The organism is Nocardia pneumoniae NBRC 100136 (assembly GCF_000308755.1).
Lineage (GTDB): Bacteria > Actinomycetota > Actinomycetes > Mycobacteriales > Mycobacteriaceae > Nocardia > Nocardia pneumoniae.
Genome location: NZ_BAGF01000042.1, coordinates 57,041 through 112,306, shown reverse-complemented (window position 1 = coordinate 112,306; position 55,266 = coordinate 57,041). Strand labels below are relative to the sequence as shown.

The window sequence follows — 55,266 nt, the reverse complement described above, 5'->3', positions numbered from 1 at the left end:
GCCGGGGCAGCTACCCGGTGCGGGCGATCCGGGCGCTGCCCGCTCGGGCGATCCGGGCGCGGCCGCGACCGCCGGGCAACCGGCGGGTGATCCGCAGGCCGCGGGGTGTATCCCGGCCGGTGTCGGTACCGGCAGCCCTGCCCCCGGCGTACCCGGACCCGGCAGCACGCCGGGCGTTCCCGGACCCAGCACGGCGCCGGGCGTTCCCGGGCCCAGCAGCGCGCCGGGTGCGCCCGCACCTGCCGCGCCGGGCACCCCCGGCTCCGAGGCTGCGCCCGGCGGCGATCCCGAGACCGCCGCCAGCCCGCAACCCGAACCGGCCACCGAGCCCCAGCCCGAACCGGCCACCGAACCCGCACCCACCCCCGCCCCTCCGCCAGGCATCACCCTGCCCTTCGGCATCGTCATCCCCCTCCCCGGACCACCACCCCCGCCTGCACCGGCGGGTTGATCGGGCCGAGGTGGACGCCTGTCGGCAGTCCGGCAGGCCTGAATGCCGGTTACGGTGCTGTCGTGTGCCACTCCGCGGCACGGATGCGAGCGGATAGGGGAGCGCTTTCGCCGCATCGCCTCCGCCTGCACCGGCGGGCACAGGGGACACCTGTCGACAGTCCGGCAGGCCCGAATGCTGGACGGGGTGTCGTCGTGTGCCACTCCGTGGCGCGGATGCGGGCGATAGAGGAGTACTCCTGCCGCATCTCCGCCTGCACCGGCGGGTTGATCGGGCCGAGGTGGACGCCTGTCGGCAGTCCGGCAGGCCTGAATGCCGGATACGGTGCTGTCGTGTGCCACTCCGCGGCACGGATGCGAGCGGATAGGGGAGCGCTTTCGCCGCATCGCCTCCGCCTGCACCGGCGGGCCGAGGTGGACACCCTGTCGACTGTCCGGCAGCTCTGAATGCCGGATGGGATGAAGTCGCGTGCCACACCACCGCATGGTTGCGGGTGGAGAGATATCAGCGGGCTCTGTGACCGCCCCATTGGTAACCGTTGGGTGGAGTGGGCCAATCGTTGGCTAACCCCGTAACGAACCTCTATTAAGAGCATTCGATTCGAGGTGAATTCATGGCCACAGTCGGAATATCAGCGGAGCAGACCGTGGTGCGCGGCGTCGTGCTCTCGGTGCGGCAAGGTGGGCCGCCGGCCGTGCTGCGGGAGGTGGAACAGCCGGTCGAGCAATCGTCCGCCGCGTCGGTCGCCGCCGTCCTCGATGCGTTGACGCGGGCGGACGCCGACATCGCGATCGACGACGTCGCCGTCGCGTACCGAACGGTGCCCGAGCGTCGGGCGATCGTGTCGGGCCTGTCGTCGGCATCGTGGCGTTCCTCGTCGCTCGTATCGCTCAAAACGGCTCTGCTCGCATTGCTCGACGACATACCGGACGTGGCCGAGTACGGCACCCTGCTGGTGCTGGAGGTCGTCGGCTACCACACGTCCTACATCGTGGTCGGGCCGCAGCGCGACGAGATCCTGGCCTCGGACTCTTGGTCGTCCGGCGTCGTCGACGCCGACACGGCGGGGCAGGCGATCGGCCGGATCCGGGAGGGTCTGGAAGCGGCCGGATCGCGGCCCGACGCCGTCTTGCTCTGCGGCACCTCGGCGGGTAGCCCGGATGTGGTGTCCGCAGTGCGGCTCGAACTCGGCGCAGCCGTGATCATCGCGCCCCACTTCGCCAACGCGGCCGCTTTCGGCGCCGCCCTGGTGGCCGCCGCACCCTTCCGCAGCGTTCCGGTGGAAGCGGTTCCGGGGGGTCGGCGTCATCCGGGGCGAGCGATGTTGGTCGCGGCGGCCATCGCCGCCTTGGCGGGCGGAGCCGCGGTCGCGGTCGTACAGGCGCCGGAGGATCGACCGGCGAACACCGAGCTTCGCGGGCCCGCGGCGGCTCCGGCTCCCATGCCGGAGGCCCAGCGGGTCAACCCGATCCCGGCGGGATCGCCTCCTGCGGTCGATCCGGCGACGACGCTTCCGTATCCCGAACCGTCTTTGCCGCCCGCGCCGCCTCCTGCGTCAGCCGAGGCCCGACTACCGGGTGACCCCGAGCCGCCCATGCCTCCCGACCTGCTGCCGGGTCAGCCCGAGCCGTCCCAGCCCCCGACGCACCGGCCGCGTCCCACGACGACGGCACCGGAACCTGCTCCGGCTCCCGCCGGTGCACCCGAGGCCCAACTGCCCGGTCAGCCCGACGCCCGCCCCCGCCCATGCCTCCCGACCTGCTGCCGGGTCAGCCCGAGCCGTCCCAGCCCCCGACGCACCGGCCGCGTCCGACGACGACGGCACCGGAACCTGCTCCGGCTCCGGCCGATGCACCCAACGAGCCCTTCCTTTTCCCCGGTGAGTCCCCGCCCCCGCCATGGAACGCCGACCCAGCGGTCGTGCAGGCATGGTGGGACAACCACTGGAAACTGAAGGAGCGCTCGCTCAACGGCGGCTGAGCCGAGCCGGAGGCCCAGGCCGGGCGAGCGACCACCCGATGGCGCAGCGCCCCGCTGACCGCTACGACAGTCGCGGATCACTGGCCGCCGCCGCGGCTGGGGCACTGACCCCGCCGCGCCGGGAACTCGTCGGCATACCCGACCCGCACGTCTGGCTCCTAGTGCTGCTGGTAGCAGCGGCCGCAGTGCTGCTGCTGGTCACCGCGCTCGTCGTTGCCCTGAGCGTGGGAGGCAGCACTGTGGCGGGCAAGGGAATACCCAGTAGCACAACGCAATCCGCTTCGCGAGAGCCCACCGCGCCGAGCACCGCCGCGGCCTCACCCGCCTTGGGCCGCAATGCCGACCTTGTCGCGCTGTTTGCGGATTCCTCTCGGTGACTCCGCAAGGGATGGGCTATCAAGGCGCGCGCTGCACCGCCATCGATGTCGTCAACAACGGTGGCGCGCCCGCGCTGGAATGCCGACAGGACAATGGAATCCATTGGTACGTATGGTCATTGCGGCGCGGCGACCCCGGCGCGACTCGACCTTCGAGACCGGCATCGACAACGACACCACACGCCAGGACACCTGGCGCAAGACATCCGGATCCCGACGAGTGCGCTCGAGTTACTACCCGGGCGGCAACATCGGACTGCTCACGGTCGGCTTCGACGACCCAGCCCGGGCCTGGGTGGTCCTCGACGTCTCCTGGGATCACCACACCGGCCAGGACCTGTTCGACCAATGGTGGCAATCGGCGCCGCTGTGAGCCAACGCGCACCGACAGCACCGGCGCGCGGCCGATAAGCTGGCCGGGTGAGCGCACTAACGGCCAAATCGGTGGCGATCACCGAGGACCTGGATGCCGTGACGACCCGCGGCCCGGAGGACGATCCCGCGGACGCCGGGCTCAGCCGCGCCGACGTCGAGTCGGTGTGGGAGTCGGTGCTCGCGTGGTATCGCCTGGGCACGACCCCGGCCATCCAGGTGTGCCTGCGCCGCGACGGCAGGATCGCGTTGAACCGGACCATCGGTCATGGCTGGGGCAACGCGCCCGGCGACGGACCGGACGCGGTCGAAGTGCTCGCCACGCCGGAGACGCCGTTCTGCGGTTTCTCGACGGCGAAGGGCGTCGCCGGTGCGCTGATGTTCATGCTCATCGAACAGGGCGCGTTCGGCCTGGACGATCCGGTGTCCGACTACATCCCCGAGTTCGCGGCGAATGACAAGGCCGCCATCACGATCGGTGACGTGCTGTCGCACTCCGCTGGGATCCCCTTCGTCACGCCGCCCTATCAGGGCGTCGATCTGGTGCTCGACGAGGATTTGGCCGTGCGCGCGCTGGCCGATCTGGTGCCGAGCTGGAAGCCGGGACGCTTTCGTGTGTACCACGCGTTGACCAGCGGACTGATCCTGCGTCTGCTGGTGCGGCGGGCGACGGGAAAGCGCCTGCGCGAGCATCTGTCCGAACAGGTGCTCGAGCCGTTCGGCTTCCGCTGGACCAATTTCGGCGTGCGTCCCGAGGACGTGGACAAGGTGGTGCCGAGCGTCAAGATCGGTCCCGCCCCGTCGCGGGTGGCGACCTATCTGGCCGGCAAGGCGATCGGCGGGCGCATGGACCGCGCGTCCCGCGCGGCGACCGACGCCTTCCTGACTGCCGAGCTGCCCTCGGGCAATCTGATCACCACCGCATCCGAACTCTCGCGGTTCTACGAGATCCTCACCCGCGGCGCGCCCGACGGCCGCCGGATCATCCGGCCGGAGACGCTGCAGGACGCGGTGCGGCCGGCCCGGTGGATTCCGGGCGTGGCCGGACGAGTCAGCCGAGCGGGTTTCGAACTCGGCGGACGCAGGTCGAAGTTCGGGCGCGACACCGGATCGCACTTCGGGCGCAGCGGCTTGACCACCCAGTACGGCTGGGCCGACCCGGCGCGCGGACTGTCCGGAGCGATCCTCACCAGCGGCAAGGCGACCACCGATACCAAGCGGCCGTGGCAGCTGGTCGCGCAGATCTCCGCCACGGTGCCCGCCGACCGGTAGCACGCGCTACCCGCACGGGCGTCTCGATCGCCTCCACCAGTGAGAAGGCCCCCGCCATCCGACAGATCTAGAGTCTGTTAACTCGCTTGTTGCCGACCTGTGGGTTTGCGCTAGTGCGAGCGGAACAGACTGACCCGTCGGCTCTGTGGCGGTGAAAGCGTTGGTGTTGATGAGGATTGATCACGACGTGGCGGCGAACGGGTTCCGGCACGAGGTACTTCCCGACGAACGCGGGCGATTCGGCGTTTTCGGCGGCAGATTCGTGCCCGAAGGACTGATGGCCGCGCTGCTGGATCTCGAAGCGGCCTACCGTCTCGCGCAAGCCGATTCGAGCTTCGTCGCGGAGTACCGGGAACTGCTGCGCGACCGTGTCGGCCGGCCCACGCTGCTGCATCAGGTGCGGCGGTTCGCCGAGTTGCTGGGCGTGCCTGGCGTGCGGGTCTATCTCAAGCGCGAGGACATGGCCCACACTGGCGCTCACAAGATCAACAATGCGCTGGGGCAGGCGCTGCTGGCGCGGCGGATGGGCAAGCGACGCATCGTCGCCGAGACCGGCGCGGGCCAGCACGGCGTGGCCGTGGCGACGGTGTGCGCGATGCTCGGCCTGACCTGTGTGGTCTACATGGGGACCGACGACATGCGGCGCCAGGCATCGAACGTGGTGCGGATGAACCTGCTCGGCGCCGAGGTGCGACCGGTCGACAGCGGATCGCGCCGGCTCAAGGACGCCATCAGCGAGTCGGTCCGCGACTGGGTGGCGAATCTGGACACCACCCACTACTTGTTCGGCACCGCGGCCGGACCCGCGCCGTACCCGCGGATCGTGCGGGATTTCCAGACGGTGATCGGCGCGGAGACCAGACACCAGATCGCGCGCGTCGAAGGCAGACTGCCCGACTACGTCCTCGCCTGCGTGGGCGGCGGCAGCAACGCCATCGGCGTCTTCCACCCGTTCACCGACGACCCGCAGGTGCGGTTGATCGGTGTCGAGGCGGCCGGGCTGGGAATCGACACCGGCGCGCACGCGGCGACGCTGAGCATGGGCAGCCCGGGTGAGATCGACGGCTCCTACAGTTACCTGCTGCAGGACGAGGACGGCCAGATCGCGCGAACCCACAGCATCGCGGCCGGACTCGACTATCCGGGCGTCGGCCCCGAACTCAGCCATCTGAAAGACAGTGGCCGGGTGAGCTATCGCGCGGCCACCGACGCCGTCGCGTTGCGCGGGATGCAGGCGCTCAGCCATACCGAAGGCATTCTCGCCGCATTGGAATCGGCCCACGCCGTCGGGCATCTGCTGGAGATGGCCGACCGCGGCGAGGTCGGTGCGGACTCGGTGGTCGTGCTGTGCCTGTCCGGCCGCGGTGACAAGGATCTCGCCGTCGCCGCCGAGCGCCTCGGCGTGGCATAACCGCTGCTATCGTCGGAAATGCCCATGGCGCCGGGGGAGGGACCGCGCGCTACACCCGCGCACGAGGACGAGCCCTCTTGAAGTATGTATCCCGCCTGGTCCTGTTCCTGGCAATTCCCGCCGTGCTGTTCCTGCTGCCGTGGTGGACGTTGGTGGCGGCGCCCACCCAGGGAACCGGCCCGCTGTTCTGGCTCGGTACGGCGCTGTTCGCGGTGGCGTTCTGCTGCCTGCCCACGTCGATGTATCTCGGCCACGGATCCGCGCAGTCGGATGCCGCCTCGATCGTCGGCGACACGCTGCTGGGCGTGATGTGGGTGGTGTTCAGCTGGTCGGTGCTCGGCAATCTCGCGCGCCTCGGGCTCGCCGTCGCCGGGGTCGGTGATCCGGCACGCTCCCGGATCGTCGCGGCGGGCGTGCTCGCCGCCGCGGCCGTGCTCGTGGTGTGGGGCGTGGTCGAAGCGCGGCGGGTGCCGCGGGTCCGCACCGTGGAGGTATCCATCCCCGGACTCGGACCGGCGCTGGACGGTCTGCGCTTGGTGGTCGTCACCGACACCCATTTCGCCGCGCTCGACCGGTTGCGCTGGTCGGAGCGCGTGGTCGACGTGGTCAACGCGCAACGTCCCGATATCGCCTGCCACGCCGGGGATCTCGCCGACGGCTCGGTGGCGAAGCGGCACCCGCAGGTCGATCCGCTGGGCAAGGTCGAGGCCGAACTCGGCCGGTTCTACATCACCGGCAACCACGAGTACTTCGGCGACGCGCAAGGCTGGATCGACCACATGAGGTCGCTGGGCTGGCAACCGCTGCACAACCAGCACGTGACGGTGCGCCGCGGCGACGACCAACTGGTGATCGCGGGCATCGACGACCCGACGGGCATCGGCCTGGCCGGTCATGGCCCTGACCTTCCCGCCGCGCTCGCGGGTGCGGACCCGGGCGCGCCGGTCGTGCTGCTCGCCCACCAACCCAAGCAGATCACCGACGCCGCGGCCGCCGGTGTCGCCCTACAGATCTCCGGCCACACCCACGGCGGCCAGATCTGGCCCTTCCACTACCTGGTCCGGCTCGACCAGCCCGTCGTCGCGGGGCTGAGCCGCCATGGCGATACCCAGCTCTACACCAGCCGGGGAACCGGCTTCTGGGGGCCGCAGCTGCGGGTCTTCGCGCCGAGCGAAATCACCGTGCTGGTCCTGCGTCCGCAGTAGTCGCGCATCGGCCTCGCCGGAACGTTCGGCAGGGCACCCGCCTGGTCAGCGGCCGCCGCGGGTGGCTTCGGCCTGGCTGGTGGCCTGGGGCTCGGGTGGGAGCGCGACCGGGCTGTCGGGACTCCATGCTTCGGAGACGCCGGGAACCCCATCCTGGACGACGTAACTGGCGCGGGTGTGGATCGGCGCACCGGGGCGGCGGACATAGGGCACGACGCGGAAGTCGTTGCGCCAGACTCGATGATCGAGCTCGACGCGGACATATCCGCGCTGCGCGTTGAAGAACTTGAGGTCGGGGTTCGCCGCGAGCAGCAGGCGGCCTTTGGCGGTGAGGTCGGCGCCGTCGCCGTTGCTGGTGATCGAGGTTCCGGTGAACTCCGCCGCGACCACCGGTGATTCCGGATCGGCGTAGTCGCGCCGCAGATCGGCGGCATGGTTCTCGTGCCGGTCGCCGGTGATCACCACCAGATTGCCCGCACCGCGGTCCGCGGCGGCGCCGAGCACGGCGTTGCGATCGGCGACGTAGCCGTCCCAGGAGTCGGTGGACACCCTGACCTCAGGGCCCGGGTCGGTGTCGTTCTGGCTCATGCCCACCTGGTTGCCGATGATCTGCCAGCGGGCCGGCGAGCGGGTGAAGCCCTCGATCAACCAATCCCGTTGCCGCGCGCCCAGAATGGTGCGGCCGGGGGAGAACCGGTCGGCGCAGCCGGCGACCACGGCGCCGTCGCACGCTTGCGCGGTCCGGTACTGACGGGTGTCGAGCATCGTGATCTCCGCGAGATCGCCGAACCGGAAGCGGCGGTGCAGGCGCATGCCCTGCCCGGACGGCAGGGCGGTGCTGCGCAGTGGCTGGTGCTCGTACATGGCCTGGAAGGCGGCGGCCCGGCGGCGCCGGAACAGGGCGGGCACGCGCCAGATGTCGAGCCCGATGCCGGGCGTGGCGGCGGCCCAGTTGTTGTCGACCTCGTGATCGTCCATGGTGACCAGCCACGGGAACGCGGCGTGCGCGGCCTGCAACGGTCGCTCGGCCTTGTACAGCGCGTACCGCAGCCGGTAGCCCGCCAGATCGACGGCTTCGCCGCGGAACTCCGGACCGATCGCGAGACCCGCGCGTCCGTTCACCCAGGCGCGCTCATAGATGTAGTCGCCCAGATGCACGACCAGGTCCAGGTCTTCCCGGCTCAGGTGGTCATAGGCGGTGTAGTAGCCCGAACTCCACGACTGGCACGAGGCGAACGCGAAGCGCAGCCGGGCGAACGGCTGTCCCAGCGGCGGCGCCGTACGGGTGCGCCCGACCGGGGATATGGCCGAACCGGCCCGAAACCGATAGAAATACCAGCGATCCGGCGCCAAACCATGGACCTCCGGATGCACGCTGTGGGCGAGGGCGCGGGTGGCCAGCGCTGTTCCGCGGGCCACCACCTGCCGGAAGTGCTCGTCGTGGGCGACTTCATACTCGACGGTCACCGGGTCCAGCGGCATGCCGCCGAGCCCGTCCGGAGCCAGCGGATCCGGCGCCAGTCGCGTCCACAGCACCACACCGTCAGCAGTGGGATCCCCGGACGCCACGCCCAACGCGAACGGATCGCCCGGCCAGCGCGGCGCGGGGAACCGGGCACTGCCGGCCGCCGCCGTTCCCACCAGCACCGCGACCGATCCCGCGGCGCCTGCTCGTAACACTTCCCGACGAGAGAGGGCCATACATCAGCGTACGGCCGCTCCCGGCACCGAGAAGGCGCCGAACCCGGTGCGGGTCAGAGCAGTCCGCCGCGACGGGCGTGCTCGAGCGCGTCGACCCGGGAATTCGACCCCAATTTGCCGTAGATACCGCGCAAGTGGGTCTTCACCGTGTTGACCGAGACGCCGAGGTCGGTGGCGATCTGCTGGGCGGTGCGGCCGGACGGCAACTGTTTGAGCACGGTCATCTCGGTGCGCGTCAGCGCGGGGTAGGCCAACCTGCGGCGTACCGCGGGGTGGCGCCGGATCCCGGCGGCGAAGCTCTCCGACCGGCCGAAACGGCCCGCGTAGCTGTCCAGCAGGGGCAGCGCGGCAGGTATGTCGAGGAACGGACGGACGAGGCGCTGCGGCGCCGCCGCGCTCAACGCGTTCTCCAGGGCGGCCAAGGCCTTGGCCGGCGCACCCGCCTCGTGCTGGGCCGAGGAGTACAGCAACCATCCGGTGATCGCGCTGACCGGACGCAGCTCGATCGTGTTGTCGAGCAGGGGTTCGAGAATGGCGCAGGTCGTCTTGGGACGATCGGCCGCGGCGCTCAGGGCCGCGTCGGCCATGCGGACCTCGGCCAGGTCGCCGAGGATGCCGCGGGCTCGCTCGACCAGCAGCTGCGCGGTCCTGGGATCGTGCACGCGCAGCAGCGCCCAGACCACCGGCAGGATCAGGCTGCCGGTCGCCGAGGGCAGGGCCCGGTGCTCCACCAGCATGAGCAGGCTCCGGCGCAGCGCCTCCACCGCGGCCGACGGCTCCTCGGTCCGCTCGAGGTCGAGCAGCCGCCCGATCACGTGGCCGTGCCACCCGGCGACCGGGCCGCACGACCCGTCGTGCTCGACGTGCTCGGCGAGGACGGCGCTCACCTGCGCCGGATCGGGGGTCTCGCCTTGCAGGTAGGCACCGTAGGCGGCGACGGCGGTCGCCTGGACGGCGTCGGTCGCCTCCAGCAATCCGTGCGCGTCGGCGATCCTGAGGGCGTGGGCCGCGCGGTCACGCATCACGGTGGCGGCGTCGACGGCGTTCGCGGCGAGCGCGAGCCGGGTGAGCGCCCGCAGCACCAACCGCGGTCGTCCGGCGTGCTCGGCCAAGGCCAGACTCGCGCGCAGCAACTGTTCCCCGCGCGCGACCGCGCCGCTGCCGACCAACCCGCTGGCAACCTGAATCGCGGTGTACGCGTCGAGATCGGGATCCCCGGTCGGCGCGGTCTCGTCCCGGAATTCGCCGAGCGCGGCCCCGGTGGTCGCCGCGACGTCGATCGTCGCGGCCAGCGCGAGGGCGTCCACCCGTTCGGCGGGGGCGAAGGAAGCCTTGCCCGCACGGCGCGCCAACGCCGTGTCCAGGCACGCGACCGCGGCGGCGGTGCTGCCGTGCACGAGCGCGTCGACCACCCGCACCAGCCACAGGAACGGGTCGTCGAGCAAAGTGGGCGCCGACCGGGCGAGCCCGTCGAACAACATGTCGCCTGCTCCGTCGAGGACGATCCGCAGCGCGCAGTCGGACAGGAACTCGCACAGGCTCTCCCGGTCGGAGTCGGCGAGGAAATGGGGTAGCGCGGTCGCGGGCAGGCCCGCGGAACGCAGCCACCGAGCCGACTGGCCGTGCAACTCCCCGCACAGCCGCGGCCCGAGCCGATGGACCTCGGCACGAAAATAGGCCCGCACCATGGGGTGACAGGCGTGCCACACCTGGCCATCGCGCGAGTCCGCGCTGATCGGGAAATGGATTCGGTCGAGTTCGTGCAGATAGTGCCCCGCGCCGCCGCCGACGAGTTCGTCGGCGAGTTGCTCGGTGAACGACTCGGGAATGCTGGTGCAGGTGAGGAATCGGCGCAGCGCGGGCGGCAGGTCCTCGACGAGCTCGCCGACCAGGAACTCCGCGACAGCGCGCGGTGGTCGCGCGAGGATGGCCAGCGCCGCGGCCCGATCGTCGGACCGGGCGGCCAGATGGGCCGCGGCGATGCGCACCAGCGCCGCCCAGCCCTGGGTCAGCGTGCCGAGGGTGTCCAGCTCGGTGTCGGTGAGCTCGCAGCCGTGGTCGCGGCACAACGCGTCGATCTGGTCCCGTGTGAATGCGAGATCGCTCATGCTCCAGCGGGTCAGGCGCGACTGGAGATCGAGCACATGCCAGCGGATCGGCGGAGCGAAGCGGCCGCACAGCACCGTCGTGACGGTTGGCGGCGCATGGTGCAGGAAGTATTCGACTCCGGCGAGCGCGAGCGGATCGCCGATGAGATGAGCGTCGTCGAGTACGACGACCGTCGGCGTCGCCCGCGTGGCCAGCGCGTCGACGAGCGCCGCGGCGCCCGCGGTCGGCGGGCCGCCGTGCTCCGCGGTGGCGATGCCGAATCGCGTGTGCAGCGCGGGCCAGAGCGAGGCCGGGTCGTCGAGTTCATCGGTGATGGTCAGCCACGCGACATCCGGTTCGCCCGCCGCGTGCCGGGTGGCCCAGTCGGCCAGCAGGACGGACTTTCCGGTCCCCGCGGGCGCGCACATCAGCAGCACACCCCCGTTGTCGGCGTTCGAGACCGCGTCGACGGCGGCGAGCAGGTCCGTACGCGGAATCGGCGTGAAGGGCAACGCCGGTATCTCGGCCGCTGTTTCCGCTGCGGAAGGGATGCGGCGTAGAGCGGGAACGTGCGATGTGGTCACCGTGCCTCCCAGGCCGTGCTGACAAATCACTACCGCGCCTAGCTCCGGGAACGTACCCAGCGGAAAGTCGGCTCGATCCGATCGTGTGCGGTCGTTACGGAAATTTCATCCCGGACGGGTGGGCGATATCGGAGCCACCCGGAACGGGTGAAGTGCCGAGCGGTGCGCGTGGTGGAGATTCGACATGCGTCCATTACTTCCCAGAAAGGGGCGACCGATGACGCATATGACCGCACCGGAACAACACCCCGTGCGCCGTGGCATCGCGGCGGGCACATCGATAGCGGCCGCGATTCTGCTGCTCACCGTCGGCGTGCTGTCGGTCTTCGAGGGTATTTCCGCCGTCGCCGAGGACGAGCTGTACATCGTGGGCACGGATTACGTCTACAAGTTCGACACCACGGCATGGGGTTGGATCCATATCGTGCTCGGGATCCTGCTGATCATCGCCGCGCTGGGTTTGATGACCGGCGCAACCTGGGCCCGGGTTACGGCGATCTGCCTGGCCGCCTTGTCGATCATCGGAAACTTCATGTGGCTGCCGTACTACCCGGCCTGGTCCATTCTCGTCATCGCCCTCAACATCGTGGTGATCTGGGCGATCGCGACCTGGCGGCCGGACACCCCGGCCGGGTCGGAAGGCCTGACCGGGCGAGAAGGCGTCGCCGGGCGAGAAGGCGTGACGGGGCGAACACCCGCGGCACCGTCCCACTAGCTGGGTCTGCGGGTGCGGGGACGCGGTCGAGGTCGGCTCGGCGCAGCTCGAGTCCGACTTCGGCCGCGTCGTGGTCCCGCGTCTGCCGACGGTTCGAACGTTCGGGTCGTCGAGCGATTCGTGCCTGACTGTGTCGGGGCGCCGACGCCTACGCGACATCACCGAATCCGCCATCGCCATGGCTCGGCCCATGCCCGGACGAACTCAGCCGTGACTCGATCGAAGGCCCGGTCGGGTCGGACTGCGTCCCAGGGCGCCCACCGCGGATGGAAAGCGGTGCACGGCAACGAACTCGGGTTGGCGTTAGGCCGCTTCCGCACGGCGGCGCCCTGCCCGTGGCCGACAGTCCTGCCGAGCCGACGCCGGAGTCCACCGCATCGGTGATGTAGTCGCCGAGGCCGGGCGTGCGATTCGGTGTGATGTGGACCCAGCCTGGCGCGGCGCGGCACCGAATGTCTTGTGGCGCTTGCCGGAACCCGGCGGGCGAGATCGCGTGCGCGGCGATCGCCGCGGCTCGGTCGGTTATCGGTGCGGGTGCGGGTGCGAAACAGTGCGGAGATACCGCGGCGTGGCGATGGGAAGGGGTTCTGCGGTGGGCAACCATACCAAGCAGTCCGCGATGCGAGTGGTGATGATCCCGGCGGAGGTGATGCGACCGGCGTCGGTGTTCGACGACGTCGCCGCGGCGGCGGGCACGGTGGTGTCGAAGGGGTTGTTCTTCGTGCTGATCGTCGGGTTGGTGCTGACGGCGGCGGTGAGTCTACTGTTCGGCCGCGACGTCGACGGCTGGCCGCGGCTGCTCACCACCGCGACGACGATCGTCACGTTCGTGCTGGTCGCGCTGCTGCACAACATGCACAGCCGGGCCACCTACGCGATGCAGGTCAAACTCAACGCTCTCGCCGAGGCGCTGTCGGACGTCAAGGTGGAACTGAGCGCAGATGCCGCCGTGAGCTGTCGCGGTGACCAGCGGTGTGGGGAACACGGTTTCGCGCACAACGACAGATCCGCGTAACCTCTCGGCCGAGTCGGGGTTTCCGCTCTCGCCGCTGACTCGGTTGTGGTATCCACCCTTCGTCATCCCTACGAAAATCGAAGGACGCCAATGGCCGGCAAACCCCCGCTTGTACTTCTGCACGGTGTCACCATGTCGGAGCGGGTGTGGGAGGACGTCACACCTCTGCTGGCCGCGCGGCACGAGGTGATCACCCCGACCGCCCTCGGCCATCGGGGTGGACCGCCAGCCCTGCGGCGTCCGGCGCGGGTCGAGCACTTGGTGGACGACATCGAGCGCCGTCTCGACGCGCTCGGTTTGCGCCGCGCGCACATCGCGGGCAATTCGCTGGGTGGCTGGATGGCGATCGAACTGGCCCGCCGCGGCCGCGCGGAAACCGTCTGCGCGCTGTCGCCCGCGGGGTTCTGGGATTCCGGCAACAGGAACCAGTCGGTCGCGAGCCGCCGGATCGCCCGGGAGGCGGCCACCGGCCGCCTGCTGGGATTCCTCGCACCGTTGGGACTGCGCAGCGCGGTGGTCCGGCGAGTGGCGTTGCGCAACATCGCGGTGCACGGCGATCGCATCACCCCGGCGCAAGCCGTCACCGTCTTACGCGACCTGCTGGGCTGCGCCGTCACCGCCGACCTGCTCGGCACCGACGAATACGTCGCCTCCCTCGACCCGCTGCCGTGCCCGATCACGGTGGCCTGGTCGCAGAACGATCGGGTGCTTCCCGCGCAGATCCATGGACCGATAGCCCGAACTCGGCTGCCGGAGGCGGTTTTCTCCCTCCTGGCCGGGGTGGGTCACGTCCCGATGATCGATGATCCCGAGCTGGTCGCCAGGACCATCCTCGCCACCACGCACACCACAGCAGCCGAGGCGTCGTAGCCCACCTTTCGGCAAGGTGGGCCGCCGAAACCAAGGGCTGCCGCGGCGCCCCGCCGCACCGCTCAGACGCGGTCCAGCGCGGCTCGGATCCGGTCCACCGTCGCGCTGAGGCGGGCCTGGTGTGAGCCCGGCCAGTAGATCCGCCCGCAGTCGCGGCACTGGCGGAAGGTGTCGTAATAGCGGCGGGTGAGCGGTTGCAGCCGGTCTTCGACATCGGCTTTGGCCACCTCGGCGACCGGTCCGCCGCAGCGCAGGCAACGGGTGAACGGCGCAAGCCGCGCAACCAGATCCAGCCGCCGGATCACCTCGACGACTTGCTCGACTGGCTGGTCTGACCGGATGTACACCCCGTGCGTGACGTTGCGCCGCTTCAGCAGTCCGCGGTCTCGGGTGAGCAGGATCCGGTGCTGGGCGGCGGACACCTCGGCGAGCTCGGCGTCCTCGGCGTTCCATCGGCAGTGCACGTCCAGGCCCATCAGCCGCATCAGCTTGGCCAGCCCGCCGAGATTGACGTCGGCGACGAAACGCGGCTCACGCAGCGGGTGCGGGCGGACCTTCGTCACCTCGCCGATGTCCAGGGTTTCGAACACCGGATACGCGCTGATCCGGTCGCCGATCCGTGGGTGATGGCCGAAGTCCACCGGCTGTCCGTCGACCAGGACCAGGTCCACCTCGGTGTGCGGGATGCCCGCGGCCTCGATGAGGTCCTTCACGGTCTGGTGCGGCCGGAACGGGCGGCGCAGCACGGTGTATCGCTCGTCGGGCCGCAGGAAGTCGTTCAGCTCGGCGTAGACGCGGATGTCGACGGTCATTCCACGAACAGCGCCAGCGACGCCGTGAATCCGTGCAGCGCGTTGCGGCCCGCGATGGGCCCGATCTCGCCCGCGGCGAAGAAACCCGCGAGCGGAATGCCGCCCAGCAAGTCCTCGATCGTCGTGGCGTCGTGATCCGCGACCCCGAACATCCTCCGGCCGCGTCCGTTGCAGGTGAACAGCAACGCACCGGCCGCACGCCCGGGCAGGTCCGCGCTGACCCGGGCCAGGGCCGCTCGCAGATCCTTGTCCGCTCCGATCGCGTCCCGAACCTGGAACTGGACGGTCGTGCCGATCTCGACGGCCTCGCCGATCTCGATCGCGCCGCTGGACGGGTCGGCGCCGAGGATGCCGCGGATCAGGAAATCACCCTGCCCCGGCGCGGCCAGATGCTCGTCCACCACGATGCCGATCTGCAAGCCGTTGGCCAGCAGCTCCTGCTGATCGGGAGGCAGCACGTCGATGATCTCGCGCAGTCGCACGATCGGCGGTCGGCCGCCGAGCTCGGTGATCAGCTCGCCCTGCGCGGCGGTGACGATGTAGGGGTACCCGATGGGCCGGCAGCCCTGCGACACGATCGGGACTCCGCGCAGGCCGGGCAGCCGCACACCGACCGCGCCGGAGGTCACCACGTCATGGTCGAGGAACAGCCTGCTGCCTGCCGGATACTGTCCGCCGCTGACCAGCCCGCCCATCACGATGGTGCCGGGCAGGTCGGCGTTCAGGTGCTCGAGCAACGCGTCGGCCGGGAACGAGTACGGGTCCGGCAGGAGCAGGTGGAAGTCGCGTGCGTCCTTGTCGAAGCGGTAGCCGGCGAGCAGTCCACCGGTCGCGGTGCGGACGAAGTCCAGCCGGAATGTCTCCGCGGGCAGACCGGAGGCCAGCCACACCGCGACCGCGGGCTCGTCCTCGATCTCGCGGCGTCCCGCGACCACCGCCTGCGCCACGCAACCGACCAGAGCGGGCACCCGGACGGTCCGGTGGACACCGGCCAGCACGGCCGCGGCGTCCTCGGCATGCGCCCGTGACGCGAGCAGCACGGCGAGCGCCGGGGCCTCGCCCGCGAGCTGGTCGCGCGCGTCCGCGGCGGCTTCCATGCCCGCCTTCCGCGCCTCGGGCGCGGTGGAGAGCCCGACTCCGATCCGCACCCTTCCATCGTAGCCAACCTGCGGCAAAGTGTGTTCCCTTGTCCCGCAATCGTTTTCGTTCCGGTCATGGATGCGTCCGCCGATACGGGATGGCAGGGCGGTAACCGCGGCGGTTGCCGCCCTGCGGGGACGGGTCCGCTGGGCACCCGCCGACGTCGCGGACGCACCTGCCGACGCCGCTGACGCGCCCGCCGACCGGCCAGCAGGACTTTGTACGGCTTGGGCTGCGCCGAGCACCGACTTGGAGCCGCGGTCCCATGCTGGCCGATAGCGGCTCGGTAACTGTTAGCCCCCCAGGTGCGCCTCGTCCCGCTCGAATCGGTCTTCCCAACCCGGGGAGGCTCGGCGGATCCGAGCGAAAATAGAACGCACCACACTCCGCTGTACGGCAATCCGGGATCAGAGTGTCGGCGCAGGCCAGCGCACCGCGACAGGACCTGACCGGTGTAACGACAAGCAGGAGACATCGGTGAGTCAGCCGCCGCGGATCGATACGGGCGAACTCCGCGCGATGGTGTCGACGCTGGAGGGGCTCATCGCCGACGCCTCCCGCGTGGTCGGCGAGCTGAAGGCCGCTATCGCATCCGCGGAAGCGTACTCGAGCGAGCGGCACGCCGGAACTCCTACTGGGCGCCGCGGCACAGAGTCCGCCCCCACCGTCACGCCAGGCCGAGCGGAGGCCGGGCAGCCGCAGGATGGGCGCGGCGGGACGGAGTTCGTCCTCAGTCCTGCGTCGGGCCGAGCGGAGGCGAGGCAGCCGCCTATCTCTACCGATAGGACGGCTCACGACCCGCACGATGTATCAGGGCAGCACGCCGCCTCCGTCCGTAAGGCTATGCCTACCCCATGGTCTCGAAGAGCGGCGGCGGACACACCCTGGTCGCAGCGCACCATCAGACCTTTCCCATCGGTATCGACCACACCGGCGCGAGTATCCGCGCCCCGCGTACGGGATATCGGCCAGTCCACCGAGCTTCCGCTGAGGGCCCGTCAACAGCCCGAAGCTCGGCCCGCGAACTCGGGGCCTGGTTCGCGGGGCAGCACAGTCGTGGAGACGGGGTCTGTTCCGCGGCCGGATGTTGCTGTGGGGTTGGGGTCCGGTCCACCGCCCGGCGCGGTTGCCGAGTCGGGATCTGTTTTGCCGCCTACCGCCGTTGCCGAGTCAGCATCGAATTCGCCGCCCAGCCCCGTTGTCGATTCGGGGTCTGTTTCCGGGTCTGGCACGGTTGTGGGGTCGGGGCCTGTTGTGCGGCCGGGTGTTGCTGTGGGGTTGGGGTCCGTTGCACAGCCCGGTGTGGTTGCGGAGTCGGGGGCTGTTTCGCCGCCTGGCTCCGTTGTCGAGTCAACGTCCGATTTGTCGCCTGGCGCCGTTGTCGATTCGGGGTCTGTTTCCAGTCCTGGCACTGCTGTAGGGCCGGGGACTGTTTCGCGGCCTGGCGCGCCTGTGGAGTCGATGTCTGTGCCTGGCACAGTTGTGGGGTCGGCAGTTGGTTCGCCGCTCAGCACGGGCGTGGATTCAGGGCCTGTTTCGCGGCCGAGCATCGATGTGGAGTTGGGGTCTGTTCCGCAGCCCGGTCCGCTCGTGGAGTCCGCGTCCGTTCCCCAGCCCGGCACCGATCCCGAGTCGGAGGCCGCACGGGTTGTCCGGGAAATGGCGACCCGGCACAGCCTGGAGGTCATCGGGTTCGAGACGGCGAGTATCGATGCCCAGACTGTTCGCGAGATCGCCTCCGCTTTGGACGACTTGCTGGGGAAGTATCCGATTCCGCTACGCGGCATCGAGATCACCGAAAGGCGCGACGACACGAATTCTCGCTCGGTGCGAAATCGTCCCTCGCAAACCGAGACACCGGGGGACCCGGCGCTGTGGATCGTGCTCGACAGTTCGGCCTTGCTCCCAGGAGCGGTACCGGCGCAGGCGCGGCGCAGACGACGCAGACGCGGGGCAGCCGAGCGCCCGGTGTACCTGGCGCTCGTGCGTGAATTCGCCGGTGCGCTGGATGTCGCGGGCGGCTTCCGGGCTCGTCAGGAGGCGATGCGAGCCCTGGTCGCCGAGTCGCTGCGCGGCGGTGGCGGTGGGCACGGTCTGCTCGACCCGGGACGGGCGTTGGTCGAGGGCTTCACCGAGGTGGTGTTGCGCGGGGATCGCGCCGGTGAGTTGGCGAAAACGCTGCACGCGGCACTGGTGAAGATGGCCCGAGCCGAATCCGCCGACCTGTCGGCATGACCGTGCGCGACTGCGGTGCGCGCACGCGGCCGGTCGGGGCCAGCAGTGGGATGGCGGTCTATGCGGGTGAGCATTCCGTGCCGACGCACTCGGCGTCCATGCGGCAGGTTTCGCGGTACCGGCTGGGGCTCACCCCGTGGAAGCGTTTGAACGCCGCGCTGAAGCCGAACGCGTCCGCGTATCCGACCTGGCGTGCCACCGCGGCGACGGTCTCGGTGGACGCGGTCAGCAGATCGGCGGCCGACGTCATCCGCCACTCGGTCAGGTAGGTCAGCGGCGGTTCGCCCACCAGCTCGGTGAAGCGCTTGGCCAGGGTCGTGCGCGACACCCCGGCTTCGCGGCGAGGGCCGCCAGTGTCCATGGCTGGTGCGGCGCGGAATGCATTGCCCGCAGCGCCGATGCGATCGCGTCGTCGTTCATCGCGCGGTACCAGCCCGGCGCGACGGCTTGCGGTTGCTCGAACCACTCCCGCAGCGTGCAGACCAGCAGCCAGTCGAGGAGACGATCCAGGACGACCTGCTGCCGGTAGGCGTGCGGCGAGCCGCGCGTCCAGGAAATCACGCACCGATGCGCAGTCGTCGCCGTCGGGCACCACAACGACGGGCGGCAGCGCGTCGAGCAGCCGTTGCGACACTTTGTTCCGTACCTGATACGTCCCGACCACAGGCACCATGTTTACGGTCGGCGTCATACCTGTCGGCTCCGGCCATCCGGGCCTGTCGGTGGAAACGAATGATCCTCGCACGCGCACGATTACGGTGTGCCATCCGCACCTGTTGCGGTCGCTCGTTTTCGGGCCGACCCATTCGCTACGTGGAGCTCACGCCGGAGGAGTACCGGGCCGAGTTGCTGGCCGAGGGGCTGCCCGAGGACGTCGCCGCGGACCTCGACGCGATGTTCGCGGTCATGCGCGCCGGGCATTCGCCGCGACCCGGCGATGGAGTGCAGCGAGTACTCGGACGCGAACCGGTGGATTTCGACGCCTATGCCGCTCGGGCCGCCGCGGCAGGCGCCTGGTCATAGCCGAGAAGCGAGCGTTAGGGACCCCCCTGTTCCTGGCCCGGAACTGATCTGTTATCTACTGGCTACGATAGTTTTCGACTACACGCGCTCGGTAACCGTGAAGGGATTATCTCTATGGCACGCAAGGTCGTCGTGACACTGGTCGATGACTACGACGGCAAGTCTCAGGCCGAGGAAACGGTGTCTTTCGCCTTGGATGGCGTGGCCTACGAGATGGACTTGTCGGCGGACAATGCCGGTCAGTTGCGCGAATTCTTCGAGCAGTGGGTTCCATACGCGCGCAAGGTCGGCCGCACGCGCCGGGGCCGTGGCGTTACACCGCGCTCGGCAACCGATCGGGAACAGGCCACGGTCATCCGGGAATGGGCGCGCAAAAACGGCATCGACGTCTCGGCCCGCGGTCGGATAGCCGCCGAAGTGGTCGAGGCGTACAAGAAGGCCCACGCGTAGCGGCGCAGAACCGGGGTACGCGACCACCATGACGGTCACTACGGATGCCCCGTCGCAGAAGCTGCCCCGGCCGCGCGGCGAGTTGTCGCACGCGGTGGTGGAGCTGCTGCGCGGGACACCGGGCCGGTCGGTGCCCCGGCTGGGTTCGGCCGACCCGTACGGCGAGGACCTGCACCTGGCCCTGCACACCTGCTATGAACTGCATTACCACGGGTTCGCGGCGGTGGATCCGGGATGGGAGTGGGACCCGGGCCTGCTGGGACTGCGCGCGGCGATGGAACAGCGGTTCCAGCGCGCGCTGCAGGACGACGTGTCAGGCGGAGTGGATCTCGACGCGGAACTCGACCACCTGCTCGTGACACCGCCCGACCCGGCCGGACCCAGCCGCTTCCTGCGCGACGAAGGCGAATGGTGGCAGATGCGCGAGTACTTCGTGCACCGCTCGATCTATCACCACAAGGAAGCCGATCCGTACGCGTGGGTGATTCCGCGATTGCGCGGCCAAGCCAAGGCCTCGCTGGTGGCGGTCGAATTCGACGAGTTCGGTGGCGGGCGAGGCGAGCGCGTGCACGCGCGGCTGTATGCCGATCTGCTGGCCGGTGCCGGGCTGAACGCCGAGTATCTGCACTACCTGGATGTGGTGCCGGTCCCGATGCTCGCGCTGGTGAACATGATGTCGCTGTTCGGCCTGCATCGATCGCTGCGCGGGGCGCTGGTCGGTCACTTCGCCACCGTGGAGATCACCTCGCCGCCGGGGGCGCAGCGCATGGTGGAGGCATTGGGGCGCTTGGACGCCGACGCGGCGTGCGTGCTGTTCTATCGCGAGCACGTGGAGGCCGACGCCGTGCACGAGCAGGTCATGCGCACCGGCGTGATCGGCAGCCTGCTCGCGGACGAACCCGAGCTGACCGAGTCGGTGGTTTTCGGTATCCAGGCGACGAATCTGCTCGAGGACCGCTTCGCCGACCACCTGCTGGAATGCTGGCGCGCGGGCCGCAGTTCGTTGCGGGATATCGAGGGACAACCGCGCGGCTCCCGCGATTGAGCGGCCTTATCTGGGCTATCCGTCGACTGTGATGTTGTTCCGAGTCCCGGGGGTTTATCGACCGCAGCTGGACACGTGGCTGCTGGTTCGTGCCCTGTCGGAGGCGGGTGTGCCGCGCGGTGCGGAGGCGTTGGATGTGTGCACCGGTACCGGCGCTCTGTCGGTCGCGGCCGCGCGGGCGGGAGCGGCGACGGTGACGGCGGTGGACGTCTCCCGTGCCGCGGCCGTGTCGGCCTGGTTGAACTGCCGTGTCCGCGGGATCGACGTGGAGGTGCTGCGCGGTGATTTCGCAACGGTGCTCGGCCGGCGCCGATTCGATCTGGTGGTGGCCAACCCGCCGTATGTGCCCGCTCCCGAAGGCGCCGCCTACCGTGGCTCGGCGCGGGCGTGGAACGCCGGGACCCGGGGCCGGGCCGTGCTCGACCGGCTGTGCGCGGCGTTGCCTGCGCTGCTGAAACCGCGCGGCATGGCGTTGATCGTGCATTCGGCGTTGTGTGACCCGGATGAGACTCTCGCCCAGTTGCGGGAGAACGAATTGAAGGCCGCCATCGTCGCCCGGGCGACCGTGCCGTTCGGGCCCGTCCTGCGCCGCCGCGCGGACTGGCTGGCCTCCGCCGGGCTGATCGAGCCCGGCCAGAGAATGGAAGATCTGGTGGTGATCCGTGCCGATCGAATCCGACCGTGAGCGTCGGCGGGTGACGTTCACCGCCGACGGTCCCGCCTTGATCGAGGGCCCCGTCGAAGTGGTCACCGCGGACGGCCGAACGATCCGCTGCGACCGGTTCGCGGTCGCGCTGTGCCTGTGCCGGCGTTCGAAGAATTATCCGCTCTGCGACACCAGTCATCGCAAGCATTGTCGTTCGTGACCGGATCTCACGGCGACGGATCGGGCAGGTCGCGGGCCGTCGCGAGCAGCCACTCCACGGCGCTGGCGATGGTCTGCTCGAGCACGTCCTCCGGTCCGCCGTCGAACTGGCGGTGCCAGGCGTGCACGTCGTGGTCGGTGGCCACCGCGAACCAGACCGATCCGGCCGGTTCGCCGTCCTGCGGATCCGGGCCCCCGACTCCGGTGACCGCCACCGCGGCAACGGATTTCAGCAGCGAGCGCACTCCCTCGGCCATCGCCTCCGCCGCGGGCCGCGACACCACCGGCCCGTCGGGCACACCGAGCACGGTGCGTTTGACCTCCGCGCTGTAGGCCACGACGCCGCCGCGGAACCAGGTGGCCGAATCGGGTGCCGCGCCGAGCGTGGCGGCCAGCCTGCCCGAGGTCAGCGATTCCGCGACCGCCACGGTGATCCCGGTCCGCCGCGCCAGTTCCGCCAGTTCGTGTGCGCGCTCGTCGGCGTATGCCATTTCCGTCCCCTTCTGCACTGCCGGTTCCGCTCACGATACGACGCGATCGGGCGGTCACCGCATGGCATGGGCCCAGTTTCGGCGCCGCGGCGGCGGGAATGTCGCCAGATGCCAGCCCCTGAAACACTCCCCAGGCAAGGAGAAAGACGATGAGCACCGACGCGATCGTGCTGTTGCGCGACGATCACAAGGCGATTCGCAAGCTCTTCCGAGAATTCGAGAAGGCCGGTTCCGACGCCGCCAAGGGTTCTGTGGTGGACAAGATCATCGAGGCGCTCACGGTGCACACGTATCTGGAGAACGAGTGCATGTACCCCGAGGTCCGCAAACTCGTCCCGGAACTGGAAGAAGACATCCTCGAGTCGTTCGAGGAGCATCACGTCGCCGACCTGCTCGCCGGGGAACTCGCGACGATGAAGCCCGAGGACGAGCACTTCACCGCGAAAGCCACCGTCCTGATCGAGAATGTCGACCACCACATCGACGAGGAAGAGAACGAGTGGTTCCCGGCGGTGCGAGAGCGTCTCGGCCGCAAGCAACTTCAGGAAATCGGAGCGCGGATGCAAGAGCTCCGGAAGAAGGCGCCGACCTCGCCCGCGCAGCCTTCCGCGCTGAAGAAGGCCGTCGACGCGGTCCTGGCCTGAACCGGGCGATCGCGCGCCCGTACCCGCCCGCCGCCTTCAGTCGGCGGGCGGATACTGCTGCGCGCGCAGCACCCCGGCCAGGTGGGCGGCGTTCCTGGCGAGCGTCGCGGTCGCCGAGGCCACCGCCTTGGGCACCGACTCGAGCTCGCGGTAGTCGGTGCCGCCCATGGCTTGGTCGTTCCAGTAGGTGCAGCCCTGCGCCGGGATGGTGAAGCCGATGTCGTTGAGCCCCTGATACAGATCGGCGACGATCTTGTGCGCACCGTCCTCGTTGCCGACCACCGCGACGGTGCCGACCTTGCCGGTCATCGCGGGCCTGCCCTCGTCGTCGGTCTCGGACAGCTCGGCGTCCAACCGCTCCAGCACGCGCTGCGCCACCGACGACATGTGCCCCACCCAGGTCGGCGTCGCGACCAGCAGGATGTCGGCCGCGGCGATGCGCTCACGGATCAGTGGCCACTGGTCGCCGGGCCCCTCGTCGGCGCGGACCCCGGGAAACACATCGTGGTCCACCACGCGCAGCGCCGTGCCCCGCACGCCGTGCTCGGCCAGCGCGTCGAGCACTTGCCGGGCGATCAGGTCGCTGCTGGACTCGGCGGGTGACTTCTTCAGGGTGCACACGAGTGCGACGGCGACCGGAACGGCCATGGTGAAACCTCCTGACGGCAGAGCTGATTCGGATCACGCGCGGGCGACGACACGAATCGTGCGCAACCGCGAATCGGCGGCGTCCGGCACGTTCATGCCCGCGTCCAGTCCGCTGCGCAGATAGTCGACGACGGCTCGGTCGATCACCTCGCCGGGAATGACCACCGGAACACCGGGCGGGTACGGGGTGAGCTGCTCGGCCGCGATCCGGCCCACCGCGTCGTCGGCGGGCACCGTCTCGACGGGGCCGAAGAACGCGTCGCGAGGCAGCATCACACTGTCCAGTTGCAGGTCGGTGGGTGCGGGCAGCGCGATGCGCGCGGGCGCGGGCTCGGTCAATTGCTCGCGCCATGCCCGGATTCCGTCGATCAGGGTGTCGATGGTGCCTTTGTCGTCGCCGAGGGACAGCGTGGCCAGCAACCGGCGGTGGTCGGCGAGGCCCATGTCGAGGCGGCGGTGCTGCCGCAGCCAGTCCGCCGCCTGATAGCCGCTGGCCCCGGTGCCGGACAGATCCATCAGGACCTGCAGGCGATCGAGATCATGGGAGGCTTCGACACCGAGCAGTTCGTCGTCGAGCACCGCGATTCCGGGGATCTCCTCCAACTGCCGCCTGGCGTGCTCGGCGACCCGCAAGGCTTCACCGAGCAACTCGTGCCCGTGTTCGACCATCTGCCGACGCCAGCCGTCCATCGCCGCGTAGATCAGCACGTTCGGGCTGGTGGTCATCAGCAGGTCGGCGCATTCGCTGAGCCGGATCGGATCGACGAGATCGCCTTGCAGGTGGAACACCGAGCCCTGTTCGAATCCGGCGCCCATCTTGTGCACGCTGACCACGCAGACATCCGCGCCCGCGTCCATCGCCCAGGTCGGCAGGTCCTCGTGGAACGGCAGATGCGCGCCCCACGCCTCATCGACGATCAGTGGCTTGCCGCGTTCATGGCAGATGTCGGCGATGGCCGCGATATCCGCGCAGGTGCCGTACGGGCTCGGACTCACGATCAGCGCGCCCGAGGCGTCGGGGTGCTCCTCCCACGCCTGGCGCACCTGCTGCGGTGACGGCGGATGCGCGAAGTGCCGCTCGGCATCCCAGCGGGGGACGATCCAGTGCGGTTGCACGCCGGAGAAGATGAGTCCCGCGACGATGGATTTGTGACTGTCCCGCGGCACTAGGAGGCCGCCGTCGTGTCCGCCCGCGACCGCCATCATGGCCGCCTTGACCGACAACGAACTGCCGCAGGTGGAGAAGAACGCCGTTTCGGCCCGGACCGCGTCGGCCATGAGCGCCTCGGCGCGCGCGAGATAGCCGTGGCGGGACAAGCGGTCGTCGAGACCTGCGGTGGCCAGAACGTCGGATCCGAAGGCGTCTCGTCCGATCACCTCCAGGACGCGTTCGTCGGTGCCGCGTCCTTGCCGGTGCCCGGGCGGCGTGTATCCGTACCGGCCCAGCCGGTGATAGTCGGCCAGCGCTTCCAGCAGGGGTGCTCGTGAATGGTCCACGGCTACCGGCTACCCGGAATCGGCGGTGGCACACGTTCGGTCGCCCGGTCGGCGCAGCCGACCGGATGGCAGGCCGCCGCCGATTCGAACAAGGCTGGCGCGGCAAACCCGACGGATTCGTTTCGCGCGCGGGCGCGCGGGTAGGTCGGGGAAGGTACCGACCCCCCCGACCGGAGGAGCGCGGATGAAGGCAGTGACATGGCAAGGACGACGTAAAGTCGCCGTGGAGACGGTGCCCGATCCGCGGATCGAGGCGCCCACGGACGCGATCATCGAGGTCACCTCCAGCGGCATCTGCGGATCCGACCTGCATCTGTACGAGGTGATGGGCGCCTACATGAGCAACGGCGACGTGCTCGGCCACGAAGCGATGGGAAGGGTCGTTGAGACCGGTTCCGACGTCACCGAGCTGAAGCGCGGCGACCGCGTCGTGGTCCCGTTCCAGATCAGCTGCGGCGACTGCTACATGTGCCGCACCGGCCTGACCAGTCAGTGCGAGACCACGCAGGTCCGCAAATACGGCTGCGGCGCAGCGCTTTTCGGCTACTCCAAGCTCTACGGGCAGGTGCCGGGCGGCCAGGCCGAGTATCTGCGCGTCCCCTACGCCGACGCCACCCACATCACGGTGCCGGACGGCCCGGACGACGCGCGGTTCCTCTACCTGTCCGATGTGCTGCCGACCGCCTGGCAGGCGGTGGAATACGCCGCGGTCCCCGACGGCGGCTCGGTGACGGTACTGGGCCTTGGCCCGATCGGGGACATGGCCTGCCGCATCGCCGCCCAGCGCGGATTCCGGGTGATCGGTGTCGATCGGGTGCCCGAGCGCCTGGCCAGGGTGGCCGAGCGCGGCGTCGAGGTCATCGATCTCGACGCCGTCGACGAGCCGGTCGGCGACATCATCCGCGGCTGGACCGACGGTCGCGGCACCGACTCGGTGATCGACGCGGTCGGTATGGAGGCCCACGGGTCGCCGTTCGCGTCCGCCGCCCAGCGGTCGGCGGCGTTCCTGCCCGATATCGTGGCGCAGCGGGTGATGGACACCGCGGGCGTCGACCGGCTCGCGGCGCTCAACTCCGCCATCGACATCGTCCGCCGCGGCGGCACGATCTCGGTGAGCGGCGTCTACGGCGGCATGCTCGATCCGCTGCCGATGCGGGTGCTGTTCGACAAGCAGATTCAAGTGCGCATGGGACAGGCCAACGTCCGGCGCTGGGTCGGCGACATCATGCCGCTGCTGCAGGACGGCGATCCGCTCGGCGTGGAAACCTTTGCCACCCATCGTCTTCCGCTGTCGGATGCGGCGCAGGCGTATGACATCTTCCAGCACAAAACGGACGGAGCGGTCAAGATCGTCCTCGATCCCACCGCCACCACCTGATGGCACAACCCCGCACCGGTCTCGAGCGCGGCTGTCCGCACCGCGTTCGGGACCGTTTGCCGGGTCGCCCTCGGGGTAGCTGCCGAGTATGAATGTTTCCCTGAGCGGAGTCGTGTCGTCGTGGTGGCTCGAGGCGCCGACCGCGGTGGCGGCGGAGGCGGCACGCGCCGGCGTGGAGAGGGCTGTCGATCTGGGCGTCAAGGTGGCGCAGGCGCCCGCGCAGGCGGTCGCGGCGGGGGCACGGGCGGGCGCGTCGCTGCTGAACCTGGGACGCGAGGAGGAACTGCGCGACGAGTTCGCCGCCTTGGTCGACCCGCACGCGCTGCGGTCCCGCCGCCGGGTGACGGTGCACGACGACCGCGCCACGGTCGAGGTGCGCGGTCTGGACTCCGGCCGCAGCGAGGCCGTCACGCAGGCACTACGGCGCACCCTCGATCGCAGCCGCGATGTGCGCTGGTGGCGGGTGAACGCGGTGACCGGCCGCGTGGTCGCCGCCCTCGCCCACGGCGCGGCCGACCTGCCCGCCCTCGTCGACGCCATCGAGTCGGTCGAAGCCGCCACCGAGGTCGAGGACCTGGACTGGCGGCGCGACTGCGAATACCCCGACGATCGAGAACCCTTGCTGGCGGCCGGAATCCAGTTCGCGGGCGACGTGTGCGCGATCGGACTGTCGGCGGCGGGGACGGTGTTGCCGCTGCGCGCACCCGCTCGGCTGTTGCGCGCGGCGGCCGCGCTCGTCGACACCCAGCCCCGGGTGCGCGGACTGCTGGAGGATCGCCTCGGCCGCCCGCGCACGGATATGGTGCTCGTCGCGGCCCACGCCGTCGGCAATGCGCTGGGCAACCGCGCTGCCGAGGGCATCGCGAATCTCGTCGTCGACGCCGTGTACCGCGGCTTCACCCTGACCGAGGCGCTGACCAGGTATGCGCAATGGCAGCGCTGGGAGCCCGAGGTCGACCGCCGCCCCACCGAGGTGTGCGACCCGCTGCCGCCGCCTTCCCGGGTGGTGGAGATGCCGCGCGGACCGGTCGAACGAGTCGCCGACGAAACCGCCGCTGGGGCGATCGCGGGTGCGGTCAGCGCCGTGCTGGGCGGGCGTGGCCTGCTCGGCGCGGCCGACGCGTTGGAACTCGGCGCCCCGAAGTCGGCGCGGGCCAGCCGCGAGGCATTCGGCGCCATGGTCTCGACGCTGCTCGGCCGGGCAGGGGCACTCACCCTGCACCCCGGGGCCTGGCGGCGGCTGGATCGATTGTCCGCGCTGATCGTGGACGGGGAAGCGCTGCTGACCACGCGCCGTATGGTGCTCGACGCCGAGACCAGCGACGAGCGATGGTCGATCGCCGAGATCTGGAGCGCGAGTCAGCGTCTGCTCTGGGCCGAGGACGCCCAAGAGAGCTCCACCGGCGACGCGCGATCGTCGGGCGACGGCCAACGGCTGGTGCACGCCGGAACGGGGAAACCGGATCGCGGTGCGGCGCGCCGCCCGGTATGGCGCGAGCTCCAGGACAACGGCAGGACGGTGGGCCGGGTCCTGGTCGGACGCGAACTCGATCGCCGCGCGCACGCGGTACTCGGCCGAGCGCGCAGCGCCGGGCTGCGCGTGATCCTCGTCGCCGACGCCGACGCCGCCGAATTGCGGTCGATGTCCGACGACTTCCTCACCCCGGCCCGCTCACTGAGCAAGCTCGTGCGTGACCTGCAGCAGGACGGGCACGTGGTCGCCGTGGTGAGTTCGCGCGCGCACAAGGCGCTGGCGACGGCCGACGTGGCGATCGGGCTGGCCGCGCGGGAAGACGGTGTGCTGCGGTTGCCGTGGAGCGCGGACGTGGTCTGCCGCGACCTCGCGCAGGTAGACCGGATACTGGCTACCGTCGCTCCGGCCCGTCAGGTGAGCGAACGCGGCCGCTCGCTGGCTCTGTCGGCGGCCGCCCTCGGCGGCCTGCTGCTGGCCGTCGCCCCCGACGCGCGCGGTGCCGCTTCGCCGATGGCGGCCGCGCACTACACGGGATTCTTCAGCGGCGTCTACAGCGGCTGGCGCGCGGCGCGGACGGAGCCGCCCGCCGCGCTCGCCCCGCTGTTGCCCTGGCACGCACTCGAACCCGGCGAGGTACTGAGCCGGCTGCCGGAACCCACTCCGGTGCGGGAACGCACCGAGCCGAGCCGAGCCGCCCGCATCCCCGGCATGACCGCCGTCACCTCGGCGGCGTCGTTCGCGCGGCAGCTGCGCCGCGAGCTGGCCGATCCGCTGACCCCGATTCTCGGGGTCGGCGCGGTCGCCACCGCCGTCCTCGGCGCGCCGACGGACGCGGTGCTGCTGTCGTCGGTGCTCGCGGTCAACGCCCTCGTCTCGGCCTGGCAGCGCCAGCGCGCGGAGGGCGCGCTGCACCAGCTGTTCGAACGCGAGCAGCTCACCGGCCGCGTGATCGATCGCGCCGACCTGGACGCCGACGAGCCGCAGGAACGCCGCCTGCCCGCGGACCTGCTCGTGCTCGGTGACGTGATCGTGCTGCGGGCGGGGGACGTGGTCCCCGCCGACGCGCGGCTGCTGCACGCCGCCGACTTGGAGATGGACGAATCCGGACTCACCGGCGAGTCGGTGACCGTCGCGAAGCAGGTGGCCGCGACGCCCGGCGCGGCGGTGGGGGATCGCGCCTGCATGGTCTTCGAGGGAAGCACCGTGGTCAACGGAACCGGTCGCGCGGTGGTCGTCGCGGTCGGCGCCGACACCCAGGCGGGACGCGCGGCCGCCGGTGCCATCCCACCCGAAAAGGGCGGTGTGCAAGCGCAATTGCGCCGGTTGACCGACCGGGCACTACCGCTGACGCTGACCGGCGGCGGCATCGTGACCGGGTTGGGCATGCTGCGCGGCAGTTCGCTGCGGACCGCGATCGCCGACGGCGTGGCCGTCGCGGTCGCCGCGGTGCCCGAGGGGCTTCCGCTGGTGGCCACGGTGGCCCAGCTCGCGGCCGCCCGCAGGCTCTCCCGGCACGGCGTGCTGGTCCGCGCCAGCCGCACCGTCGAGGCGCTGGGCCGGGTGGACACGCTGTGCTTCGACAAGACCGGCACCCTCACCGAGGGCCGCCTGCGCCTGACCACCCTCGCCGGTCTCGACGCGCAGTGGCCGCCGGACTCGGACTCCGAGGACGCCCAGCGGTTGCTGCGCGCGGCGGCCCGCGCCTGCCCCGATCCCGCCGAAGGCCCGATCATGCATGCCACCGACCGCGCGGTGGTCGAAACCGCCCAGGAGGCACTCGGCGACGACGCCCGCCGCTGGGACCCGATCGAGGAGATCCCGTTCGAATCCAACCGTGGTTACGCCGCCGCGCTCGGCCACACCACCAACAAGCTGCGACTGATCGTGAAGGGCGCGCCCGAGGTGGTCCTGCCGCGGTGCACCAGGGTGCGGCTGGGCAGCGCCGACAGCCCCCTGGACGACCGCTTGCGCGAGCGCGCCGAACAGGCGGTGCGCGATCTCGCCGAGCAGGGCCTGCGGGTGCTGGTGGTGGCTCGCCGCGACCTGCGCACCACACCCGACGACGTGGAGGCCGCGGTCGAACGACTCACCCTGCTCGGCTTCCTCGGCCTGGCCGACACCCCACGCCCGCAGACCCTTCCGCTGGTCACCGCGCTGCGACGCAACGACATCAGCGTCCGCATGATCACCGGCGACCACCCGGTGACCGCGGCGTCGGTGGCCAGGCAGCTGGGCATCGATCCGGGCGAGGTGGTCACCGGCGCCGACCTGGACGGCCTGGACGACACCGCGCAGGCCGAGCTGATCGAACGCGGGACCGTCTTCGCCCGCGTCGCCCCGGAACAGAAGGTGCGCATCATCGCCGCGCTGCGCCGGGCAGGGCACGTCGTCGGCATGACCGGCGACGGCAGCAACGACGCCGCCGCGATCCGCACCGCCGACGTCGGAATCGGCCTCGCGGCGCAGGGTTCCACGGCCGCCCGCAACGCCGCCGACATGGTGCTCACCCATCCCGACCCGCTTGCGTTGCTGCACGCCCTCATCGAAGGGCGCGGTATGTGGCAGCGCGTCACCGACGCCGTCGGCGTGCTGGTCGGCGGCAACGCGGGCGAAGTGGCCTTCACGCTGTACGGCACCGCCGTCAGTGGCCACGCCCCGCTGCGCACCCGGCAGTTCCTGCTGGTGAACATGCTGACCGATATGTTCCCGGCCATGGCGCTGGCGCTGTCACGCGACCGAGACACCACCGATCCGGAGGACGCGGACGATCCGCAGGTCCAGGCGCGGCGGGCCGCCGAACGGCTCGCCGAGCTCCCGGTCGCTCATCTGGGCCCGGATCTGGTGCGCACCCTCGCCGTTCGCGGCGTCGCGACGGCCACCAGCGCATCCGTCGCCTGGACCCTGGGCCGCGTGACCGGCACGCGACGCCGCGCAGCCACCATCGGCCTGGTCGCGCTCATCGGCACCCAGCTCGGGCAGACCCTGGTATCCGGCTACCGCAGCCCGCTGGTCTGGGTCACCACGGCGGCGAGCGGCGCGGTGCTCGGCGCGGTGGTGATGACACCGGGTTTGTGCACCTACTTCGGATGCCGTCCGCTGGGCCCGGTCGGATGGGGCCTCGCCACAACCTGCGCGGCGACGGCCACCGCCGCTGCCGCGATCCTGCCCCGGCTGCTTCCCGAACCGGTGACCGAGTAGCGGAGTGCTTTTCGGTCGTGCCCAGTGCCGGGCCCGTCCGCTGATTGGCCGGTGACCGCCCGGGTACCCGGCTGGCGACGGCACCCCGGCCACCGGCACACGGAGGAGGAATCCATGGCTCAACAGGTCGGTGACTACGTCGTGCGGCGCCTGCGGGAATGGGGCGTGCAGCAGGTCTTCGGCTATCCCGGCGACGGGATCAACGGCCTGATCGCCGCCTTCGGCCGCGCGGACGACGACCCGGCGTTCATCCAAGCCCGCCACGAGGAGATGGCGGCCTTCCAAGCCACCGGGTACGCCAAGTTCAGCGGCAAGGTGGGCGTGTGCACCGCGACGTCAGGGCCGGGGGCGATCCATCTGCTCAACGGCTTGTACGACGCGAAACTCGACCACGTGCCGGTGGTGGCGATCGTCGGGCAGACCGCGCGCAGCGCGATGGGCGGCAGCTACCAGCAGGAAGTCGACCTGCAGAGCCTGTTCAAAGACGTCGCCTCCGATTACCTGGTCGAGGTCAACGTGGCCAGCCAGCTGCCCAACGCGCTGGATCGCGCGTTCCGCATCGCGGCCGCGCGCCGGGCTCCGACGACGGTGATCATCCCGTCCGATCTGCAGGAGGAGCAGTACCACCCGCCGCAGCACGCGTTCAAACAGGTGCCCTCCAGTCCGCCGGGACTGCCCTCGACGGCCGTCGTCCCCGCGCACGAGGACATCCAGCGCGCCGCTGACGTGCTCGACGCCGGATCGCGGGTGGCGATCCTGATCGGCCAAGGCGCCCGCTCGGCCGCCGCGGAGGTCGTGGAGATCGCCGATCGCACCGGCGCGGGCGTGGCGAAAGCGCTGCTGGGCAAGGACGTCCTGTCCGACGACCTGCCCTTCGTCACCGGCCCGATCGGATTGCTCGGCAGCAGGCCCAGTTACGAGTTGATGCGCGACTGCGACACGCTGCTGATCATCGGATCGAACTTCCCCTACTCCCAGTTCCTGCCCGAACTCGGGCAGGCACGCGCGGTGCAGATCGATATCGACGGCACCATGATCGGGATGCGCTATCCGACCGAGGTGAATCTCGTCGGAGACGCCAAATCCACTCTGGCCGAACTGCTTCCGCTGGTCAAACGCAAAGACGACCGGTCGTGGCGGGAGACGATCGAGAAGAACGTGGCCCGCTGGTGGCAGACCGTCGAACGGCAATCCATGCTGGCGGCGAAACCGGTCAATCCGATGCGGGTGGTCTGGGAACTGTCCGAACGCATCCCCGACAACGCCATCGTGACCGCGGATTCGGGGTCCTCCACCAACTGGTATGCCCGCTGCCTGCGTTTCCGCGGACAGATGCGCGGCTCGCTGTCGGGCACCCTGGCCACCATGGGCCCCGGCGTGCCCTACGCCATCGGCGCGAAATTCGCCCATCCCGACCGGCCCGCGATCGCGTTGGTGGGCGACGGCGCGATGCAGATGAACGGCCTGGCCGAATTGCTCACTATCGCCCGCTACCACCGGCGCTGGGCGGACCCGCGACTGGTCGTCTGTGTCTTCCACAACAACGACCTCAACCAGGTCACCTGGGAGTTGCGCGCCATGGGCGGCGCACCGAAATTCGAGGAATCGCAAACCCTGCCCGACGTCTCCTACGCCGACATCGCCCGCAGCGCCGGCCTGAACGCGATCACCGTGCGCTCGCCCGACGACCTCGCCTCGGCGTGGGACTGCGCCCTGCACGCCGACAGCCCGGTGCTGCTGGATGTCCACTGCGACCCCGAGGTGCCGCCCATCCCGCCCCATGCCACCTGGGACCAGATGAAGGACACCGCCGAAGCCGTGCTACGCGGCGATCCCGACGCCTGGCACCTGCTGGCCCAGGGCGCCAAAACCAAAGCCCAGGAGTTCATCCGGTAACGACAGAAATGAGTGCAGTGATGCCCGATCAGGATGTCGTCGACCTGCTCACCGCCCAGCACCAGGAGATCACCTCGCTGCTCGAGCAGTTGAAGGCGGGCCACGACGCGAAACAAGACGTGTTCACCCACCTGGTGCGGCTGCTGGCGGTGCACGAAAGCGCCGAGGAGGAGGTCGTGCACCCGGTTGCCGGACGTGCTCGGTTCGGCGCCGACGAGGTGGTGAAACCCCGGCTGGTGGAGGAGAACGAGGCCAAACGGGCGCTGTCGGAACTCTACGACCTCGGGGTGGATCATCCGGAGTTCGATGCCAAGCTCGCCGCGTTCGCCGACGCCGTGGTCGAGCACGCCGCGCACGAGGAGGCCGAGGAGTTCACCCTGCTGCGCGCCCAGTACTCGTCCACGCAGCTGCGGCGCATGGCCGGGTCGGTGCGCGCCGCCGAGGCCGTCGCGCCCACCCGCCCGCACCCGCACGCGGGGGAGTCCGCGGTGGCGAACCTGCTGGCGGGACCGCCATTGGCGCTGTTCGACCGAGCCCGTGACGCGGTGCGGGACTGGCGGAGCAAACAAGACCTGTAACAGCACGACGCGCCCGCGGCGGCCGAGAATCGCATAAGAGGAGATCGACCATGGGTTTTCCCGAGCAGCAGCAAGACGTACCAGGCACCCAGTCCCGGATGAACCCGGTTCCGGACTGTGGGGAGAACACCTACCGCGGGTCCGGCAAATTGACCGGCAAAGCCGCCGTGATCACCGGTGCCGACAGCGGGATCGGCCGGGCGGTGGCGATCGCGTACGCGCGTGAGGGCGCCGACGTGCTGATCTCCTATTTGAACGAGGACGAGGACGCGAAAGAGGTCGCCGACCTCGTCACGCAGGCCGGGCGGAAGGCTGTGCTCATGCCCGGCGACCTCGCCGACGCCGACCACTGCCGCGCCGTCATCGACCGGGCGGTCCGGGAATTCGGCAAAATCGACATTTTGGTGAGCAATGCGGCGTATCAGATGACGCACGACAATCTCGAGGAAATCAGCGACGAAGAATTCGAGCACACCGTCAAGCTGAATATCAACGCCTATTTCTATCTCGTGAAAGCGGCCCTGCCGCACATGCCGCAGGGGTCTTCCATCATCGGCAGCTCGTCGGTCAACTCCGATATGCCCTCGCCGACGTTGGCGCCGTACGCCGCGACCAAGGCGGCCATCGCGAACTTCTCCGCCAGCCTCGCCCAGCTGCTGGGGGAGCGCGGCATCCGGGTCAACAGTGTCGCACCGGGACCGATCTGGACACCGCTGATCCCCTCGACCATGCCGGTCGAGAAGGTCACCCGGTTCGGTGACGACACACCACTGGGCCGCGCCGGTCAACCGGCCGAACTCGCCGGGACGTATGTGCTGCTGGCTTCCGAGGACGGCAGCTACATTTCCGGGGCCCGCATCGCCGTCACCGGCGGCAGGCCCATCCTCTGACCTCTGAGCACGAAACCGGACGCGGTCGGTCGCTCCGAGGAGCGTCCGGCCGTCGCACCGCGACCCGGGCCGCCGCGAGTCACAGCATGGACACGACGATCGCGATGGCCGCCGCGACGAACACCAAGACGACCATGGCGGTGATCACCATCGCCACGACTCCGGTGACGGGGAAGTGGTGTCTGGTCGTGGGCTCCGGCGCGGACAGACCGGACGTCTGCGGAGTATCCGGTGGCGTCGAGCCGGGCGGCACGCCGCCGCCGGGTTCCAGATCGGGTGTCCTGCCGGGGTCGGGATCCATCGCGCTCATGCCTTGCTCCCTATTCGCCATCGTTTCCGGGCACTTCGGGTGCATCAGGTCGCTTGCCGGACCTCTTGCGAGACAGAATCACCGCGCCGACCAGCACCGCGAGACCTATGATCACCAACAATTCCATGTCTTGGTCCTACCCGGTACCTCGATCCCCAATCGACCTGCGGAATATTCGCTGACGGTGTCCTAGCCGCCATCGACGCGGCCACCTCGGACGGGTCGCGTCGTGATGCGCCGCGATCGTTCCTGGGGTCGATAATCGCACCGGGCAATATGTCCGGTGACAGCCGTCGGGCTCGATTTCAATTATCCGACTGCTTTCTGTAATGCCCCGATTATCGAAAGTAATTTCCCCTGCACGTGGGGGCGGCCGACGAATTCGTGCGCGAGCCGGGCATTGCGCGCACGCGCAGGGTGGAGGAAGGTGAATATGTCCGGTGGCGCCACCGGGGCGCCGCCCTGACCAGGGCAGGAGGTGGCCCGTGTACGCACGCTCCAGCACCATTACGGCCCAGCCGTCGTCGATCGACGACGGGATCACCTACCTCCGCGATGAAGTGATGCCGAAACTGTCCGAAATCGACGGATGGGTCGGCCTGTCCCTGCTGGCCGATCGGTCGACGGGACGCTGCATCGCGACGACCGCGTGGGAATCCGACGCCGCCATGCACGGCAGCCGCGGCCGGGTCCAGCCATTGCGCGACGGTATGGCCCGAAGGCTCGACGGCCGGGTCGATCTGGTCGAAGAATGGGAGATCGCGGCCCTGCATCGCGACCATCCGGCCGAGGACAGCGCCTGCGCTCGATGCACGTGGGTTCAGCTCGACCCCGAACGGCTCGACCGGCTGATCGACACCTTCAAGATGGAAGTGCTGCCGCAGGCCGAGATGATCGATGGGTTCTGCAGCGCCAGTCTGTTCGTCGACCGGGCCACCGGTCGCGGAGTAGGAGCGACCGTCTGGTCCAGCCGTGACGCGATGGACGCCAGCCGGGAACAGATGAATCGGATCAGGGCGGCGGCGACGCAGCGGGTCGGCGCCAACGTGCTCGAGATGGCCGAGTTCGATCTGGCGTTCGCGCACCTGCGCGTCCCCGAGATGGCCTGACATCACCCGACATCCGGCCGGAGCATGGTTTTCCCGGCCGGATGCTTCATGCCGCGGCCCGGCGCAACCGCGTTCTGTGCTGCCGGGTGCATGTCCCTGTGCCGCAGCATGTTCAGACATGGTGCTTTCGGTGGCATGCCGCGACGGGAACCCCATGCGCGGCGGTATCGGTGTCGATTACCCGAGAGGTAATCGCCCGGCCGGATGAGCGTTCGTAGGATCGGGGAGTGAGTACCCCAACGGCTGGTGACCTACTGCGGCATTGGCGACTGGAACGGCGACTGAGCCAGCTGGAGCTGGCCGGACGAGCCGAGACCTCGGCGCGGCACCTGAGTTTCATCGAGACCGGACGCGCCACGCCGAGCCGGACGATGATCGTGCACTTGTCCGAGCACCTGGAGATCCCGCTGCGCGAACGCAATCGCCTGCTGCTGGCCGCGGGCTACGCCCCCGCCTACGCCCAACCGGCTCTCGACACACCCGCCATGGACGCCGTCCGCGGCGCCATGCGCCAGATCCTGGCCGGTCACGAGCCGTATCCGGCGCTGGCCATCGATCAGAACTGGACGATGATCGACGCCAACAGCGGGGTAGCGGTGCTGATCGCGGGCATCGATCCCGCGCTGGCGACGCCACCGGTGAACGCGCTGCGGCTGAGCCTGCACCCCGACGGCATGGCCGGCCGCATCCGCAACCTCGCCGAATGGCGCGGCCATATCTTCGCCCGTCTGGCCCGGCAGGCCGAGGTCACCGGCTCCAAGGACCTGGCCGATCTGCTCGAGGAATTGCGGTCCTATCCGGGCGGCGAAGTGGAGCTGGCGCTGCCCGAACCGGATCAGGCGGTCGTTCCGCTGCGGATCGAGCACGAGGGCGACGAACTGTCGTTCCTCAGCGTGACAACGGTGTTCGGCACCCCGATGAACGTCACCGTCGCCGAACTGGCCATCGAGTCGTTCTTCCCCGCCGACGAGGACACCATGAAACGCCTCACCGCGCACGCCCGATGACCCGCACCGAGCGGCTGCGCGCCCTGCTCGGCACACCCGTCCACACGATCACCGACCTCGGCGCGAGCCACGCCTGGACGCTGCACCGCGCCGAATTGGCCGATGGCCGCCGGGTCTTCGTCAAGAATTCGGCCGAGCCCACGCCGGTCTTCGCATCCGAAGCGGCGGGACTGGCCTGGCTGGGCAATGCGGACACCGGCGCGCTGGTGCCGCGGGTGCTGGCCGCCGATGACCGGATGCTGGTGCTGCCCTGGCTGGAGGAGACCCGGCCGACCCCCGCGGCCGCCGAGCGATTCGGTCGCGAACTGGCCGCACTGCACGCCGACCGGCCGAAACACTTCGGGGCGCCGTGGGCAGGCTGGATCGCGAGCCTCCCGCTGCCCAACGCCGCCGCCGACGGTCCGTGGTCGCGCTGGTACGCCGAGCACCGCCTCGCGCCGTACCTGACGCGTGCGGCCGCGCACCTCGGCGCCGACGGGATTCGCTTGGTGGAGCGTGTCATCGACCGCATCGACGACCTCGCCGGGTCCACCGAACCCCCGTCCCGCATCCACGGCGACCTGTGGTCGGGCAACATCCTGTGGACCCGGGAACGCGCGATGCTCATCGATCCCGCCGCGCACGGCGGCCACCGTGAGACCGACCTCGCCATGCTGGCCCTCCTCGGCGCCCCGCACCTGGATCGCATTCTCGCCACCTACCACGAGACCCATCCGCTCGCCGACGGGTGGCCGGCCCGCACTCCGCTGCACCAGTTGCATCCCCTGCTGGTGCACGTGGCGTTGTTCGGCGCCGGTTATCGTGCGCGCACGCTCGCCGCGGCCACCGCGGCGCTGGCGTCCTGACCCGTCACCCGTTGACCCGCGCGATGACCTTCTCCGCGAAACGGGACAGATGCGCGATCTTCGTCTCCAGCGGCTCGGTGTCCTGCTCGGTGGTGTAGGGCACCCGGAATCCGACGATCACGTCCGTGACCCCTTTGTCCTCGAGGCGTTTGACCCCGTCGACGGTGAATCCGTCCACCGAGATGACATGCACCTCGAAGTCCTCGCGGGTGCCGTACTCGGCGCGCAGAGCGTCGAGCTCGGCCAGCAGCCGGTCGAGTTCGGCGGCATCGCCGCCGGCGTGCATCCATCCGTCTCCGCGCTGCGCGGCCCGCCGCAGTGCGGGTTTGCTGTGCCCGCCCACGAGGATCGGCACCGGTTCGGTCGGCACCGGGCTGATCTTGATCGGCGGAATGTCGTAGAACTCCCCGTGGTACTCGAAGTACCCGCCCGCCGAGAGGCCGCGCACGATGTCGATGCATTCGTCCATGCGTGCGCCGCGCTTGTCGAACGGCACGCCCATGATCTCGAAATCGTCCGGCCACGGGCTGATTCCGACGCCAAGACCGAACCGGTTGCCGCTGAGCGCGGCGACCGAGGCGGCCTGTTTGGCCACCAGCACCGGCGGCCGGATCGGCAGCTTCAGCACGAACGGCGTGAAACGCAGCGTGGTGGTCACCGCCGCCATCGCCGCGCTCAGCACGAATGCCTCGATGAACGGCTTGTCCTCCAAGAACTCCCGGCTTCCGTCCGGCGTGTACGGATACTTCGCATCCGATTCCTTCGGGTACGCCACACTGTCGGCCACCGCCATGGAGGTGTAGCCCGCGTCCTCGGCGGCTTTGGCCAGCGGGAGGTAATACGACGGATCTGTCATCGTCTCGGCATAGGTGAAGCGCATGTCGGTCGCCTTCCTGGCGCGTCGAGCGCGCCGCAGGAATCCCGGCGCGGACCGAGCCGTCGCCGAGACCAGATGGACAACAGCGGCAGACGGAACCGGGCACACCTCGGTCGTACCGAGGACGCCGGGTGGAAACGCCGTCTACCGCCATGGATTGGTGAAGCCTTCCGGAATCAACTGGTCGAACATCGCCTTCATCTCCTCCGACAGCCGCAGCAACTCGAAACACGAGCCGATCGGACCGCCGTCGAGATAGGCGAACTCCATTCCCGCCCCCTCGAACCTGCCGCGCCCGACGATCGCGATGCCCGCGGCCCGAGCCTCGGCGAGCGCGGCGTCGAAATCACCGGGCACCCAGGCGGCGTGGTGCAGTCCGGGACCGACGCGATCGAGATGCTCGGAGTACAGACTCACGCCGCCGCGCGGCTCGATCAGCTCCACCTGTTGGCCGCCCGCGTAACCGAGCGCCACGCTGATCGTGTAATCGGCTGGTGTGCCATGCAGTTCGGCCGATGCGGGGCCGAAGTGAACGTCCGGAACGGTGAGCCACTGCCCGACCCCGTACCGCGTGGCGAACGCATCCCGCGCCGCGGCCAGATCACGCACCACCCAGCACAGCTGAAAGATCGGGCCACCGGAGATCATCGACGCCCCCCGATCCGGCTCATCAGGACCGGACACCAGCGGTAGGCGGCGACGACCGCCCGGTTGTAGCGCGGAAACACGATGAACTGCTTGTTCTTGCGCATGCCGCGCAACACGTACTCGGCGGCCCGCTCGGAGCTGATCATCCCGATCGGCATGCGGCGCGCCGACCCCCGGTACGAATAGCCCGGCAGATCGATCCCGGAATCGACGATGTCGGTCGCGACCCGCCCCGGCACGGCGACGCTCACCTTCACCCCTGCCGCGGCCGCCTCGGCGCGCAGCGAGGTACTCAATCCGACCACCGCGTGCTCGGTCATCGCGTACGCGACCGACGGCGTCACCGGTGTCACCCCCGCGAGCGACGCCATGTTCACGATGTGCCCGAAACCCTGCGCCCGCATCACCGGATAGGCGTGCCGCGTCCCGTGCACCACACCCCACAGGTTCACATCCACGACCCGCTGCCACTGCGGCAACGGAATCCGGTCGGCGGCGCCACCGAGGCGGATGCCCGCGTTGTTGAACAAGTAATCGATGCGTCCCAGCTCGGTCGCGGCGCCGTGAATCAGCCGACGCACCTGCTCGTCGTCGGAGACGTCGACGACCTGCGTGTGGATCCCGGTGTCCGCGGCCAGCGCCACCAGCCCGGCGGCATCGATGTCGGCAGCCACGACCGCGACGCCCTGCGCGGCCAGGCTGCGGCACAGAGCGGCGCCAAGGCCGGACGCGGCACCGGTGACCACCGCCACATTACCCACGCCGTATAATTAAGCATCTGTGTTTAACATCGTCAATACTCGTGTTTAGTACAGTGCGGATATGCCCAGCGACGATTCGCGCACCGCTTTGCTCGACGCCGGGGAACGCCTCATCGCCGAGCGCGGCGTCGACGTGCCGTTGCGCGACATCGCCGCCGCCGCGGGCCAGCGCAACAACTCGGCCGTGCACTACTACTTCGATTCCCGCAACGGACTGATCGAAGCGATCGTCGAGCGGCGGATGAACTGGCTCGAACAGCGGCGCATGCAATTGCTTGCCGCGCACGAAGCCGCCGGTGGCGCCAACGACCTGCGCACGCTCGTCGGCATGCTCGCGACACCGATCCTCGAGCTGCTCGCCGACGACCGCGTAACCCATCTGGGCCGGTTCCTGGAAGTGGTGCGCACCCATCCCGTCGTGGCGGACGCGCGCCGCCTCGCCGGAGCCGACCGCGCGGCGGTCCGGATCATCGCCACCCGGCTCGATGCCGCACTGCACGAGCTGCCGCGGCGCCTGCGCAGACAGCGGCTGGAGACCATGGCCACGGTCATGTTCGCCTTGATCGCCGACTACGAGCGCACCCTCGAATCCGGCGTCCGCGCCGCCCGCCCCGAGGACGCGGCGGAGATCGTGGACATGATCGTCGCCATGCTCACCGTGCCCACCCACACCGCCACAGGGCCGGCACCCGGACGCTGACAGCGCCGCGGGCAACAGACCGTCATCGCTGCCCGCGGCGCAAACAGCGGACCAGTCGCGACACCGGTGCGACGGCCCCCGGTCGCGGCCCTGCTCAGCCCGCTGTCCGCCGCGCGGGGATTCCGTACCCATGGGGTGCGATCAGCTGCCGATTACCTTGTGCCCCGGTAATTTCCGGGAATCTGCGGTGCAAGCGGTCGATATAACGACGTACCGCGGAGAGTTCGGTCTGCAGTTGCTGTCGCACGGCGGGATCGCCACGATGCGCGAATCCGATTTCCCGCGTCAGCGTTCGGGCTCGCACGGTCAGCAACTCCAGGAACACCCGAGCCTGGGCGAGGTTGGCGTCTTCCATCCGGTAGGCCGATCTGTCGTTCGGTTCATACTGTGTCGCCCGGTGCTCCCCGCGCCGTGGTCCTCGGTCGATCAGGAGTAGGTCACGATGGTAGCCCAGCGGACGCCCGCGGGTGCCGAAAACAAAACCGGCCTTTCGGCTCGTGAGCGACCGGCCGGGCATGGCGGCGCTCGCGCGCCCCAGCCGCTCGGCTCGCCGCGGAGGCGACAGCCGGCGACCTCTGCGACGGCCGCAGGCGGTCGCAGAGGTCGATCAGCCGTGAACTGCGCTGTCCGCGGATTCTCGCCGACACACGCCCGCCCCGAATCGAGTATCCGATCCGGGGCGGCGGTAAACCATGGCTATGACACCCATGACGAACCGGCGAAGCCGCTCAACCACGTGGCGTCGGCGTGTAGTGGGTCGCGGGCAGGACAATGCCCGCCAGCCGGACACCGGCCAGGGCGTATCGTGACCGTATGGGCGTCATCGGGGAACTGTTTCCGGGCAAGAAACTGACCCACGAGGGCAGTGAAACCGGCGAAGGGCAGACCCACACTCCCCGGTTCGACATCGACCTCGACACCGGAGTGGTGCGGGTACCGCGCCCCGTCGACAAGCGACCGGACGACGAACCGCGCCAAGCGTAAGTCGGCCCCTGGAGGTCCCGATTCGCCTCCGGCAGAAAACATCTCGCTGATCGCAACCCGTGGCCGCGGCAGGCCCGACCGGTAGCGTCGCCGCAATGGGCAGTGCGAACGGGCGACGACGGCCCTTGAAGACCGTCACAGGAGTCAGCGGTGCGGTGAGCGTGTACGCGGCGGCCATCGACCCCGCCACCTCGACCCTCGCCTCGTCGATCGAAGTCGCGAAGATCGCCGAACAACACGGGTTCGACGCCCTGTTCGCCGCCGACCTGCTCAGCTTCGGCGCACAGGGCGCGATCGGCGCGCAGGAACCGCTGATCTTCCTGTCCGCGCTGAGCGCCGTCACCTCCCATGTCGGCCTGATCGCGACGGTGACCACCACCTTCCACCACCCCTACAACCTGGCACGCCTGTTCGGCACACTCGATCACGTCAGCAACGGCCGCGCGGCCTGGAACGCGGTGACCTCCTCGGTAGGCGAAGAGAACTACGGCGACCGGGAACTGCCCAGCCCCGAAGAGCGCTACGCGCGTGCGACCGAATCCATCGAGGTCGTCAACGCCCTGTTCGACAGCTGGCAACCAGGCGCGCTGACCTCCGACGGGCACGGCGGCGCGACCCTGGACGCGAACCGGGTCCGCCCGATCGACCATGCGGGGAAGTACTTCACGGTGCGCGGTCCACTCAACATCCCGCCGCTGCCGCAGCGCCGACCGGTCCAGTTCCAGGCCGGACAGTCCGCCGGCGGCGTCGAGCTCGGCGCGCGCTTCGCCGAGGTCGTGTTCACCTCGCTGCCCACTCTGGAAGACGCGGCGACCTACACCAAACGCATCCGCGCCCGCGCGAGCGAACTCGGCCGCGCCGACGGGCTGCCGCTGATCATGAGCTCCTTCCACGCGACCTACGGCGCCACCGAGGCCGAGGCGCGCCGCTCGGCGCGAGAACAGGCCGAAGCCACCGACTTCGACGCCGGACGCGGTGTGCTCGCCGATCTGCTCGGCGGCGGCATCGACCTGTCCGACCTGCCGCTGGACAAGCCGATACCGGAGAGCTTGCTGCCCGACGTGCGCTCGGTGCACCGCAGGCGAGGACGGGTGGAGATCTTCTCCAATTTCGCGAGGTCTGGAAAGACCCTGCGAGAGTTGATCATCGCGGCCAAAGACACCGGCCACTGGGCGGCCGCGGGGACACCGGAACAGCTCGCCGACGCGGTAGAAGAACGCTACGACGCGGGGGTGCTCGACGTGATCTCCCTCGGCGGGCTCGCCGACGAGCGCACCCGCGACTTCGTCGTCAACGGGCTACTGCCCGAACTGCGCCGCCGCGGCATCGTCGGCTCCGACTACCTCGGCACGACCTTCCGCGAGAACCTCGAGCTGCCGCCACTGCCGAACTGACCTCCCACGCACCGATACTTCGACTGCGCGGGCGCCGCGGGATGCGTACCTACAGGTTCGGCCATCGAGGGATCGGCCCAGCCGCTATCACGAATACCCCGGTCAGTCCGGACAAAGCCTGGGTGCAGATGAGTGCTACCGGTCGATCGGGGCAGACCTGCTCGAGAACAACCGGCGAACGATCCGGAACCTTCCGGCCCTCGTCAGTGACGGTCCCGGACGCCAGCGACGAAAAAGCTTGAGGACCCGCGTATTTCAGTCGATCATCGACTGCGTGGGCAACAAAAGCGGCTGGGCCGCGTTGGCGCCGAAGCTCGCGCCGATCTGTTTGGCGGTCATGCCGGTTCTCGCCGTCGGCATGGCGCTGGTCGGCTTCCGGGAAGGCGCTTTGCAGTTGGCGGTCATCCCGGTGGGGTTCATCGGGATGGCCGTGTGTTTCGGCTACGCCTTCGCGCTGGCGAGCATCTCGGAGTCGGTTTGGTCGTTCATCCTGGCGATCTTCATAGCGCTTCCCGTTCTGATCATCGGCCCGATTGCGGTGCAGGTGGCATTGCTGACCACGATGGGTCGCACCGCCGATTGCGTTGTCCTCGATGTCCGGCAAGCCACACCCGGGGATCTGGGCACCGTCGAGGTCGCACAGTTGCGATGCGAGGACGTACCTACCTCGATCACTGCCCCGAAGCTCCACTTCACCACGGCCGGGGAGGTGCGGATCGCCGAGTCCGTCCGCTACCACCCCGGCAACCTCGTCGCGGCTCTGCCACCCGACGAGCGTCGGACTCGTACCATCTTGACGTGGGCCTGGGTCGGCGCCTACCTCTTGCTCATCGGCCTGGGCGCTCTGCACTGGCCGTACCGAAACTGGTGAACACCACACCGCTGAGATTCCCCCTCTTGCCAGCTGGACCCGCCGCATCTCGCCAATGGTGGGCGGAACAGCAACTCACCACGGACCATTGTTGGCGTTGACTATCAGCCACGGTCCCCGGTGGTGGGAGTTGGACGATCCGGCCCGCGAGGTCGCCGGAGCGCTGCAGGACGCGCCCCACGATGTCGAAAACTCGGCGCCCACAAGCTCACCTCCCGCTCGCGCCGTCAGGGGTCAGGTTGCGGCCGACATGCGTGGTGACGCCGCGGCGGCCGTAGTTGCTGTTGCTGCGTCGTCGGACTGCTGGACGTGCAGGGTGGGCTTGCCGGGTAGCGGATCGGCCCGACGTGGTGGACGATCGATATTCGGTCTGGTCGCAACCGGCTTGGTTACACGTTTTGGCCTGCGCAGAGGCTCGCGGCCTCGATAACCGGTTCGCACATCGCGGGAAGCGGAAGTTCGGTGCATTCGGCTGGCACCGGCCACGTGCAGTAAGTAGATCTCGTGCCCCGCCGCGCTGGCCGGTTCGGTCAGCGCGACAGAATCCCGGACGTGGGGATCAACGTGACCACATAGCGGCACCGCGGCACAACACCTGCGGGCGAGTCGATGGTGCGCCAGGGGGTATCTGCTCGATGTGAACAAATTCCTCGGTATCTATCTCAACGACCAGCTGGCGATGGGTGTGCTGTGGCGGGAACTGGCCCGGCGGGCACAGCGGAACAATCGGCACCATCCCGCGGGGCAAGCGCTGAGCGAAGTAGCCTCGGCAATCGCGGAGGATGTCGAGACGTTTCGGGAGATCATGCGCCGCATGGGCGTCAAGGAGAACCGCCTCGAGACGGGACTCGCGGTCGCTTTCGAACGTCTCGCTCGGTGGAAACCGAATGGGAGCCTGATCCGCTATTCGCCACTGAGCAGGTTCGTCGAACTCGAATTCCTGATCATGGGAATCGAAGGCAAAAAGCAGCTGTGGACCACCCTGCGCGATGTGGCAGGGCTGGGCACCCACCTGCCCGACATAGACTTCGACCAGCTGATCGAGCGAGCGGAACACCAGCGGGCGACACTCGACCCATGGCGGGTCCGGACCGGTTCGGAAACATTCACCTCCGCACCCCCATCCCGATAGCCGCCGACTTGCGTCCGCCTGGATAGTGATCGGCGACCGCACAGTGATCCGGGCCTGTGGTCAGCGGCGTCATATCAGGGCAGAAGGACGTTGACTCTGGTGTGATAGACGCCCGAATCGCACAGCGCGACCGCCCGGGCGCCAGAGGTGCGCTGTGTCCGGCCTCCCCGGCGCCCAGGGCTGCCACCGGGTCGGCACAGACGTCGTCCGCACCATATCGAGGAGTCCAGCCCAGGTCGCGCCGCGCGTTGGCCGTGTCGACCAAGCAGGTCCGGTCGGCGAGGAGGAGCCAAGCCGGATGCAGAGGCTGGATGCCGGTACGCCACCCGAGCCAGGCCACGGCGCTGAGTGCCCGGCGCGGCATCGGCAAGCCCGATCCTCCGACGGCCAGGCTGTTGACCGGTTGCAGCGTTGCGGGCCGTCCGTGGCCGCATCGCGCGCTGATGGGATCGGCCAGCGCGGGCCTGCGGATGGTCAACTCTGTGCGAACGGCGGGTTCTTTCGGCTGCCGGCGACGCAGAGGTGTGTTTCAGGCCGGCAGCTCCAGGGCATCGAATTGATGGTCAGCCCAGATGCGGCGCGAGGGCTCCTGCGGGTATGGCCGGTCCGTTGCCGTGGTGTCGTAGACGCGGGTGGTGCGGGTTTGTGAGTTGTAGGGTGCCCAGCCGGGGTCGCCGCTGGCGGCGAAGGTCGCCCAGTCGGTGCGTATCCGGTCGGAAACGCGGGTGAGTTCGTTTGCGGCGTCGGGACGGGCGTGAGGGTGCGCGGCGACTTCGCTGGGGCCGAGGGTGCCGAAGACGAGCAAGAAGTCCAGGCAGTGTGAGGCGCCCTGTTGGGAGTTGAAATTCCAGGCCAGTTCGTAGAACCAGACGCGTCCGCCGCCGGTATGCGCAGCGTCGGCCAGATGCAGGCTCGGCATCCGAAACAGCCAGTCGCTGTTGAGCACTTCGAACCGGTAGGTGGGTGTCGCCTCGGGGTAGGCGGTGCAGTAGCGCTGTTCACCGTCGGGCGGAGCGAGATGGTCGAATGCGGCGGCGATCTGTGATGTGGTCGGTTCGCTGCCGGGTCGTGTTGTGTAGAGCCGGAATTCGTCGCGGGTGTGGCCGACGAGCAGGTCGATATCGCGTGCGGCACCGCCGGCGAGCCCACTCCACGGCGTGCACGGCAGGATGTTTCCGTCGATGACGGGGGAGAACGGTGTGGGCGTAAGGGCCATCGGGCCCCAGGTATCGACCAACTCCGGCATTCTCGCGATCACGGCGGCTGTCGCGTCGGTCAGGGCCCGCGGTGTCATGCGAGCGAGGTCGTCGATGGTGGCCCGGACCCCGAGGTGTTCGGCGATCTTCTCCGCTACCGCGGTGGCCAGATCAGGTGAGAAGTAGGTGCCGGGCATGCTCTGGCTGATCGCCCGCCGGAACAGACCGGTCGCCGACGGCATGACCAGCAGTGCGGCGATGCACGCGCCGCCAGCGGACTGGCCGAAGACGGTGACGTTGGCCGGGTCGCCGCCGAAGGCGGCGATGTTGTCCTGGACCCAGCGCAGTGCTGCGATCTGGTCGAGGATGCCGCGGTTGTCCGGAGCACCGGAGATGCGGGCGAAGCCGTCGGCACCGACACGGTAGTTGATGCTGACCACCACCACACCGGCCGTGGCGAGGACGGCGGCGTCGTAATGCGGGTTGCGAGTGTGGTTTTCCAGATAGGTACCGCCTTGGATCCACACCATCACCGGCAGCCCTGTGGCACCCGGGTCCGGCGTCCAGATGTTGAGGGTCAGGCAGTCCTCGGAACCGTCATCGGTGCTGCCCGTCAGAGACGACATCACTGCACCGGTATGGTCGGGCTGCGGAACCGACGGTCCGAACTCCAGCGCGTCCCGGACACCGTCCCACCCTCGAACCGGGACCGGCGCACCGAAGCGCCGAGGCCCGACCGGAGGTTGGGCATACGGGATCCCCCGAAAGACCGCGACCGCGCCATCCCAGCTGCCCCGCACCACTCCGGTAGCAGCGCTGACCTCGACTCGATCACCGCGCGAAACAGCATGCCTCTCCAACACACTCGCCATCACAACATCCTCGGCCGCAGATTTGGAGTGGCGCCACCCATTTCACGGGGACTGTCAATCCAACGGCTCTGGTGCACATTCGGTGGTGCCTCGAAAGGGACCTCGATTGCCGGGCCGCGAGTGGTCGGTGTCCCGGCTGGCGTAGACACTGGTCGAGCACTGCCGCCGCTTGACCGTCGAGATCGACGAACTGGCCGTGGCGATCGGTGATCGAACGTGTGGACGGCGCAGCGACCCGCCGTGCACCAGCCACGGACAACGGGGAGCGAATGGCCCACGAAGCACTCGCGGACCCGATCGTGCGCGGTCCTGTACCGAGGTGAGCGACGAACGCCGCCCCGGCGCCGGAATCGGCACCGGGGCGGCAATATCACGCAGCTAGCGGGTGAGTACCGGCTCAGGGCTGTGCGAATGGAGCTTGGAACTGCCGCTTTCCAGCGGGTTCGCCGGATTCCGAACCCAGGTCACATTCGCGACCAAATCATCGTCGAACACCAGTTCATCCCACAGCACCCGCTCGCTCTTCGGTGCGGTGGGCTGCGCGGCCGTCTGCGCCTCCGCGGCTACGACCACCGGCTCCGTAGCGACGGTCACCGGTTGCGCCGGTGCTTCGGGCTCCGGAGTGGCATACCGCCACAACGCCTGCATCGGGCTGATGCCGTAGCGGCGGGTACCTTGGGCGAGCGCGGCCACCGCGGCGCCCGACGTCAGCACGCCCGCGGCCAGGGCCACCGGAGTCAAATCGGCACTGCTGATCCGGCGCCCGTCCGCCCCCGGCGCGGTCGCCTCCTTGCCCTCGAGGATCCGCAGCAGCCCCGAGCTGAAGCCCTCGCCCTGATCGATCAGGATGCGCAATTCGGCGCCCTTGCCATCGAGGTACATCAGCGTGATGAGCACCAGAACCGCCACGGTGGCACTGGAACCCATCACCAGGCAGGCCAGCGCCTTGGTGCGCAGCCGCGCATGCGCCAGGACCGCGACCACGGTCATGACCATCGCGGCGCTCGTCACCAAGCCCCACCCACCGACGACATTCACCTCACGCAGCTTCGAAACCGACCACGGGTCGAAGTCATCGGTGAACCCGTCGATCCGGCCGAACGCGTTGGAGCTGACCGTTCCATCGGCTCCGGACGCCACGATCCACGGTTGGAACAGCAGGACGAAGCCGACCGCACTCGCGACGGCGGCACACAGAAAGCCCCAGTTCGATCGAAGAGCCCGCCCCCGTCGTCGTGTCTCGCCGCCTGCCGGGTGATCGGCGCCGCGGCTGCGGCGGTATCGCGCTTCGGACACTTGCCAGGGGGTTGGTTGAACCATTGCTCCAGTTTCGCCGGGTTACGTGAATTCCCCTGCCGCCCAGGGCGTTAACACACAAATTGCCCCGAGGGTAGGAAATATCGCAACTTCTCGATGAGATGAATTCGAATGGGCGCCATCGGCCATCGACGAAATCACCGTAAGCGGCCTGCTGAAAGGGAGCAAGCGTGATCGATCTCCCACGCGTTGTCGCAGCTCCCAGCGATGTGAGCAGCGGATGTGATCCAACCCGCCGGTAACATTTCCCGAACGGCGAGATCTCGACTTTTGTCGCCCGAACCGGCTTCCGGCCGATGAATTTCCGGCGCTTCGAAGCGCCGCCGAGCACCGCCGAACGAAATTACTGTGACAGGCTTAACAAGCCGCGGCTGGGACTTCGATCACAATTCCCGGTGCCGAGAAGACCCTCCGAGCGACCGTTTCACGGCGACAGCAGCCACCGAGAACCGCGCCGCTCAGTGCCGCTCCGCCGCCGCGCGGGAATCCACCACCGCGCGGGCGATCTCCGCGAGACGCTCGGACGCGACCTCGACCGCCCCCTCCGCATCGACCACGACCGCGGTGGGATAGATGTCGCGCAGCAAATCCGGGCCACCCGTCGCGGTATCGTCCTCGGCAGCGTCGAACAGCGCCTCCACCGCCATCCGCAGCGCCTGCTGCTCCTCGACGTCGCGGCGGTAGGTCTTCTTCAACGACGACTTCGCGAACACCGACCCCGAACCCACCGCGGTAAAGCCGAAACGCTCCTCATAATGTCCCCCCACCGCGTCATACGACACGATCCGCCCCGCCCGCTCCGGATCGATGTCCGTGTCATAGCCGACCAGCAGCGGAATCACCGCCATATCCTGCAGCGCCGCAGGCAGATTGGCGCGCACCATCGCCGACAACTTCGTGGCCTTGCCGTCGAACGTCAGCGACGCTCCTTCGATCTTCTCGTAGTGCTCGAGCTCGACCGCGAACAACCTGATCATCTCCAACGCCATCCCCACCGTGCCCGCGAAACCGGCCGCCGAATAGGTATCGGTGATGACGACCTTCCGCATATCGCGCGTCGCCACCATGTGCGCCATCGTGCCCCTGCGGTCACCGGCCAGCAGCACACCACCGCGATAACTGACCGCGACGATCGTCGTCCCGTGCGGCGCGATCTCCGCGTCGCCCCCACCACCGGCACCCGGGTCGGGCAGCAGTTGCGGCGCATACCGGCGCAGGTACTCCGAGAACGAGGCCTCCGGATACCTGAGGCCGAGCGGCAGGTGACTGTCGGACGTCATGGATCACCCTTCCGGAACGCGACACATACTCCCGCCGACGTTACCGGAACCCCCTCACCCCACGCCCCCATGGAAGCGGGGCCGCATCACCCCTCGGCAAGTCCCTCCCCGGCGCAGACGTCCGCCGCGTCGATTTCCGGGCAGGGGACCGGAGCGCGCGTCGGCCGATAGTTCGGCGCCACACCACCCTGGCGAATCAACCGGGTGTACACATCGACCGCGTCGGTCGGTCGCCGCGCCAACGTCGGATCGGCCAGGACATCGACCGTGTAGAGCCCGAACCGCGGCGCGTAGGAACCCCACTCGTAGTTGTCGGTCAGACTCCAATAGTTGTAGCCGATCACGTTCATCCCGTCGGCCTTCGCCCGTTGCAACCAATACACCGTGTCCCGCAGATGATCCGCACGGGTATAGCCGTCCGGGCGGACCTCCCCGTTCTCCGTGGGAAGACCGTTCTCCACGACATACAACGGACGATCCGGAAACTGACGCGCGTAATGCCGCAACGCGTAGTACACCCCCTCCGGATGCACCGGCAACTCCCACATCGGGACCTCGCCCGCCGAACCACCCTGCGCCGACTCACCCGTCTGCGGCAGCGGAGCGAAATAGTAATCCACCCCGATGAAGTCCAACTTCGCCGCGATCCGATCGACGATCGGCTGATTGACCTCCACCTCCGCACCAGCGACATAGCCCAGATTGCTGGTCACCATCGCGTCCGGCCGGTACCGATGGATGACGTCATAGATCTCGTTGTGCGCCTGCGCGATCCGATCCACCATCGCAGGCCCCTCCTCCACGCTGATCCCACCCGTGCGCAACTCGGTCCCGACATACGCGGCAGGCTCGTTGAACGTCACCCACAGCGGATCGCGCGAGGCATACCGCTGCACCACCTTGCGCATATTCGCCAGCCAGTCCTCGACCATCCCCGGACTGCGCCACCCGCCACGATCCAACGCCCACCCCGGATACACCCAGTGATCCAAGGTCAGCATCGGCCGCATGCCCGCAGCCAGGATCCGGGCGATCACATTGTCGTAGAAACCGAACGCCGCCTCGTCCCAGGTATCCGGCGTGGGCTGCAACCGCGCCCACTCGATACCCACCCGGTAAACCCGCACCCCCAGCCGCGCCGCCAGATCGATATCGCCGATGTAGCGGCGCGTGAAGTCCACCGAATCGCGGTACGGGTCTGCCGTCGCGCCCGACGCGATGTAGCGCGACCAGTTGCTGTCCGGCGCATGACCTTCGGACTGAAAGCCCGACGACGCCACACCCCACAAAAAATCCGCCTCGAACGGCACTACCTCCCGAGGCGGCTGAGCAGCGGAAACGCCGGACACCATCAGCATCGCCGCCGCGGTGGACAGCGCGGCCAACCCGTGACGGGAACTGCGTGTACGCATCGCCGTAGCGTAACTGGATGATTGCTGAGCTCTGGGGCAAGCATCCGCGTGTCGCCGGTCGCGAAACCGACACGATCCCCGCGCTCGACACCGCCGTGCCGACACCACACACGCCCCGCAACAGCCACCCCAACCCTGCGGTGCGCCGACTCGACACCTCGTCGCGATGCGGAACCGCACACACCACCACCGGCCGACGCCACCGTATCCGCTGCCCCACGGTTGCTCTCACCCTCGCCGCCGCCCCCATCCACCCCGCGCGTTCGGGCGAAACGCCGCATGCCACCCCGCGAGCGCACCAATTGACCGCGCACATCCGCCGCCGATCGACCAGACTTGCCGAGGTGACCAGATACGCATTCGATGCCGACCGCACCGCCCTCGTCGCCATCTGGGCGACCGGACGAGGCGACCTCGCCCACACGGTCGCCACACTGCCCCCGCAGGTGACCACCGACCAGGCAACCGATCTGGCGTCGAACCTGACCACCCTGTCGCGGTTCCAGTGGCGCACCTACACCCACCCGGCCAGCGCCGCCGGCGACCCGGACGTCCCCAACAGCGAAGCATGGCGGCGCGCCGATGAACGCAGAAACTTCAAAGAAGTCGAAGCAGGACTCCGCAGCCCCAACCTGCCCACCGACGAAGGCCTCGTCGTCTCCTACAGCGGAGTCGTCGAATCCGCCCACCGCATCGGACGCACCCTGCACGACATCGACGACGACGCCCTGCGCGACACCCTCATCGCCGAAGTACGCGCGGAACAGGAAGCCATCGAATCCGCCGAACGCGGCGACCTCTCCGGCCGAGCCCGCCAAGCCGTCGAACTGTCCCGCCCGGACGTGTCCCCGGCCCAAGTCCACGCCGCCGACGCCCTCCTGCGCGCCGACCCGCTCGGCACCATCGAACTGTTCACCGAACTCGACCCGGCTTCCGCGTCCGTCGCCGCCGCACACTGGCTGTACGCCGCGGCCGAGGTCGCCGGCGAGGCCGCGAACGTACCCACCACCGATGTCGTCGCCGAAGCCGACGAGATCGAAGCACTCCAGGTCGAAACCCCCACCCTCGTCCTCGAACGACTCGCCGCGGGCGACACGCCCACCGAGGTCGTCCTCGACCTGATCGCCGAAGCCATGGCCGTGCACGAAGGCCGCGTCCCCGCGCCGTGGAGCCTCGTCGCCCGGGTAGCCGACATCGAAGCGCAGGCACACCGGTTCGGCGTGGACGCCGACACACGGGAGGCGATGCTCACCAGCTTCCGCATCAGCCGCCTCGACCCAGCGCGTCCCGCACTCGACCTCCTGGAGGACCTCCTCGACGGCATCCGCGGCTGCCTGCTGCTCTACGCCGCCCACACCGACGGTGACGACCCCGAATCCCGGTTCGCCGCCGATGTCCGTCTCGAAGCCGACGCCGACCCCGAAGATCTGCTCTAGCGCCATGAGCGAGCGCAGCGAGCGATCATGAACACAGCGCGCATCGCGCATGCCGGAGCCGAGCGCCGGCGAGGCGCTCGGCGCACCGTCGCTACGGTACCCGGGACACGGCCACCGCCGACTCGGTGAGGCTACCCAGATACAGCACGCCGTCCTGCTCGACCACACCGGTCACCATCGAGTAGTTCGTTCCTTCGACTTGCAGATCGTGCACGACCTTGCCGTCGAAATCGACCGCCATCACCCACACCGTTCGCGCGGGCTTCGGCTGCACCCACTCCGGCAGCGTCCACACGATGCGCCGCAGAATGCCAGGCAACGGAAGAAGACGGTCCAACAATGGATTCCGCGGTGAAGGCAGCGTGATCCAGACCAAGCCGTCGCTGCCGAGACCCATATTGTCCGGGAATCCGGGCAGGTTCTCGATCAGCCGGTCCCACGTTCCCGCCTTCGGGCCGGTCAGCCAGTAGCGAGTCACCCGGTAGCCGCCGGTCTCAGCCACCAGCACGCAGGAACGGTCGGGCGCGACGACGACGCCGTTGGCGAACTGAAGGTCGTCGATCAGCGTCTCCACCGAGCCCGAGGAATCGCGGCGGAACAGGCGGCCCGTGCCGGAGTGCTCCAGGATGTCGCCCATGTACTCGGCCAGGGAATACCGGCGGGACGACGACGAGAAGTAGATCGTGCCGTCAGTATCGCGAACGACGTTACTGGCGAACCGGAGACGCTCACCGTCGACCTCGTCGACCAGCACCGTCAGCGTGCCTTCGGTATCCAACTCCAGCAGTCCGCGCTCGAAATCGCAGATCAGCACCCGACCATCGGCATCGGCGTGCAGACCCAGCGGACGGCCGCCGGTGTTCGCCAGCTCGCGCACATCGCCGGTCGCCGGATCGATGCTGAGAATCGCGCCATCGTCGGTGCCCGCGAGGATCCTGCCGCCGGGGGAGCGCACCACGTCCTCGGGGCCCGCTCCGGGCAGCTCGATCCTTCTGACCTCCGGAAGGGGAGGAACGCTGCGGGTTTGACGGGCGCGAGCCGGAGCGGGAGGCGGCGTCCAGCGCTGTGGCCGCATTGTCGAGGCAAGCATGCGATCAGGGTAGCCGGGGGAGTGCGGAGTTCTCCGGGAAAACGACGCCAGCAGGGGAGGGCGGGGTTTGGTCGACGTAAGCAGGAAGGAAGCGAAAGGGACCTACGTCGATGATCGACAACGTGGAGGCAGCAAAGCATCTGCTTACGTAGATATTCGCATTTAACAATGTTTCGACTGACCCGCCGCCATCGCCTCGGCCGGGATCCGATAGCGGCGGACGCGGGTTTCAGGTGTTGTTCGTCAGGGCTGGTGGGTGATGGTGTACCACAGGATGGCGAGCGTGCCGAGTGTGAAAAGCGGTGAGACGATCCAGGTTTCGACCTTGTTGCCGGTTCGATCGATGATCGGGAAGCTGACGCGGATGTCGAAGGGCCAGAACAGGCGGCAACCGCGGTCGGTGAGACAGTCGCCCAGCAAGTGGGCCAACGCGCCCAAGCCCACCGCGAAGGGCAGCCAGACCGGTTTGTCGGCGATCCAGTGCTCCATCGCGAAGGTGCCTCCGGTCGCGAGAACGACGATCGGCCCCCAGGACTCGAAGCCGTTGCCGGGCGGGCACAGATGCAACGCACGCACGGCCAAGGACAGCAGGAAGAAGACCAGGCTCAGGGTGAACCAGCGACCGAGCCAATGCTCGCCTGCCCAGGTGCCGAATGCGACGGCCGCGACGAACGCGAAAGAATGCGTGGCGTGGCGATGCCCGCCCGAGATCCAGGAAATGAGCTGGCATGCCGTATGCGTAATCGGACCCAACGCGTGCGCGATCGTGCCGTCAGGATGGTCCGCATCCGGGAGCAGCGCCGCACCCGCGGTGAGAAACGCGCCCAGCAGCAGATCGACCGTCCCGAGATGCCCCGTCGCATCCTGCAGAGCCGGGTAGGTCAGTACCGTAACCGGCAGCACCGCTGCCGCCGCCGACCAGGCCAACGCGCCGCTGGTCGCATGTGAATGTCCGAGCACCGATCGAACATTAGTTCACCCCGTTATCCGTACGCGAATAGCCTTGCGCCGGAGATCAACCCGGGAAGGTGTTCGGGTAGGCCGAGCGTTCCTCTGCATTCAACTTCCGAGCTCGCCTTCGGGGGATCCGTTTTGTGGCGAGAACTCTCGCGATGGGGCGGGGTAGGGGAGTGTTTGTCGGCGTGCCGAAGAGTGCGGCGGGGAAGCAGCGCGGTCAACCATCGAGCTGTCGCCGGTCTGGCAAGTGGCTCGAGTGTTTCACGCGACTGTGGCGGTTCGACTTAACCCAGAGATCGGATGCAAAACATTTGGATACGTAAATCTGCGTATATATGCATATAACTCCACCTATCCAAATGTCCGCAATGAACCCATCTTTCCGTTCCAAAACCGCAAAGACAGGGGGTGGACTGGGGGAGTGTAGATGTTCTCGGAGTCGAGCTACGGTGCGCTGCCGACCGCGTTCAGTCCGCGATCGGCGTGGGGTCCTGACGGCGCCGCATTCCGCCAGTGAACCGGTGGCTCGCTGTTTCCCAGAGATGGGGAATCGGGCGTTCTGTCCGCGCCTACGCTGCATCGCGTGGCGCGACCTGACTGGTTGCCGCGCTGTCGATCCGCGCCTGGCGAGGGTACGTGGCAACTGACTGGTTTCGGCCAGGTCGGCGCCGAGCAGCGATAGGCCATGTCTAGGAGGGTTGCGGTGGGTAGGGGTCGCGGAGTCCATCTGTGCGGCAGTGTGCCGTTGGCGAATGCACGGACG

47 protein-coding genes and 2 pseudogenes are annotated in these 55,266 nt (G+C 69.0%); 31 read left to right on the top strand and 18 right to left on the bottom strand.

Features of this window, described 5'->3' with window-relative positions:
- From ON34_RS36045 to ON34_RS13620, 7 genes and pseudogenes are all read left to right on the top strand, one after another.
- Nucleotides 1-451, top strand: a pseudogene (locus ON34_RS36045) (hypothetical protein); the annotation flags it as partial.
- Between the two features lie 613 nt (nucleotides 452-1,064).
- Nucleotides 1,065-2,405, top strand: coding sequence for a hypothetical protein (locus ON34_RS13640; protein WP_040779303.1), 1,341 nt, complete (start codon nucleotides 1,065-1,067; stop codon nucleotides 2,403-2,405).
- Between the two features lie 64 nt (nucleotides 2,406-2,469).
- Complete coding sequence (locus ON34_RS36040) at nucleotides 2,470-2,808, top strand: hypothetical protein (RefSeq protein ID WP_157172294.1); 339 nt, start codon at nucleotides 2,470-2,472, stop codon at nucleotides 2,806-2,808.
- A 112-nt stretch (nucleotides 2,809-2,920) separates the two neighbouring features.
- On the top strand, nucleotides 2,921-3,181 hold the full coding sequence (locus ON34_RS13635; RefSeq protein ID WP_040779299.1) for a hypothetical protein: 261 nt from the start codon (nucleotides 2,921-2,923) through the stop codon (nucleotides 3,179-3,181).
- A 47-nt stretch (nucleotides 3,182-3,228) separates the two neighbouring features.
- Nucleotides 3,229-4,452, top strand: a complete 1,224-nt coding sequence (locus tag ON34_RS13630) for a serine hydrolase (RefSeq protein WP_040779296.1) — start codon at nucleotides 3,229-3,231, stop codon at nucleotides 4,450-4,452.
- 169 nt (nucleotides 4,453-4,621) lie between these two features.
- On the top strand, nucleotides 4,622-5,863 hold the full coding sequence (gene trpB, locus ON34_RS13625; protein ID WP_051022511.1) for a tryptophan synthase subunit beta: 1,242 nt from the start codon (nucleotides 4,622-4,624) through the stop codon (nucleotides 5,861-5,863).
- Between the two features lie 77 nt (nucleotides 5,864-5,940).
- On the top strand, nucleotides 5,941-7,068 hold the full coding sequence (locus tag ON34_RS13620; protein WP_040779293.1) for a metallophosphoesterase: 1,128 nt from the start codon (nucleotides 5,941-5,943) through the stop codon (nucleotides 7,066-7,068).
- A gap of 45 nt (nucleotides 7,069-7,113) precedes the next feature.
- Here the strand turns inward: ON34_RS13620 and ON34_RS13615 are convergent, their stop codons facing one another.
- Nucleotides 7,114-8,769, bottom strand: coding sequence for an alkaline phosphatase D family protein (locus ON34_RS13615; RefSeq protein WP_040779290.1), 1,656 nt, complete (start codon nucleotides 8,767-8,769; stop codon nucleotides 7,114-7,116).
- A gap of 53 nt (nucleotides 8,770-8,822) precedes the next feature.
- Complete coding sequence (locus tag ON34_RS13610) at nucleotides 8,823-11,441, bottom strand: helix-turn-helix transcriptional regulator (RefSeq protein WP_157172293.1); 2,619 nt, start codon at nucleotides 11,439-11,441, stop codon at nucleotides 8,823-8,825.
- Between the two features lie 217 nt (nucleotides 11,442-11,658).
- Here ON34_RS13610 and ON34_RS13605 point away from each other — a divergent pair.
- The 3 genes and pseudogenes from ON34_RS13605 to ON34_RS13595 form a co-directional block, all read left to right on the top strand.
- Nucleotides 11,659-12,054: pseudogene (locus tag ON34_RS13605) on the top strand (DUF7144 family membrane protein); the annotation flags it as partial.
- Nucleotides 12,055-12,748: 694 nt separating this feature from the next.
- The gene (locus ON34_RS13600) at nucleotides 12,749-13,171 is read left to right on the top strand and encodes a low affinity iron permease family protein (RefSeq protein WP_051022499.1); all 423 of its coding nucleotides are present in this window, start codon (nucleotides 12,749-12,751) and stop codon (nucleotides 13,169-13,171) included.
- Nucleotides 13,172-13,261: 90 nt separating this feature from the next.
- Complete coding sequence (locus ON34_RS13595; protein WP_040779282.1) at nucleotides 13,262-14,041, top strand: alpha/beta fold hydrolase; 780 nt, start codon at nucleotides 13,262-13,264, stop codon at nucleotides 14,039-14,041.
- A 62-nt stretch (nucleotides 14,042-14,103) separates the two neighbouring features.
- Here the strand turns inward: ON34_RS13595 and ON34_RS13590 are convergent, their stop codons facing one another.
- Together ON34_RS13590 and ON34_RS13585 are read right to left on the bottom strand one after the other, a co-directional pair.
- On the bottom strand, nucleotides 14,104-14,853 hold the full coding sequence (locus ON34_RS13590) for a Mut7-C RNAse domain-containing protein (RefSeq protein WP_040779279.1): 750 nt from the start codon (nucleotides 14,851-14,853) through the stop codon (nucleotides 14,104-14,106).
- A complete protein-coding gene (locus ON34_RS13585; RefSeq protein WP_040779276.1) occupies nucleotides 14,850-16,001 on the bottom strand; it encodes an FIST signal transduction protein in 1,152 nt (383 codons plus the stop codon). The genes ON34_RS13590 and ON34_RS13585 overlap by 4 nt, the downstream gene beginning before the upstream one ends.
- A 1,582-nt stretch (nucleotides 16,002-17,583) precedes the next feature.
- Here ON34_RS13585 and ON34_RS13575 point away from each other — a divergent pair.
- Nucleotides 17,584-18,228 carry a hypothetical protein gene (locus ON34_RS13575; protein WP_157172292.1) on the top strand — a complete coding sequence of 215 codons (645 nt, stop codon included), beginning with the start codon at nucleotides 17,584-17,586 and terminating at the stop codon, nucleotides 18,226-18,228.
- A gap of 58 nt (nucleotides 18,229-18,286) precedes the next feature.
- Here the strand turns inward: ON34_RS13575 and ON34_RS34580 are convergent, their stop codons facing one another.
- Entirely contained in the window at nucleotides 18,287-18,919 is a 633-nt protein-coding gene (locus ON34_RS34580) for a helix-turn-helix domain-containing protein (protein ID WP_218003887.1), read from the bottom strand.
- A 122-nt stretch (nucleotides 18,920-19,041) separates the two neighbouring features.
- Between ON34_RS34580 and ON34_RS13565 the strand changes: the two genes are divergently transcribed.
- From ON34_RS13565 to ON34_RS13545, 5 genes are all read left to right on the top strand, one after another.
- Complete coding sequence (locus ON34_RS13565) at nucleotides 19,042-19,251, top strand: hypothetical protein (protein WP_040779267.1); 210 nt, start codon at nucleotides 19,042-19,044, stop codon at nucleotides 19,249-19,251.
- Between the two features lie 114 nt (nucleotides 19,252-19,365).
- Entirely contained in the window at nucleotides 19,366-19,701 is a 336-nt protein-coding gene (locus ON34_RS13560) for a histone-like nucleoid-structuring protein Lsr2 (protein WP_040779264.1), read from the top strand.
- A 28-nt stretch (nucleotides 19,702-19,729) separates the two neighbouring features.
- Nucleotides 19,730-20,746, top strand: a complete 1,017-nt coding sequence (locus ON34_RS13555) for an iron-containing redox enzyme family protein (RefSeq protein ID WP_040779261.1) — start codon at nucleotides 19,730-19,732, stop codon at nucleotides 20,744-20,746.
- Nucleotides 20,747-20,777: 31 nt separating this feature from the next.
- The gene (locus tag ON34_RS13550; RefSeq protein ID WP_083889397.1) at nucleotides 20,778-21,431 is read left to right on the top strand and encodes a HemK2/MTQ2 family protein methyltransferase; all 654 of its coding nucleotides are present in this window, start codon (nucleotides 20,778-20,780) and stop codon (nucleotides 21,429-21,431) included.
- Nucleotides 21,409-21,612 (top strand): CDGSH iron-sulfur domain-containing protein, encoded by a 204-nt coding sequence (locus ON34_RS13545; protein WP_040779255.1) that lies wholly within the window; start codon nucleotides 21,409-21,411, stop codon nucleotides 21,610-21,612. The genes ON34_RS13550 and ON34_RS13545 overlap by 23 nt, the downstream gene beginning before the upstream one ends.
- 7 nt (nucleotides 21,613-21,619) lie before the next feature.
- Here the strand turns inward: ON34_RS13545 and ON34_RS13540 are convergent, their stop codons facing one another.
- Nucleotides 21,620-22,102, bottom strand: a complete 483-nt coding sequence (locus tag ON34_RS13540; protein WP_040779252.1) for a CinA family protein — start codon at nucleotides 22,100-22,102, stop codon at nucleotides 21,620-21,622.
- Between the two features lie 149 nt (nucleotides 22,103-22,251).
- On the opposite strand from ON34_RS13540, the gene ON34_RS13535 reads away from it, so the two are divergent.
- Nucleotides 22,252-22,746 carry a hemerythrin domain-containing protein gene (locus tag ON34_RS13535; protein WP_040779249.1) on the top strand — a complete coding sequence of 165 codons (495 nt, stop codon included), beginning with the start codon at nucleotides 22,252-22,254 and terminating at the stop codon, nucleotides 22,744-22,746.
- Nucleotides 22,747-22,782: 36 nt separating this feature from the next.
- Here ON34_RS13535 and ON34_RS13530 read toward each other — a convergent pair whose 3' ends face one another.
- Both ON34_RS13530 and ON34_RS13525 read right to left on the bottom strand, forming a co-directional pair.
- Nucleotides 22,783-23,394, bottom strand: a complete 612-nt coding sequence (locus ON34_RS13530) for a flavodoxin family protein (protein WP_040779246.1) — start codon at nucleotides 23,392-23,394, stop codon at nucleotides 22,783-22,785.
- 33 nt (nucleotides 23,395-23,427) lie between these two features.
- A complete protein-coding gene (locus ON34_RS13525; protein ID WP_040779243.1) occupies nucleotides 23,428-24,891 on the bottom strand; it encodes an aminotransferase class I/II-fold pyridoxal phosphate-dependent enzyme in 1,464 nt (487 codons plus the stop codon).
- Nucleotides 24,892-25,075: 184 nt separating this feature from the next.
- Between ON34_RS13525 and ON34_RS13520 the strand changes: the two genes are divergently transcribed.
- The 5 genes from ON34_RS13520 (at nucleotide 25,076) to ON34_RS13500 (ending at nucleotide 34,305) form a co-directional block, all read left to right on the top strand.
- Entirely contained in the window at nucleotides 25,076-26,269 is a 1,194-nt protein-coding gene (locus ON34_RS13520) for an alcohol dehydrogenase catalytic domain-containing protein (RefSeq protein WP_040779240.1), read from the top strand.
- Nucleotides 26,270-26,357: 88 nt separating this feature from the next.
- Nucleotides 26,358-30,941 carry a cation-translocating P-type ATPase gene (locus ON34_RS13515; RefSeq protein ID WP_063821674.1) on the top strand — a complete coding sequence of 1,528 codons (4,584 nt, stop codon included), beginning with the start codon at nucleotides 26,358-26,360 and terminating at the stop codon, nucleotides 30,939-30,941.
- A 114-nt stretch (nucleotides 30,942-31,055) separates the two neighbouring features.
- On the top strand, nucleotides 31,056-32,837 hold the full coding sequence (locus ON34_RS13510; protein WP_040779236.1) for a thiamine pyrophosphate-requiring protein: 1,782 nt from the start codon (nucleotides 31,056-31,058) through the stop codon (nucleotides 32,835-32,837).
- Nucleotides 32,838-32,857: 20 nt separating this feature from the next.
- Complete coding sequence (locus ON34_RS13505) at nucleotides 32,858-33,415, top strand: hemerythrin domain-containing protein (RefSeq protein ID WP_245548020.1); 558 nt, start codon at nucleotides 32,858-32,860, stop codon at nucleotides 33,413-33,415.
- 50 nt (nucleotides 33,416-33,465) lie between these two features.
- Nucleotides 33,466-34,305, top strand: coding sequence for an SDR family oxidoreductase (locus ON34_RS13500; RefSeq protein ID WP_040779233.1), 840 nt, complete (start codon nucleotides 33,466-33,468; stop codon nucleotides 34,303-34,305).
- 79 nt (nucleotides 34,306-34,384) lie between these two features.
- Here the strand turns inward: ON34_RS13500 and ON34_RS13495 are convergent, their stop codons facing one another.
- Complete coding sequence (locus ON34_RS13495; protein ID WP_083889395.1) at nucleotides 34,385-34,615, bottom strand: DUF6480 family protein; 231 nt, start codon at nucleotides 34,613-34,615, stop codon at nucleotides 34,385-34,387.
- A 485-nt stretch (nucleotides 34,616-35,100) separates the two neighbouring features.
- On the opposite strand from ON34_RS13495, the gene ON34_RS13490 reads away from it, so the two are divergent.
- The 3 genes from ON34_RS13490 (at nucleotide 35,101) to ON34_RS13480 (ending at nucleotide 37,576) form a co-directional block, all read left to right on the top strand.
- Nucleotides 35,101-35,724, top strand: a complete 624-nt coding sequence (locus ON34_RS13490; protein ID WP_040779227.1) for a hypothetical protein — start codon at nucleotides 35,101-35,103, stop codon at nucleotides 35,722-35,724.
- A gap of 227 nt (nucleotides 35,725-35,951) precedes the next feature.
- A complete protein-coding gene (locus tag ON34_RS13485; RefSeq protein ID WP_040779224.1) occupies nucleotides 35,952-36,731 on the top strand; it encodes a helix-turn-helix domain-containing protein in 780 nt (259 codons plus the stop codon).
- A complete protein-coding gene (locus ON34_RS13480; protein WP_040779222.1) occupies nucleotides 36,728-37,576 on the top strand; it encodes a fructosamine kinase family protein in 849 nt (282 codons plus the stop codon). The genes ON34_RS13485 and ON34_RS13480 overlap by 4 nt, the downstream gene beginning before the upstream one ends.
- 4 nt (nucleotides 37,577-37,580) lie before the next feature.
- Here ON34_RS13480 and ON34_RS13475 read toward each other — a convergent pair whose 3' ends face one another.
- The 3 genes from ON34_RS13475 to ON34_RS13465 all read right to left on the bottom strand — a co-directional run bounded on the left by ON34_RS13475 (nucleotide 37,581) and on the right by ON34_RS13465 (nucleotide 39,862).
- Nucleotides 37,581-38,456 (bottom strand): TIGR03619 family F420-dependent LLM class oxidoreductase, encoded by an 876-nt coding sequence (locus ON34_RS13475; RefSeq protein ID WP_040779220.1) that lies wholly within the window; start codon nucleotides 38,454-38,456, stop codon nucleotides 37,581-37,583.
- Between the two features lie 141 nt (nucleotides 38,457-38,597).
- Nucleotides 38,598-39,101, bottom strand: a complete 504-nt coding sequence (locus ON34_RS13470) for a VOC family protein (RefSeq protein ID WP_040779218.1) — start codon at nucleotides 39,099-39,101, stop codon at nucleotides 38,598-38,600.
- Entirely contained in the window at nucleotides 39,098-39,862 is a 765-nt protein-coding gene (locus ON34_RS13465; protein ID WP_040779216.1) for an SDR family NAD(P)-dependent oxidoreductase, read from the bottom strand. The genes ON34_RS13470 and ON34_RS13465 overlap by 4 nt, the downstream gene beginning before the upstream one ends.
- Nucleotides 39,863-39,923: 61 nt before the next feature.
- Here ON34_RS13465 and ON34_RS37150 point away from each other — a divergent pair, with 61 nt between their 5' ends.
- From ON34_RS37150 to ON34_RS13440, 5 genes are all read left to right on the top strand, one after another.
- The gene (locus ON34_RS37150) at nucleotides 39,924-40,562 is read left to right on the top strand and encodes a TetR family transcriptional regulator (RefSeq protein WP_051022489.1); all 639 of its coding nucleotides are present in this window, start codon (nucleotides 39,924-39,926) and stop codon (nucleotides 40,560-40,562) included.
- A gap of 813 nt (nucleotides 40,563-41,375) precedes the next feature.
- Nucleotides 41,376-41,546, top strand: a complete 171-nt coding sequence (locus ON34_RS36770) for a hypothetical protein (RefSeq protein WP_169333869.1) — start codon at nucleotides 41,376-41,378, stop codon at nucleotides 41,544-41,546.
- 95 nt (nucleotides 41,547-41,641) lie between these two features.
- Nucleotides 41,642-42,940: an NtaA/DmoA family FMN-dependent monooxygenase gene (locus ON34_RS13450; protein WP_040779211.1), complete on the top strand. Its 1,299-nt coding sequence runs from the start codon at nucleotides 41,642-41,644 to the stop codon at nucleotides 42,938-42,940.
- A 274-nt stretch (nucleotides 42,941-43,214) separates the two neighbouring features.
- Nucleotides 43,215-43,811: a hypothetical protein gene (locus tag ON34_RS13445; protein ID WP_040779208.1), complete on the top strand. Its 597-nt coding sequence runs from the start codon at nucleotides 43,215-43,217 to the stop codon at nucleotides 43,809-43,811.
- Between the two features lie 637 nt (nucleotides 43,812-44,448).
- Nucleotides 44,449-44,943, top strand: a complete 495-nt coding sequence (locus ON34_RS13440) for a hypothetical protein (protein WP_040779206.1) — start codon at nucleotides 44,449-44,451, stop codon at nucleotides 44,941-44,943.
- A 529-nt stretch (nucleotides 44,944-45,472) separates the two neighbouring features.
- Here ON34_RS13440 and ON34_RS13435 read toward each other — a convergent pair.
- The 4 genes from ON34_RS13435 to ON34_RS13420 all read right to left on the bottom strand — a co-directional run bounded on the left by ON34_RS13435 (nucleotide 45,473) and on the right by ON34_RS13420 (nucleotide 51,020).
- Nucleotides 45,473-47,011: a carboxylesterase/lipase family protein gene (locus ON34_RS13435; RefSeq protein ID WP_083889394.1), complete on the bottom strand. Its 1,539-nt coding sequence runs from the start codon at nucleotides 47,009-47,011 to the stop codon at nucleotides 45,473-45,475.
- Nucleotides 47,012-47,389: 378 nt separating this feature from the next.
- Nucleotides 47,390-48,331, bottom strand: coding sequence for a hypothetical protein (locus ON34_RS13430; protein WP_157172290.1), 942 nt, complete (start codon nucleotides 48,329-48,331; stop codon nucleotides 47,390-47,392).
- Nucleotides 48,332-48,786: 455 nt separating this feature from the next.
- A complete protein-coding gene (gene prcB / locus ON34_RS13425) occupies nucleotides 48,787-49,608 on the bottom strand; it encodes a proteasome subunit beta (protein ID WP_051022487.1) in 822 nt (273 codons plus the stop codon).
- Nucleotides 49,609-49,694: 86 nt separating this feature from the next.
- On the bottom strand, nucleotides 49,695-51,020 hold the full coding sequence (locus tag ON34_RS13420) for a family 1 glycosylhydrolase (RefSeq protein ID WP_051022485.1): 1,326 nt from the start codon (nucleotides 51,018-51,020) through the stop codon (nucleotides 49,695-49,697).
- Between the two features lie 17 nt (nucleotides 51,021-51,037).
- Here ON34_RS13420 and ON34_RS13415 point away from each other — a divergent pair, with 17 nt between their 5' ends.
- Nucleotides 51,038-52,456 carry a hypothetical protein gene (locus ON34_RS13415; protein WP_218003886.1) on the top strand — a complete coding sequence of 473 codons (1,419 nt, stop codon included), beginning with the start codon at nucleotides 51,038-51,040 and terminating at the stop codon, nucleotides 52,454-52,456.
- 91 nt (nucleotides 52,457-52,547) lie between these two features.
- Here ON34_RS13415 and ON34_RS13410 read toward each other — a convergent pair whose 3' ends face one another.
- Nucleotides 52,548-53,546, bottom strand: a complete 999-nt coding sequence (locus tag ON34_RS13410) for an SMP-30/gluconolactonase/LRE family protein (protein ID WP_245548019.1) — start codon at nucleotides 53,544-53,546, stop codon at nucleotides 52,548-52,550.
- A 243-nt stretch (nucleotides 53,547-53,789) separates the two neighbouring features.
- Nucleotides 53,790-54,506, bottom strand: coding sequence for a metal-dependent hydrolase (locus ON34_RS13405; RefSeq protein WP_040779202.1), 717 nt, complete (start codon nucleotides 54,504-54,506; stop codon nucleotides 53,790-53,792).
- Between the last annotated feature and the right edge of the window lie 760 nt (nucleotides 54,507-55,266).

Coding starts and splice junctions, on each gene's coding strand:
- ON34_RS13640 (WP_040779303.1), top strand. CDS start 1,065: ATGGCCACAGTCGGAATATCAGCGGAGCAGACCGTGGTGCGCGGCGTC.
- ON34_RS36040 (WP_157172294.1), top strand. CDS start 2,470: ATGGCGCAGCGCCCCGCTGACCGCTACGACAGTCGCGGATCACTGGCC.
- ON34_RS13635 (WP_040779299.1), top strand. CDS start 2,921: ATGGTCATTGCGGCGCGGCGACCCCGGCGCGACTCGACCTTCGAGACC.
- trpB (WP_051022511.1), top strand. CDS start 4,622: ATGAGGATTGATCACGACGTGGCGGCGAACGGGTTCCGGCACGAGGTA.
- ON34_RS13615 (WP_040779290.1), bottom strand. CDS start 8,769: ATGGCCCTCTCTCGTCGGGAAGTGTTACGAGCAGGCGCCGCGGGATCG.
- ON34_RS13595 (WP_040779282.1), top strand. CDS start 13,262: ATGGCCGGCAAACCCCCGCTTGTACTTCTGCACGGTGTCACCATGTCG.
- ON34_RS13590 (WP_040779279.1), bottom strand. CDS start 14,853: ATGACCGTCGACATCCGCGTCTACGCCGAGCTGAACGACTTCCTGCGG.
- ON34_RS34580 (WP_218003887.1), bottom strand. CDS start 18,919: ATGACGCCGACCGTAAACATGGTGCCTGTGGTCGGGACGTATCAGGTA.
- ON34_RS13560 (WP_040779264.1), top strand. CDS start 19,366: ATGGCACGCAAGGTCGTCGTGACACTGGTCGATGACTACGACGGCAAG.
- ON34_RS13555 (WP_040779261.1), top strand. CDS start 19,730: ATGACGGTCACTACGGATGCCCCGTCGCAGAAGCTGCCCCGGCCGCGC.
- ON34_RS13550 (WP_083889397.1), top strand. CDS start 20,778: ATGTTGTTCCGAGTCCCGGGGGTTTATCGACCGCAGCTGGACACGTGG.
- ON34_RS13540 (WP_040779252.1), bottom strand. CDS start 22,102: ATGGCATACGCCGACGAGCGCGCACACGAACTGGCGGAACTGGCGCGG.
- ON34_RS13535 (WP_040779249.1), top strand. CDS start 22,252: ATGAGCACCGACGCGATCGTGCTGTTGCGCGACGATCACAAGGCGATT.
- ON34_RS13530 (WP_040779246.1), bottom strand. CDS start 23,394: ATGGCCGTTCCGGTCGCCGTCGCACTCGTGTGCACCCTGAAGAAGTCA.
- ON34_RS13520 (WP_040779240.1), top strand. CDS start 25,076: ATGAAGGCAGTGACATGGCAAGGACGACGTAAAGTCGCCGTGGAGACG.
- ON34_RS13515 (WP_063821674.1), top strand. CDS start 26,358: ATGAATGTTTCCCTGAGCGGAGTCGTGTCGTCGTGGTGGCTCGAGGCG.
- ON34_RS13510 (WP_040779236.1), top strand. CDS start 31,056: ATGGCTCAACAGGTCGGTGACTACGTCGTGCGGCGCCTGCGGGAATGG.
- ON34_RS13505 (WP_245548020.1), top strand. CDS start 32,858: ATGCCCGATCAGGATGTCGTCGACCTGCTCACCGCCCAGCACCAGGAG.
- ON34_RS13500 (WP_040779233.1), top strand. CDS start 33,466: ATGGGTTTTCCCGAGCAGCAGCAAGACGTACCAGGCACCCAGTCCCGG.
- ON34_RS13495 (WP_083889395.1), bottom strand. CDS start 34,615: ATGAGCGCGATGGATCCCGACCCCGGCAGGACACCCGATCTGGAACCC.
- ON34_RS13480 (WP_040779222.1), top strand. CDS start 36,728: ATGACCCGCACCGAGCGGCTGCGCGCCCTGCTCGGCACACCCGTCCAC.
- ON34_RS13475 (WP_040779220.1), bottom strand. CDS start 38,456: ATGCGCTTCACCTATGCCGAGACGATGACAGATCCGTCGTATTACCTC.
- ON34_RS13470 (WP_040779218.1), bottom strand. CDS start 39,101: ATGATCTCCGGTGGCCCGATCTTTCAGCTGTGCTGGGTGGTGCGTGAT.
- ON34_RS37150 (WP_051022489.1), top strand. CDS start 39,924: ATGCCCAGCGACGATTCGCGCACCGCTTTGCTCGACGCCGGGGAACGC.
- ON34_RS36770 (WP_169333869.1), top strand. CDS start 41,376: ATGGGCGTCATCGGGGAACTGTTTCCGGGCAAGAAACTGACCCACGAG.
- ON34_RS13450 (WP_040779211.1), top strand. CDS start 41,642: ATGGGCAGTGCGAACGGGCGACGACGGCCCTTGAAGACCGTCACAGGA.
- ON34_RS13435 (WP_083889394.1), bottom strand. CDS start 47,011: ATGGCGAGTGTGTTGGAGAGGCATGCTGTTTCGCGCGGTGATCGAGTC.
- ON34_RS13430 (WP_157172290.1), bottom strand. CDS start 48,331: ATGGTTCAACCAACCCCCTGGCAAGTGTCCGAAGCGCGATACCGCCGC.
- prcB (WP_051022487.1), bottom strand. CDS start 49,608: ATGACGTCCGACAGTCACCTGCCGCTCGGCCTCAGGTATCCGGAGGCC.
- ON34_RS13420 (WP_051022485.1), bottom strand. CDS start 51,020: ATGCGTACACGCAGTTCCCGTCACGGGTTGGCCGCGCTGTCCACCGCG.
- ON34_RS13415 (WP_218003886.1), top strand. CDS start 51,038: ATGATTGCTGAGCTCTGGGGCAAGCATCCGCGTGTCGCCGGTCGCGAA.
- ON34_RS13410 (WP_245548019.1), bottom strand. CDS start 53,546: ATGCTTGCCTCGACAATGCGGCCACAGCGCTGGACGCCGCCTCCCGCT.